This window comes from Streptomyces sp. NPDC012637 (assembly GCF_042954805.1).
Lineage (GTDB): Bacteria > Actinomycetota > Actinomycetes > Streptomycetales > Streptomycetaceae > Streptomyces.
In genome coordinates, this window is the sequence record NZ_JBIBDS010000002.1 from 1 (window position 1) to 55341 (window position 55341).

The following is a 55341-nucleotide window of genomic DNA, read 5'->3' on the forward strand; positions in this document are numbered from 1 at the left end:
ACCCCCCCCCCCCCCCGCCCCCGCCCGGCCCCCCCCCCCCCCCGGCCCCCCCCCAACCCCCCCCCCCCCCCGCGCCGCGCCCCCGGGGCCCCCCCCCCCCCCGCCCCCCCCCCCCACCACCGGAAGGGGTGAATGCACGTAACTTTCCCACCCCGGTCGCGTTCCGTCGCGCTACGAGGCGGTTCGGTCACCCTCGGTCAGGACGCGGGCAATCGCGAGCGGGCTGGGGCGGGCGGCTGCCCGCGGCCCGGCGGGAGGTCAACTCCCGGGATGCACCCAGGGGTTGGGGCGGCACTCGACCCCGTCGATGTCCAGCGACTTCGTCTGCTGCTGCATGACGGGCGCGAGCGCGCCGGGCGTCCGGCAGCTCACGTGGCTGTGCCCGAGCCGGTGCCCGACCTCGTGGTTGATGAGCATCTGCCGGTAGGCGTGCATCGCTTCCGGACCGAAGGTGTCCGAACCCTGCGCCCACCGGAAGGCGTTGACCATCACGCGCTCGGTCGAGGCGGAGTCGCAGGAGACGTTGTCGACCGTGGTGTCCAGACCGGACTTCCGGCACCACTCGCCGGTGGTCCCGGGGCTTGCCAGGGTGATGACCCACTCCGGCTCGCCGCTGGAGATCCGCTCGAAGGTCATCTCGCCGTTCCCGGCCCAGCTGCGCCGGTCGTTGAGCGTCTTCTGCACCGCCTGCGCGAACAGCGCGCCGTCGAGCCCGAGGCCCTGCTCCACGTCGACGCGGTAGCGGATCTTGCGACCCTTCCCGGGCGCCTTGTCGAAGCCGGGCACGGCCTCGAACCTGCCCGAGCCGTCCATTCGCGGGTCGATCGGGAACTGGCGGGCCATCAGCTGCTCGTACGTCGGCGGCGCGGACGGCGGCGCCGACGGCGTACGGGCGGGACGGTCGTCCGAGCGGGAGGCCGGGCTCTCCACGCCGGCCCGGTCGGCGGGGCCGTCGGCCGCGCGGGCCTGCGGCGCACCACCGCCCCCGCCCTCGGTGACCTGGCCGGCCACGACCACGGCGAGCACGGTGGTGATCGCCGCCGCGGCGATGCCGGTGAGGGTGCGTCCGAGGCCACCGGAGCGCGCGGGCTGCCGCTCCGCGGCGGTCTCTTCCGTACCGGTACCGGTGCCCGCCGCCTCCGCCTCCTGCTCGTCCGCCCGCCGGGGCGGCGCCTCGCGGCGCGGGCCCGGGATGTAGGGAGCGGCGGGCACGGCGGTCTCACCGGTCTCGTCGTGGACGGGATGCCCGCCGCGCACGAAGGAGTCGTCGGCGTCCGGGTCGTACGGCCCCCGGTAGCGGGGCGTTCCGTGCATCGGCGTGTCGAACAGGGGCGCGGGGCCACGGCCCCGGGCGCCGTAGGCGGGTGTGCCGTGCGCCGGGGTGCCGTCGCACGCCGGAGTGCCGTGCGGCGGGGTTCCGTACGCGGGGGTGCCGTGGGCCGGGGTGCCGTCGTACGCGGGGGTGCCGCGGGCCGGAGTGCCGTAGCCCTGCGGGTAACTCTGCTGATCGTAGCCCTGGGGGCCGTACGGGCGCGGGGACTGCGGCGGCATCGGGGCCTGGAAGCCGGCCGGGTGCCGGGGGCCCGACTGGGGCCGAGGTCCGGCCGGGGGCCGGGGACCCGTCTGGGGCGGAGGTGCGGTCCGCGCCTGGGGCGCCGTCGGCGACTGACGGCCCGCCGGGGGCTGGGAGGCCACCGGGTTCTGGGTCCTCGGGCCCTGGGCGGCCGTCGGCGGCTGCTGGCCCTGCGACCTGCGGCGTCGCCCCGTCCCCGGCCTTCCGGCCTCCTGCTGCCCGGTGTCGGCCACCGGGGCAGCGGCCCCCTTGCGACTATGTCGTCCCACGGTCCGGCTCAGCTCCCGCCCTCGGCCGCGTCCCGCGCGGCATCGGTGATCAGCTCCCGGACCGCCGCGGCGACGGTCTCCGGATACTCCATCATGGCCACGTGGCCGGCCTCCGGAAGCGTGAGCAGCCGCGAGCCGCGGAACGCGGCGGCCGCCCGGCGCGCCATCCGGTAGCCGACGAGCTGGTCGCGCCCGCCGTAGACGAGGAGCGTCGGGGCGAGCACGCGCTCCGCCTGCCGCCACAGCCCGTGCTGGCCGCCCAGCGTGTACGCGTCGACGATGCCGCGCGAGGAGCGGGCCATCGCGTCCCAGAAGTACGGCAGCTCCAGGCGCCGTTCCATCTCCTCGACGGCGTGCCGGAAGCCCTCGTCGCTGACCCGCCCGGGATCGCCGTAACAGAGGGCCAGCACTCCGCGGACCCGCTGCTCCGCCGTCCAGTCCCTGGTGAGCTTCGCGAAGAGCGGGGCGATGCCGGGCAGCGCGAGCAGCGCGGTCGGCCAGGCGGTGCGCTGGGCGCGCAGCTCGGGCAGGGCCGGGGAGACCAGCGTGAGGGTGCGGACCAGGTCGGGCCGCACGGCGGCGACCCGGGTGGCGACCGCGCCGCCCATCGAGTTCCCGAACAGGTGCACCGGACCGCGGCCGGCGGCGTCGAGCAGTCGGATGACCGCCCGGGCGTGTCCCGTGACGGAGTAGTTGCCGTCGTCCGGCGGCGGCGAGTCGCCGAAGCCGGGCAGGTCGACCGCCTCGCCGTCCACGACGTCCGCGAGCAGCGGCATCAGGTCCGACCAGTTCTGCGAGGAGCCCCCGAGGCCGTGCACGTACAGCGCGGGCGGCAGACCGGGACGGACGCCGGGCCGGGAACGCACGCTCAGGGTGAGCCCGGGCAGTGCCACGGAGCGCAGCCGCTCGCCGTCGGCCACTCGCACGGCGCGCGGCCGGGTCGCGGGCGGTGCGGCGGTCCGGGTTTCCGGCAGCTCGGTCGAGGACATGGCAGCGATATTACGAGACGATCACGCCCGGGCGCGTGTGTGCGGCGTCACAGGATCGGGTGCGCCGCGCCTGAGGAGCTCCTAGGCTCGGAGATGAGGGTCATCGGACAGGACCCGCGGACCCGCCCCGCCGGAAGGAACCGCATGACTGTCGACCCGGACGAGCCGGACACATTCGCCGAGGAAGAGGACGACGTGCTCGACGAGGAGATCCCTGAGGCCGACGCGGCCGAACAGCACGCCGACCTGCAGCAGCGCGAGGACGAACCGCTCAGCCAGGTCAGGCGCGACACCGCGAACGACGCGGACGCCGTGGAGCAGGCGCGGGTCGTCGCGCTCGACGAGGACGACTACCGCTGACGACTTCGTCCCCAGCGGCTACGGCGACGGCTACGGCCCCAGGGGCCTTTCCCCTCTGTCGGCCGTCGGCTCACCGCCGCTGAGGGGCTTGCCTCCGACGGCGTGTACCGCCGACGGAGCAATGGCGGCTGCGCGGGCTGCCGATGCGTTCCCCGGGGCGTCCCGGCCTCACCGTCCCTCGTCGCCCCTGGCCGTTCGGCTGTCGTTGCACCGGCATTCCATTCGATTACATGACCATCTTGTTGCCCGCCGCCTCTCGCCCCGGGCGTCCGGTCCGTGAAATTCTGCGTTCGCACCGCGCACAGCCGGGTTACCCAAAAGTACGATGGCGGCGCGACGCCAATGCGCGCATGGATCGATCTTTGGGAGGCGGCGTGAGCGCCATCGAGCAGACAGAGGCAGCACGCCCTCGGGGCACGCGCCTGCCGCGCCGTGCCCGTCGGAACCAGCTCCTCGGCGCGGCCCAGGAGGTGTTCGTCGCCCAGGGGTACCACTCGGCGGCCATGGACGACATCGCCGAGCGGGCCGGAGTCAGCAAGCCGGTCCTCTACCAGCACTTCCCGGGCAAGCTGGAGCTCTACCTCGCCCTGCTCGACCAGCATTGCGAGGCGCTGCTCCAGTCGGTGCGGACGGCTCTCGGCTCCACCACCGACAACAAGCTCCGGGTCGCGGCGACCATGGACGCCTACTTCGCGTACGTGGAGGACGAGGGCGGCGCCTTCCGGCTGGTCTTCGAATCCGACCTGACCAACGAGCCGGCCGTGCGCGAGCGCGTCGACCGGGTGTCGCTGCAGTGCGCGGAGGCCATCTCCGACGTCATCGCCGAGGACACCGGCCTGTCCAAGGACGAGTCGATGCTGCTCGCCGTGGGCCTCGGCGGCGTGTCCCAGGTCGTGGCCCGCTACTGGCTCTCCAGCGAGTCCCCGATCCCCCGCGACAAGGCGGTGGCGCTGCTGACCTCGCTCGCCTGGCGCGGCATCGCGGGCTTCCCGCTGCACGGCGCGGAAGGCCAGCTGGCCGCCGAGGGGCACTGACGCGTCCGGCACGCGGGGCCGGGTGTTCGCTCTTGGCGTTGCCCGGCCGCGCCGTGTCCGTCCCCTTACCGGGCTAATGTGTGGCGAGTACGGCGCGGGACCCACGCGCAAGGCTGACGGTTCGGAGGGACATAGCCGTGGAGGTCAAGATCGGCGTGCAGTACGCACCCCGGGAGATCGTGCTGGAGAGCGGGCAGTCCGCCGAGGAGGTCGAGAGCGCGGTGGCCGCCGCACTGGCCGGCAAGTCGCCGCTGCTCAGCCTGACGGACGAGAAGGGTCGCAAGATCCTGGTACCGGCCGACAAGATCGCGTACATCGAGATCGGTGAGCAGGCGGTGCGCCGGGTGGGCTTCGGCGCCCTCTGAGCGACTCCGGGAGCGACTCCCGCATGTGAGAGGCCCGGTGGACTTCGGTCCGCCGGGCCTCTCGCGTGCGGCCGAACGCCCACGTCAGGGCGTACGGGGAGGATTGTCATCACGAGTGACCGGGTAGGACGGGTGTGACCGAACTGCCCGCCCCGCACCCCACGCGAGGTGATTCGCCCGTGTTCCTGGAAGCCCTCGGTGCCGCACTGCTCGGATTCGCCCTGGCCTGGGCCGCCGTTCACCGGCTCCCCGATCGCCTCCCCGCCCGCGTCGTCGTCCTGACGACGGGCGCGCTCGGCGGCGTCTTCGGCGCCCTGGTGACCCACGGGGCGCTCGGCCCCGGGCACTTCCTGGCCACCCTGATCGGTGCCGTGGCGGTGGCGGCGGTGCTGCTGTCGCTGCTGCTCCGTCCCGCCTCGCGCCGACTGCGCCGATCAGCCGCGGTCTGATCCGGCGGCCGCAGTCCGACCGGACCCCGGTCCGGTCATGCGGGACCGGGCCGGATCGGACTGGATCGGACCAGACGGGATCAGACCGATCCGAGCGGATCCGGTGATCCGGAGGGGGCCGGCAGAAGGGCCTTACGCGGCCAGGCCCAGCGCCGCCATCCGCTTGGTGTGCGCCTCGGTGATGCGGGAGAACATGCGGCCGACCTCCGCGAGGTCGAAGCCCGCGGCCATCCCGTCCACGCCGCCGACCAGCATCGTCGACAGCGCGTCGCGCTCGGCGACCACGCGCTGCGCCTGCGACAGGGCCTCGCCCATCAGGCGGCGGGCCCACAGCGCGAGCCGGCCGCCGACCCGCGGGTCGGCGTCGATCGCCGCGCGGACCTTCTCCACGGCGAAGTTGCCGTGACCGGTGTCGTCGAGGACGGAAAGCACCAGGGCACGGGTGTCGGTGTCGAGCCGGGCCGCGACCTCGCGGTAGAAGTCGCTCGCGATCGAGTCGCCGACGTAGGCCTTGACCAGGCCCTCCAGCCAGTCCGACGGCGCGGTCTGCCGGTGGAAGTCGTCCAGCGCCTTGGCGAAGGGCTCCATCGCGGAGGTCGGCTCGGCGTCCACGGCGGCGAGCCGGTCGCGCAGCTGCTCGAAGTGGTGGAACTCGGCGGAGGCCATCTTCGCCAGCTCCGCCTTGTCCGCGAGGGTCGGCGCCAGCTTGGCGTCCTCGGCGAGCCGCTCGAAGGCCGCGAGCTCGCCGTAGGCCAGCGCGCCGAGCAGGTCGATCACGGCGGCGCGGTACTGCGGCACGGCGGAGGCCGTGGCCCAGTCCTGGGCGGCGATACCGGTGGGTGTGGCGTTGTCAGGCGTCTCCATGAAGCGCACAATAGCCCGCCCCGCCGGGCGCCCGAGGCCCTGGTCGGAGAGCGGCCCGGTGGCGGCCCGGCTCCTTGAGGGCCAGGTGGGGCGCCCGTTGTCGGTGTGACCCCGGCCTCGCCGGGAATTCTCCCGACACACATGCGCGAATCCGGGGTACAGTGGTATTGCGCCTGCTGAGTATGCGGACATGCTTTCGCACGTTCGGACGTACTCCGTGGGCCGACTGATGAATGAGGATGCCCGGTCGGTGGCCCGATCGGCTCCGGCCCGACAGCCCTTCCTGCGGACCCGCGGAGGGGTCCCTCAGCGGCACGACGCTCGAGCGACGGCAGTGGTCCCGCGCCACCTGACGGTGATCTTCCCGGTCCCGTCGGCGGTTCCCGGCACGGTGAGACCCCCTTCGTTCGCCTCGCGCCGCGTCTCACAGAAGAGGCAGCACCCTGACTACGTTCCGAGACCTCGGGATTCTTCCCGAGACGGCCGAGGCCCTCGAGGCCGTCGGCATCGTTTCCCCCTTCCCCATCCAGGAGATGACCCTTCCGGTCGCCCTTTCCGGCACCGACGTCATCGGCCAGGCCAAGACCGGTACGGGCAAGACCCTCGGCTTCGGCCTCCCGCTCCTGGAGCGCGTCATCGTCCCCGCGGACGTCGAGGCCGGCCGGGCGCAGCCCGAGCAGCTGACCGACGCCCCGCAGGCGCTGATCGTCGTTCCCACCCGTGAGCTGTGCCAGCAGGTCACCAACGACCTCCTGACCGCCGGCAAGGTGCGCAACGTGCGCGTCCTCGCCATCTACGGCGGCCGGGCCTACGAGCCCCAGGTCGAGGCACTGAAGAAGGGCGTCGACGTGGTCGTCGGCACCCCCGGCCGCCTGCTCGACCTGGCCGGCCAGCGCAAGCTCGACCTCTCCCACGTCAAGGCGCTCGTCCTGGACGAGGCCGACGAGATGCTCGACCTGGGCTTCCTGCCCGACGTCGAGAAGATCATCAACATGCTTCCGGCGAAGCGCCAGACCATGCTGTTCTCGGCGACCATGCCGGGCGCGGTCATCGGCCTGGCCCGTCGCTACATGTCGAAGCCCACGCACATCCGCGCGACCTCGCCGGACGACGAGGGCGCGACCCACGCGAACATCACCCAGCACGTGCTCCGCGCCCACTCCATGGACAAGCCGGAGATGGTCGCCCGCATCCTGCAGGCCCGCGGCCGCGGTCTCGCGATGATCTTCTGCCGTACGAAGCGCACGGCCGCCGACATCGCCGAGCAGCTCGAGCGGCGCGGCTTCGCCTCCGGCGCGGTCCACGGCGACCTCGGCCAGGGCGCCCGCGAGCAGGCGCTGCGCGCCTTCCGCAACGGCAAGGTCGACGTGCTCGTCGCCACCGACGTGGCCGCGCGCGGCATCGACGTCGAGGGCGTCACGCACGTCATCAACTACCAGTCCCCCGAGGACGAGAAGACCTACCTGCACCGCATCGGCCGCACCGGCCGCGCGGGTGCGAGCGGCACGGCGATCACGCTGGTCGACTGGGACGACATCCCGCGCTGGCAGCTGATCAACAAGGCGCTGGAGCTGAACTTCAACGACCCGGTCGAGACGTACTCCAGCTCGCCGCACCTGTACGAGCTGCTCGACATCCCCGAGGGCACCAAGGGCATCCTGCCGCGTTCCGAGCGCACCCGCGCCGGCCTCGACGCGGAGGAGCTCGAGGACCTCGGCGAGCCCGGCGGCCGCCGTGGCCGCGCCCCGCGCCCGGAGAAGACCGAGGAGCGCCCGGCCCGCACCCGTACGCCGCGCCAGCGCCGTCGTACCCGCGGCGGTGCCACGGTCGCCGACGAGGCGGTCGCCGCCACCGAGCAGACCACCGCCCCGTCCGCCGACGCGGCCGACTCCGCGGAGGCTCCGGCCGGCCCGCGCCGGCCGCGCCGCCGTCGCACGCGCGGCGCCGCCCCGTCGGGAGGCATCCCGGTCGCGGGCGCCCAGCCGACGACGGTCGCCGCGACCGCGGTGACGGAGGCCCCGGCCACCGAGGCTCCCGCGGTGGAGGCCCCTGTCGCCGAGACGTCCGTCGCTGAGACGTCCGCCGCCGAGACCGTCGTGACGGAGCCGCGCACGCGGCGCCGTACGCGCAAGCCGCAGACGGAGAAGGTCGTCGAGACGGCCCCGGCCGCCAAGGCCGCTCCCGCCGCCGAGACGGCCCCGGCCGCCGAGGCCGTACCTGCCGCCGAGACCGCTCCCGCCGCCAAGGCTGCTCCGGCTGTCGAGGCGCCCGCCGCCGTCGAGGCACCCGCCGAGTCCAGGCCGCGTCGGCGTCGTGGCCGTGGCGCGCGTCCGGAGGCCACCGAGCCGGTGGCCGCCGCGCCCGCTCCGGTCGAGGCACCGGCCCCGCGCCGGCGCCGGGTGCGCCCGCGTCCGGTCGAGGACACCGTGACCTTCCAGACGGTCGAGACGGCCGCCGCCGCGCTGGCCGCCACCGCGCCCACCGCGACGGTGCCCGCGCAGGCGACCGCCGAATCGAAGGCCGCCGCGCCGAAGACCGTCGTGTCGAAGGCCGCCGCGCCGAAGACCGTCGAGCCGAAGGCCGCTGCTCCGGTCGCCACCGCCGTGACGGTGCCGGCGCAGGCCGCCGAGCCCGTGCCCGCCGCCGCGCCGTCGGCGCCCCGGGCGCGTCGCCGCGCGACCCGCCCGGTGACCAGCACGGCCCCGGCCGTCGAGGCCCCGGCCGCGCCGGAGCCGGTCGTCGCCGCCCCGGTCGAGGAGCCGAAGCCGCGTCGCCGGGCGACCCGCCGGGCGTCGAGCCCGGTGACGTCGACTCCGGGCACGGGTGCCGTGGTGGTCGTCGAGGCCGCGCCGGCCGAGGTCGTCGAGGAGCCGAAGAAGGCCGCCCCGCGCAAGCGGGCCGCCAAGAAGGCCGTCGCGTCGGCCGAGACCGCCGCCGAGGTCACCGAGGCCCCGCGCAAGCGCACCACCCGGAAGGCCGCCGCCAAGCCGGAGGCCGTGGAGGCCGCCGCCGTCGCGGAGCCGAAGAAGGCGGCGCCGCGCAAGCGGGTCGCCAAGAAGGTCGCCGAGGCCGTGGCCGAGGTGGTCGAGGCCGTCGAGGCCGCGCCGAAGGCCCCGCGCAAGCGGGCCGCCAAGAAGGCCGTCGCGGCCGAGGCGCCGGACGCGTCGGAGCCGAAGACCCCGGCGACCCGTCGCCGTACGACCAAGAAGGCCGTGGCCGAGCAGCCCGCCGAGGGCACGGAGGCCGCACCCAAGGCCCCGCGCAAGCGCGTCGCCAAGAAGGCCGCCGCCCAGCCGGAGGCGTAACTCCGGCACGTCCCACCCCAGCGGCCCGGCCCTCGGAAACGAGTGCCGGGCCGCGGTGCGTGCGCGGACCACCGCCCGCGCCGACGCCGGCGGGCGCTGCGGTTACAGTCCCTGTATGAGCAAGCCCCGGTCCCTCGCGTTGCCGCCCCGTACTCGTGGCTACCGGCTGTCCACCGCGCGCGGCGAGTTCGCCGTGCTCGACACCGAGGCCGCCGGGCAGCGGCACGGGACCGTGTTGCTGCTGCCGGGGTACACCGGGAGCAAGGAGGACTTCCTCGCGCTCCTCGGACCGCTCGGTGAGGCCGGGTACCGCGCGGTCGCCGTCGACGGGCGCGGGCAGCACGAGTCGCCCGGGCCGCGTGGCCGGGCCGCGTACCGGCGGAAGGCGCTGGCGCTCGACGTGGTGGCGCAGGCGGCGGCGCTCGGGGACGGGCCGGTGCATCTGCTCGGGCACTCGTTCGGCGGGCTCGTGGCCCGCGCGGCGGCGGGGCTCGCGCCCGACGCGTTCGCCTCGCTGACGCTGCTGTCCTCCGGGCCGGGCCGGGTGGCCCGCCCCCAGCGGGTCCGGGTCCTGGTGCTGCGGGGCGCGCTCGCGCTGCTGCCGAAGGAGCGGGTGTGGCGGGCGACGCGCTGGCTGGACAGCCGGGGCGAGGAGCCGGGCGTGTCGGATCCGCCGGAGATCGTGCGGTTCCTGCGGCGGCGCTGGATGCGGACCCGGATCGCCCAGCTCTCGGGCGCGGGCCGGCTGCTGCTCGGCGACCCGGACGGCACCGCGGCCCTGCGCGCGCTGCCGTTCCCGCTGCACATCGCGTACGGCGACGAGGAGACCGTCTGGCCGGTGCCGGAGCTGGCGGCGGCCGCCGCCCGTACCGGCGCTCACCACACCGTGGTGAACGGCGCCGGCCACTCTCCCAACGTCTCCCACCCGCGGGAGCTGGCGGAGCGGCTCGCCGCGTTCTGGGACGGGATCCCGGGGCGGATCGCCGCGGAAGCGGAAGCCGAGGCGCGGCGCGCCCCGGTGACGACGACCGTCATCGCCACCGCGAACACCAGCAATCCGGACGAAGCGCGCCCGTAACGCGCGTCGGCGAGGATGGTCGTACCGGCCCCCGTTTCCCGGGTGCCGCGCAGCCCGGTTCCGGCGTCGCCGTCGCCGTCGGCCCGGCCCTACCCGCCAGTATTTAGCCAGCCGAAAAATTTCCTTAGCGTAGGGAATGTTTGCAGGCTGCATGCCGTTGGAGACATACGTAACCCAGTTCTCCATCAGGAGGAACACCTCAGACGAAGGGAGAAGCCCATGCGCTTCGAAATCCTGCGACTCGACGACATCGACGGCACGCCCGTCGACCGGACCGTCGTGGACGCCGCCTCCGTCAACGGGATCGTGCAGCAGGCCGCCGCTATCGGCCAGCGCATTTGGATCCGCCCGGCCGAAACCGCGGCCTCGTAGGCCCACGGCCAGACCACACGCACCGCGCCCCCGCACGGACTCCGTCATCGGAATCCGTACGGGGGCGCAGTGGCGTCCGGCGGCGGGCAGGGGCGTCAGGCGCCCTGGATCACCTGGGTGACGCCGTTGATGATCTGCTGCACGGCGATCGCGGCGAGCATCATGCCCGCCAGGCGCGTCACCAGGACCACGCCACCGTCCTTGATCACCCGGATGATCAGCAGCGAGTAGCGCATGGTCAGCCACAGCACCACGTGCATGGCGACGATCGCCGCCCAGACGGATACCTGCGCGGCGGCGCCGTCGGCGTGCTGCACGGCGAGGATGACCGACACGATCGCGCCGGGACCGGCGAGCAGCGGCATGCCGAGCGGCACGAGCGCGACGTTGACGTCCTTGGTCTGCTTGGGCTCGTCGGTCTGACCGGTGAGCAGGCTCAGCGCGATCAGCAGCAGGAGCAGACCGCCCGCGATCATCAGCGCGGGGACGGAGACGTGCAGATAGGCGAGGATCTGCTGGCCCAGGACGCCGAAGACGCTGATGACGCTGAAGGCGACGGCCACGGCCTGCCAGGCCATGCGCCGCTGGACCTTGGCGGCACGGCCGGAGGTGAGGGCGAGGAAGATCGGGGTGATCCCGGGCGGATCCATGATCACGAAGAGGGTCAGGAAGAGCGAGCCGAAGACGGCGACGTCGAACACGGTGAAGGGCCTTGCGGGAAAGGGGTGTACACGAACGTCCGGAACCAGGGATTCCGGGGAGTGGGCAGGGTGACGCCCGACGGGAAGTCGTCAGAAGGCGGGCGGAGGGCCGAGGGCACCCGCTCCAGGCCGCCACGACACCGCGGCACCACGACGGGGCGGCACCTGTGCCGAAGGGCACGGGAGACCGACGAGCCGCGGAGCCGGGCCCCGGGCGAGGGGAGCTCGGCCGGCCGGACGGGCCCTAGGCGCGTCCGCCCGCGCCCGGCACCGGGAAGGCGCCGGCGGCACGGCGGGTGATCTCGCCGTAGATCTCGGGGTCGGTGGTGAAGTCGCCGAGGCCGATGGTCTTGCGGCTGCCGTGGTAGTCGCTGGAGCCGGTGGCCAGCAGCCCCAGCTCCTTGGCCAGGCCGCGCAGTCGCGCCCGGGTCGGCTCGTCGTGGTCCATGTGGTCCACCTCGATGCCGTCGAGACCGGCCTCGGCCAGCTCGGCGATGGCGGACTCGGGCACGCACTCGCCGCGCTTGACCGCCAGCGGGTGGGCGAAGACGGTGACGCCGCCTGCCGCCTTGACCAGACGGATGGCGTCGACCGGGTCCAGCTCGTGCTTCTCGACGAACGCCCGCCCGCCGTCGGCCAGCCACTCGGACGTGAAGGCGCCGGAGACGTCCGGCACCACACCGAGCTCGACCAGCGCCTCCGCGACGTGCGGGCGGCCCACGGAACCGTCGCCGGCGATCCGGGCGACCTGCTCCCAGGTGACGGGGACGCCGAGCTCCTGGAGCTTGCCGACCATCGCGCGGGCCCGCGGCACCCGGTCGTCCCTGACGAGCTCGCGCTCGGCGAGGAGGGCGGGCTCCTCGGGGTCGAAGAGGTACGCCAGCATGTGCAGGCTCACGCCGTCGTAGCGGCAGGAGAGCTCGGCGCCGGTGACGAGGGTGAGCCCCTCGGGCAGGGCGGCGATCGCCTCCCCGTAGCCGCGCGTGGTGTCGTGGTCGGTCAGCGCGACCACGTCGAGCCCGGCGGCGGCCGCGTTGCGGACCAGCTCGGCCGGGGTGTCCGTACCGTCGGAGGCCGTGGAGTGGGTGTGCAGATCGATGCGCACGACGCGTGACTCCAAAGGGGCTCTGGGCGGACGGAAGGGACGCTCCAGCATAACGGGCGAACCAAGCACACACGTACGGATCCCCTGGAGCCGTCGCCCCTTACCGCACGCTCCCCCGCGGCCGGCCGTCCGCCCGGCCCCGGAACCGCTCCGATCCGGAAGAGACAGCCTAGCTAGGCCAGCAGCCGCGGTGTCAGCGCACCGCACGGCAGCAGTTCGACCTCGGAGCCCGCGTCCCGCAGGTCGGTGAGGACCAGCTCGTCGTACATCAGCAGTCCCGACTGCTCGGGCCAGACGATCGCCCACAGCCACAGACCACGCGCCTCGCCGGCGAAGACGGCCCGGTCCTGCGGGGCTCCGTTGACGTGCCAGAGCGGTGTGGGGCGGCCGGCGGCGAGCACCTTGACCTGTGGCGGCTTGTCGATGGCCATGCCGGGTCCGGGATCCGGCCCGTCCATGCCGGCGTACCGGGCGCCGAGGCCGACGCCGAGCTCCTCGGCGACGAGCAGCAGCTCCCCGATGCCGCCGAGCGGGCCGGGTCCCGAGCAGGCCACGGCGGTCGCACGGCCGCCGCTGCGGTCGTCACCGGCGTACGCGACCCCCGTGAAGAGCCAACCGACGGGCAGGGGCCACGGCATCCACACCGGCACGTGGGCCCGGTGCACGACGACACCGAGGCCCTCGACGCTGGGCGGGATCACGGGTTGTAGCGGGTGCACCGAGCCGTGCACGTCGCACTGCCAGGAGTCGGCGAAGAGACCGGGCGCCCTGACCCGGCCACCGCACTTCGGGCAACTGGGTTCGCCCCTCATAGGGCTCAACGGTCCTACCGCTTCGGCCCCGCGTCAAGGACGATCACCGATGATCACCCGTCCGGCCGGAGCCGTTCACCCTCGACCATGGAGCGTTCAGGACGGAACAGGACGGAACAGGACGGAAGCCGATTCGAGCGGACCTCCGGGAATCCGCGAGCGGATCGCGAGCCCCCGGCCTCGGAGCTCAGTCCAGGGTCACCGACCTGCGCAGCGGATCGCGCAGGTCCGTGCCGTTCGCGAGCCAGCGCTCCTCCAGGGCCTTCGCCCCGTGCACCCGCTTCCACGCGGCCTCGTTCGAGGTCATCGGCAGCAGCGGCAGGAACCGCACCGGGTCCATGGGGTCGTCGAGTTCGAGGTCCTCCACCAGGCCGCCCGGTTCGGCGACGAGGACGGAGCTGAAAGCGGCGTCCGGCCACAGCGGCTCGCCCACGTCGAGCGAGGCACCCGGAGCGACGACCACTCCTTCCACCTGCGGGGTGGCGGCGAGCACCGCGAGCGGGCGCAGCACCTTGTCGGTGTCGGCGCGTCCGGACCGTACGGAGAGCACCAGTTCGGCGCGGGGACCCTTGACCGGGTCGGCGAGCACCGCGGTCGGGTCGGCCATCGGCTGCGCGGACATCCCGAGGGTCGCGTAACGCACGAGACCGGCCTCGGCGTCGATGAACCGGAGCACCTCGATCCGGTCGGTGCCGAGGAAGGTGATCGCGGCGCGCGCGTCCGGCTCGCCGAGGGCCGTGCGCAGCCGGGCCTCGACCAGAGCGAGAATTTCTGCCATGCGGCGAGCATAAAGCGCGTATGGAACGGGCAAAGTAAGGGATTGACCCTCAGTCGGCTGATAGTCTTTGCCACTGGTCGGGATTCCCGACTGCTCGTCACACGTCATCCCTCACGAGGGACCGGCCGGAGGAGGTGGGACTGCGATGGACCGAAGTCGATCGGGCAGTACCAGCCGCTCTTCCGCCGCCCCGCACCCCAGCCCGGTGCGTTCCTCCCTCCGGTGACGTGAGGACCCTCGCAGGTTCCTTCCATCCCGGCAGCTCGCACGACGGAAGAGCACCCCTCTTTGCCTGTCTGTAGCGAACGCCGTCACCGCGATCCTCCGGTGCCGCCCGCTTTGTGGACGACGCAAGCACCACGTCCCCATTCCGGGCTGTGCCACGCTCGCCGACGGCCTCTCCGTGAAGGAGCACGCCCATGTCGATGATCCGGGACCTGCGCGCCGCCGTCCGTCCGTCGCTGCTGCACCCGCTGCGCAGGACCGCCCCGGCCGCCTCCTCCCCGTACGCCAACTACGACGCCACCCGCGACCCCACGGCCGCGAGCGCCGTCGTCGACTGCGCCGTCTACCGCGACGGCCGCCGGGTGGACGACCGCGCCTGCCTGACGCCGCGCGGCGCGATGCGTCAGGTGCGGGAGAGCGGCGGCTTCGCCTGGATCGGCCTGCACGAGCCGACCGAGGCCGAATTCGCAGGTATCGCCGCCGAGTTCGGGCTGCACCCGCTCGCCGTCGAGGACGCCGTCCACGCCCACCAGCGGCCCAAGCTGGAGCGGTACGACGACACCCTCTTCACCGTCTTCAAGACGATCCACTACGTCGAGCACGCCGAACTCACCGCCACCAGCGAGGTCGTGGAGACCGGCGAGGTCATGGTGTTCACCGGCCCCGACTTCGTCATCACCGTCCGGCACGGCGGCCAGGGCTCGTTGCGCAACCTCCGCCACCGCCTCCAGAGCGAGCCGGAACTCCTCGCCAAGGGCCCCTCCTCCGTGCTGCACGCCATCGCCGACCACGTCGTCGACGGCTACATCGCGGTCGCGGACGCGGTCGAGCTCGACATCGACCAGCTGGAGATCGACGTCTTCTCGCCGGCCGCCAAGGGCGCCACGCGCGGCGCCGACACCGGCCGGATCTACCAGCTCAAGCGCGAGGTGCTGGAGTTCAAGCGGGCCGTCACGCCGCTGCTGCGCCCGATGCAGCTGCTCAGCGAGCGGCCGATGCGACTGGTGGACCCCGACATCCAGAAGTACTTCCGGGACGTCGCCGACCACCTCGCCCGCGTCCAGGAGCAGGTCGTCGCCTTCGACGAACTGCTCAACTCGATCCTCCAGGCGAACCTGGCGCAGGCGACCGTCGCGCAGAACGAGGACATGCGCAAGATCACCTCGTGGGCGGCGATCGTCGCCGTCCCGACGGCGGTCTGCGGCGTGTACGGCATGAACTTCGACCACATGCCGGAACTGCACTGGAAGTACGGCTACCCGATGGTGCTCGGCGGCATCGCCGTGATCTGCTTCGCCATCCACCGCACCCTCAAGCGCAACGGCTGGCTGTAGGCGGCGGAGCGCGGTCGATAGGCTTCGGCCATGACCGACAAGCTGCTCACCGGCGCCCTCGTCGAGGAGGCCGCCAAGAAGTCCGGCCTCATCTGGGTGCGGGGTGAGGCCCCCGCCGCCCGGCCGCTCTGGCACGTGTGGCACGACGGCGCCGCGCACGTCGTCGGTGACGGCCCGGGCGAGCAGCCGCTCCCCGGGCTGCGGGACGGCGGGACCGCCGAGGTCACCGTGCGCAGCAAGGACAAGGGCGGCCGGATCGTCGCCTGGACCGCCGACGTACGCGAGCTGACGCCGGGTACGGAGGAGTGGGACGCGGCCGTCGCCGAGCTCAAGGGCAAGCGGCTGAACGCGCCCGACGGCGAGGCGATGCCGGAGCGCTGGGCGCGCGAGTGCCGGCTGGTGCGGCTCGACCCGCGCGCCTCGACGACCGAACTGCCGGACGGCTCGCTGGCCGCCGTACCGCTGCCGTCCCCGGGGATCACCCGCCGGCCGATCCCGGCGGGTCTGCCGAAGCTGCTCCTGAAGCGCAAGCGCCGCAAGCCCCAGGCGTAGACCCGGGGCGCCAGCCTGGGGGCGCGAGCCTGGGGGCGCGAGCCTGGGGGCGCGAGCCTGGGGGCGCGAGCCTGGGGGCGCGAGCCCCGGGGGGCGCGGGCCCGGGGGGCGCGGGCCCGGGCGGGCCCGGGGGCGCGTAGTCCGGGGCGCGAGCCCCGGGCCTACGGCGCTTGCACGGCCGGCCCGAGGCGCGGGCGCCGCGGGCAGGGCGCTACGTCCGGGGCAGCTGCTTCCCGTAGTCGAGGGTCTGGCCCTTCGCGGGCTCGGTGAGCGGGAAGTCCTTGTCCCACTCGGACAGGATCACCACGCCCGCGCCGCCGCCGCGCGCGAAGCGCAGCGGGAAGGGCGTGCCCTCCAGGGAGACGTCTAGGGAGCCGCCCTCGCCGTCCTCGCCTCCCTTGACGTTGATGGTGCGCACGCCGCCGATCTTGTCGTGGTCGCCCTTGACGAGGTCGCCGTGCAGCCCGATGAGGCCGTCGAGCAGCAGGTTCATGTCGGTGAAGCCGCGCAGCTGCTTGTACGACGGGTCGTCCTCGGGCACCTTCACGTACATGTCGTCGAGCTTGTCGGCGGCCTCGGAACCGGCGTCGTCGGAGCCCGGACCGGAGGCCGAGGAAGGCGCGGCCGACGGCTTGCCGTCGCTGTCGTCGTGTTCCCAGAAGGCCGCGTCCGCCTTCAGATAGAGCGCGTCGCCGACCCGCAGCAGCTCGAAGGTGCTGTTCTTGGTGGTCACCGAGCCCGCCGCGCCGTCGTCCTTCAGACGCATGTTGAGCTTGTACGTGCCGCCCTTGCTGACCAGCGTCCCGGACAGCCGTACCGCCTTCGCCGCGTCCGCCGCCGACTGGGCCTTGTCCTCGATCGCCGTCGCGTCGAGCTTCCCGACGCCGTTGGTCCCCTCGTCGGGGTCGGCCGCGCAGGCGGTCAGCGCCGAGGCGATGCCGACGCACAGCGCCAGCGGAACCACGGCCCCGCGGATGCGCGAGGGAGGACGGAGCACGGTCACCTGGGCACCTCTCGAGTCGGTGGGGGCGGGCCGGCGGGAACCGGAGCCGGTGGGGGACGGCAGACCGCAGCGTACCCGGGCCGGGTGACCGCTCCGCAGGCAGCCGGACGGGCGCTCTGCCGAAGCGGGGCCGGTCGCCACGGGCTAGCCTGAACCCGGCAAGCCGGGCAAGGAACCCGGACCGACCCGAATCGTGCGACATCGAGGAGGCGCGTGGCATGGCGGCAGGCGCCCCCCGGATCTTCGTCTCCCACCTCGCCGGGGTCCCCGTCTTCGATCCGGTCGGCGACCAGGTGGGCCGGGTCAGCGACCTGGTGGCGATGCTGCGCGTGGGCCGCCGGCCGCCGCGGCTGCTCGGCATGGTCGTCGAGGTGCTGTCCCGGCGCCGGGTCTTCGTGCCCATGACCCGGATCACCGGCGTCGCGTCCGGGCAGGTCATCACCACGGGCGTGGTGAACATGCGCCGCTTCGAGCAGCGCCCCACCGAGCGGCTGGTGCTCGGCGAGCTGCTCGACCGGCGGGTGACGCTGGTGGAGACGAACGAGGAGGTCACCGTCCTCGACGTGGCGATCCAGCAGCTGCCCGCCCGCCGCGACTGGGAGATCGACAAGGTCTTCGTGCGGCGCGGCAAGGGCGGGGCGCTGCGCCGCAAGGGCGAGGCGCTCACCGTCGACTGGTCCGCGGTCACCGGCTTCTCCCTGGAGGAGCACGGACAGGGCGCCGAGAACCTGGTCGCCACCTTCGAGAGGCTGCGCCCCGCCGACCTCGCCAACGCGCTGCACCACCTGTCCCCGAAGCGGCGCGCCGAGGTGGCCGCGGCCCTCGACGACGACCGGCTCGCCGACGTCCTGGAGGAGCTGCCGGAGGACGACCAGATCGAGATCCTGGGCAAGCTCAAGGAGGAGCGGGCCGCCGACGTCCTGGAGGCGATGGACCCGGACGACGCGGCCGACCTGCTCTCGGAGCTGCCGGAGGAGGACAAGGAGCGGCTGCTGACGCTGATGCAGCCGGAGGACGCGGCCGACGTGCGCCGGCTCATGGCGTACGAGGAGCGCACCGCGGGCGGCCTGATGACCACCGAGCCGATCGTGCTGCGTCCGGACGCCACGGTCGCCGACGCGCTGGCCCGGGTGCGCCAGCAGGACCTCTCCCCCGCGCTCGCCGCGCAGGTGTACGTGTGCCGGCCGCCGGACGAGACGCCGACCGGCAAGTACCTGGGCACCGTGCACTTCCAGCGGCTGCTGCGGGACCCGCCGTTCACGCTGGTGAGCTCGCTCGTGGACAGCGATCTGCCGCCGCTCGGCCCGGACACCCCGCTGCCCGCCGTGACCAGCTATTTCGCCGCGTACAACCTCGTGGCGGCGCCGGTGGTGGACGAGAGCGGATCGCTGCTCGGGGCGGTGACGGTCGACGACGTCCTCGACCACCTCCTGCCGGAGGACTGGCGGGAGACGGAGTTCCACGAGGAGGGGGCGCACGGTGGCTGAGCGCGCTCAGGAGCGGGACCGGGAGCGGGAGCGGGAGCGGACGCTGCCGAGGATCCGGCTCGACCAGCCCCGGGTGCGGCGTGCGCGGCTGCTCCCGGAGTACGACCCGGAGGCGTTCGGGCGGCTGTCGGAGCGGATCGCCCGCTTCCTGGGGACGGGGCGCTTCCTCGTCTGGATGACCCTGACCATCCTGGTCTGGGTGCTGTGGAACATCTTCGCCCCGCAGCCGCTGAGGTTCGACGAGTACCCGTTCATCTTCCTGACCCTCGCGCTGTCCCTCCAGGCCTCGTACGCGGCCCCCCTGATCCTGCTCGCGCAGAACCGTCAGGACGACCGGGACCGGGTCAACCTGGAGCAGGACCGCAAGCAGAACGAGCGCTCGATCGCCGACACCGAGTACCTGACCCGGGAGATCGCGGCGCTGCGGATGGGCCTGGGCGAGGTGGCCACCCGCGACTGGATGCGCTCGGAGCTCCAGGACCTCCTGAAGGAGCTGGAGGACCGGAACGGAGAGCGGCACGGAGAGCGCCGCGATCTATTCCCGGCGGACGGCTCCCGCCGAAGTGACGTACCCGACCGTTGACAAGCTTTCATCAGCCGGTGCCCGTCGCCGTACCATCTCTCTATGGCTACGGAAGACGCGGTGCTCGAAGCACTGGCGACGGTGAACGACCCCGAGATCAACAAACCGATCACCGAGCTCGGCATGGTCAAGTCGGTGGAGATCGGTGACGACGGCAAGGTCGCCGTCACGGTCTACCTCACCGTCTCCGGCTGCCCGATGCGCGACACGATCACCCAGCGCGTCACGGACGCCGTATCCCGCGTCGAGGGCGTCACCGGCGTCGACGTCGCGCTGGACGTGATGAGCGACGAGCAGCGCAAGGAGCTGGCGTCGGCGCTGCGCGGCACCACCGCCGAGCGCGAGGTCCCGTTCGCCAAGCCGGGCTCGCTGACCCGGGTCTACGCGGTCGCCTCCGGCAAGGGCGGCGTCGGCAAGTCCTCGGTGACGGTGAACCTGGCGGCGGCGATGGCGGCCGACGGTCTGAAGGTCGGTGTCGTGGACGCCGACATCTACGGCCACAGCGTGCCGCGCATGCTGGGCGCGGACGGCCGTCCGACCCAGGTCGAGAACATGATCATGCCGCCGTCGGCGAACGGCGTGAAGGTCATCTCCATCGGCATGTTCACCCCGGGCAACGCGCCGGTCGTCTGGCGCGGCCCGATGCTGCACCGCGCGCTCCAGCAGTTCCTCGCGGACGTGTACTGGGGCGACCTGGACGTGCTGCTGCTCGACCTGCCGCCGGGCACCGGCGACATCGCGATCTCCGTCGCGCAGCTCGTGCCGAACGCGGAGATCCTGGTCGTCACCACCCCGCAGCAGGCCGCGGCCGAGGTCGCCGAGCGGGCCGGCTCGATCGCCGTGCAGACCCACCAGAAGATCGTCGGCGTGGTCGAGAACATGTCGGGCCTGCCGTGTCCGCACTGCGACGAGATGGTCGACGTGTTCGGCACGGGCGGCGGCCAGAAGGTCGCGGACGGCCTGACGAGGACCACGGGCGCGACCGTCCCGGTCCTCGGCTCCATCCCGATCGACGTGCGCCTGCGCGAGGGCGGCGACGAGGGCAAGCCGGTCGTCATCACCGATCCCGACTCTCCCGCGGGCTCCGCCCTGCGCGCCATCGCCGGCAAGCTCGGCGGCCGCCAGCGCGGCCTGTCGGGCATGAGCCTGGGCATCACGCCGCGCAACAAGTTCTGAGACGAGGTGAAAGGGCGCCCCGCACGCGTGCGGGGCGCCCTTTCACGTGTCGTCGGGCGTACGGGGGCGTGCGGAGGCGTGCGGGTCGGGTGGGCGCGCCCAGGGCGTACGGGTCAGGCGTACGCGCCCAGGTCCTTCACCTGCGCGAAGCCCAGGCCGTACGCGCTCATGCCCCGCCCGTACGCGCCGATGTGGACGCCGGGGGCCGAGCCGGCGAGCACCCAGCCGAACTCGGACTCGCGGTAGTGGAAGGGCACCGGCACGCCGTCCACGGGCAGGGACAGCGTCGACCAGGCGGGGCCTTCGAGGTCGTCGGCGAGCTCGAAGGCCGTCTCCGTCTGCTGGTCCAGCCAGTTGTCCCGGCGGGCGTGGTCGAGCTGGGCGGGCCAGGTGTGGGCGAGGAGGCCGGAGCCGGCCAGCCAGGCCGCGGAGGAGACCGTGGTGGCGTCCAGGACGCCGGTGCCGTCGCCGGAGCGGCGTACGGGGTTGGCGGCGACCGTCACGACGATCGCGAAGCGCTCCTTCTCCGCGCTGCCGGCCTCGGACTTTATCGACGGCTCGTCACCGTGGCCCATCGAGCCGTGCTGGACGGTGCCGTCCGCCGCCGTGCCGATCTGCATCAGCCGGCGCGGTCCGGTGAACGCCTCGTCGAGCCCGTACCAGGCGAAGGGTGCGCGCAGAAAGCCGTCGGCTTCCACCCGACTCGTCGTCTTCATCTCGGCCGCCTCCTCGTTGCGTCAACAGAGGGAGGATAGCCACCTGGACGCAGTGGGTCGGTGACAGGCCGTCGTCAGGTGGCGTCCGAGTCGTACGGCGGGCGCTCGTTGTTGTCCGGCTTGTCCTGCTTCTTCAGCAGGTCGGGGCTGCTGCCGTTGACCGCCGCGGGCGCGGGGGCGGGCGTGGACTCGCGGCCGTGGACGGCGTCGGCGACGTCGTTCATCTCCTTCTTGAGGTCGAAGGAGGAGCGGAGCTCGTTCAGCTCCTTCAGGTCCTCGTTCTCCGCGAGCTGCTTGCGGAGGAAGGTCTTGGGGTTGAGGTCCTCGAACTCGAAGTCCTTGAACTCCGGGCCGAGCTCGCTGCGGATGTCCTGCTTGGCGCTGTCCGAGAACTCGCGGATCTTGCGGATGAAGCGCGAGACGTCCTGGATCACCTTCGGCAGCTTTTCGGGTCCGAAGATGAGCACGGCGAGCACCACGAGCGTCACCAGCTCGAGTGCGCCTATGTCGCTGAACACCCTGTAGCTCCTTCTCGCCGGTCCCGGGCGGCCCGCTCCACGGTACCCGCCGAAACCGTCCGGCGGGTACAGCGTGGTGTCCTGCACATGGCCTCTAGGCGGCCCACCAGGGGCCCGCTAGCCGCCCGTGGAGGAGCCCAGGGTCAAGGTCTTTGTCTGCTCTTTGCCGTCGCGGGTCAGGGTCAGCTTCAGCCGGTCGCCGGGGCGGTGGGCGCGGATCTTCACGATCAGCTCCTCGCCGCTGTGGACGCGCTGGCCGTCGACCTTGGTGATCACGTCGCCGGGGTGGATGCCGGCCTTGGCGGCGGGGCCGCCGGGCGTGACGGACGCGGTGCCGCCCTTGCCCTTGTCGCCGACGCGGGCGCCGTCGCCGGTGTACGCCATGTCGAGGCTGACGCCGATGACCGGGTGGGTGGCCTTGCCGGTGTTGATCAGCTCCTCGGCGACCCGCTTGCCCTGGTTGATCGGGATGGCGAAGCCGAGGCCGATGGAGCCGGACTGGCCGCCGCCCTCGCCGGCGGAGCCGTTGCCCGCGGCTCGGATGGCGCTGTTGATGCCGATGACCCGGGCCTGGGAGTCGACGAGCGGGCCGCCGGAGTTGCCGGGGTTTATCGGGGCGTCGGTCTGGAGCGCGTCGACGTAGCTGACGTCGCTGCCGTCGCCCTTCTCGCCGCCGGCGGTGATCGGCCGCTCCTTGGCACTGATGATGCCGGAGGTCACGGTGTTGGACAGGTCGAAGGGCGCGCCGATGGCGACGACGGGGTCGCCGACGCGGACGCTGTCGGAGTTGCCGAGCGGCAGCGGCTTGAGGCCGGAGACGCCACGGACCTGGATCACGGCGAGGTCGTAGCCGGTGTCGCGGCCGATGAGCTTGGCGCGGGCCGACTCGCCGTTGCTGAACGTGACGGAGATCTCGCCGGAGGAGGCCGCGGCGTCCACCACGTGGTTGTTGGTGAGGATGTGGCCGCGGGTGTCGAGCACGAAGCCGGTGCCGGTGCCGGAGGAGCCGCTGCCGCTGACGTGGATGGTGACGACGCTGGGCAGCGCCTTGGCGGCGACCGCGGCGACGCTGCCGGGGGCGCGGTCGGTGTCCTCGGCGCCGGCCTGGGGCAGTTCGACGGAGGTGAGGCCGCCGTTGCGCTCGACGTAGGCGCCGACGCCGCCGCCGATGACGCCGGTCACGAGGGCGAAGGCGAGGGCACCGGCGAAGGCGAGGCCGCGCCGCGGCTTCCGGGGCGGCTTCCCCTCGGCGGCGAGCGGCTGGGTGCCCCACGGGTCGTACGCGGGCGTCACGGGCGTCATGGGCGGGGCGGGCTGCATCGGCGCGGGCGCCGGGTGCGACGCCGGGGCCGGTATGGGGGCCGGTCCCTGGCCCATGGGCGGCGCCGGTACGGGACGCTGCACCGGGGGCGCGGGCGCCCACGGTCCCGGCTCGCCGTAGGGCGGCGTCCGGTAGGGATCGGGGGCGTGCAACGGCTGCTGCGCGGTCTGCGGCACGTGAGCCGGTACGGGCTCGGGCGCGGGCGCGGATTCAGACGCCGGTTCGGGCGCGGGCGCATGCTCGGGCGCGGGCGCGGGTTCGGGCGCCCGTACGGGCTCGGGCGCGGGCTCCGCGAGCGGCGCGGCGGGCTCGGGCGCGGATGCGGCCGTGGCTTCCGGCGCGGCGGGCTCGGGCACCGGGACGGGCTCGGGCGCGGACCCCGGTACCGGCCCGCGCTCGGGATCGGTCGCCGGTACGGGCCCGGGCTCGGGTGCCGCGGGGGACTCCGGCGCGGGGGCCGGGGTCGCCGGGGCGGCGAGGGTGAAGTCGGCGTCGTCGGCCGGCTCAGGCGGCCCGGCGGGTGCCTCGGGTGTCGTCGGTGTGCTCGACGGCCGGCTCCACCATGTCGGCTTCCCGTTCTTCATGCTCTCCCCGCAACGGATGACCTGTCCGCGCCGCCCGCTTCACCGGGCGGCGCGCCCCTGCCCCTGGATTCAACCAGGTTGGATTCAACCAGGTCGCCGGTCAGCGGTGGGAGGGGCCGGGGGCAGGAGTCGGGGCCGGGGAGCCGGACGGGTGGCCGGGCTCGTAGGAGAGCCGGAGCGCCGGGCTCATCGGCCGGACGAACGGGGAGAGTTCGAGCCGGGCCGGGATGACCGTCGGCGGAGCCGACTCCGGGGTCGCCTCGCGCCGCGAACCGGACGCGAAGGTCGCCGGCGCCCGCAGCGGCGTGACGTTGCTGCCGGTGCCCTGACCGCCGCGCGGCGTGTCGATCGACAGGGTGCTGCTCAGTGCGATCGCGGCAAACGAGACCGCGCTGGCCGCCGCGAAGGCGAAGCGCCGTCCCCGCCCCGCCGAGCGGTCGCCGACCTCGTGGATACGGAAGCCGGTGTCCGGTGTGACGGGCGCGGCCGTGGCGAAGCCGCCGGACCGCATGCCGTCGGACCGCATCCCGCCGCCCCGCAACAGGTCGTCGAAGGGTCCCCCCTGGTCAGAGGATCCCCCCGGCAGCCCCTGGAGGCGTGCGAGCAGCCCCTCCGAGGGCGGAGGGGGCGCGGTGGAGGCGAAGACGTTCTTCAGGGTGCGCTGCGCGTCGGCCTCGGCCTTGCAGCGGGCACAGGTCGCGAGATGGGCGAGGACGCGCTCGCGGGCGTCATGGCCGAGCTCGCCGTCGACGAGCGCGGCGAGCCGGTCCCCGAGGTGGTGTTCCGCGAGTCGCTGCTCCTCGGGGGTCGCAGAAGGACTGGTTCCGCTCACGCCGTTCCGCCCTCCCAGCCGACCGCGGCGAGGGCCCGCTCCTGGCGCGCCTCGGGCGAGCGGTGCTTGAGCGCCTTGCGCAGGTGCGAGCGGCCGCGGTGGATGCGGCTGCGGACGGTGCCGAGCTTCACGCCGAGGGTCGCGGCGATCTCCTCGTACGAGAGGCCCTCGATGTCACAGAGGACGACCGCGGCGCGGAACTCGGGCGCGAGGGTGTCCAGGGCCTGCTGGACGTCGGCGTCGAAGTGCGTGTCGTTGAACGCCTGCTGCGGGGACGGCTCGCGGCTCGGCAGCCGCTCGGCGGCGTCGTCGGCGAGCGCGTCGAAGCGGATCCGCTGCTTGCGGCGGACCATGTCCAGGAACAGGTTGGTGGTGATGCGGTGCAGCCAGCCCTCGAAGGTGCCCGGCGTGTACGAGGACAGCGAGCGGAACACCCGGACGAAGACCTCCTGGGTGAGGTCCTCGGCGTCGTGCTGGTTGCCGGTGAGGCGGTAGGCGAGCCGGTACACCCGGCCGCTGTGCGTGCTGACGATCTCCTCCCAGCTGGGCGGAGTCCACGCCTGCGATTCCGCGTCCGATGCGAAGGTCGCGGTGGTGGGTGCGGAGTCGGCGGTGCGGGAACGGTCAGCGGTGTCAGTCACGGATTTCGGCTCACCCGCCGACCCGAGAAGGCGCCGCAGCACTCCTCTCCGATCCACAGGCGCAGCCGCACCTCCCCTGTCGGCTCTGGTGGTGTCCAGTGGAGCCCCTACCATAGCCACCTCGCCCGTTAGCTCCGGATAAGAATCTTTACGCGAATTTGGGACCGGCCGGCGCCGGAGTCGCTCGTCGCTTCCCTTCTCCAGTAACGCGCAGTCCCATCTGCGGGTTCCCACGCGCAGCGGATACAGTCGACGCCTGCGTCAATATGGCGTCGAAGACGGGGACAGGAGAGGGCCATTACCGCCAACCGGCAGACGAGCTTGGCGTTCGCCGACGCCTATGTCGCCGAGGACGAAGCGCTGCGCTGGGCCCGTGACCGGGCCCGGGAGACGGGGCTGCCCTCGGTGTCGCCGGGCACCGGCGCCGCCCTGCGCCTGCTGGCCGCGACGGCGGACGCCAAGGCGGTGGCGGAGATCGGCACGGGCACGGGCGTGTCGGGCATCTACCTGCTGCTCGGAATGCGCCCGGACGGGGTCCTGACCACCGTGGACGTGGAGCCGGAGCGGCAGGCGCACGCGAAGGCGGCGTTCCGCGCGGCGGGTTTCGCGGGCAACCGGGCGCGTTTCATCCCGGGCCGCGCTCTCGACGTCCTGCCCCGGCTCGCGGACGGCGGCTACGACCTGGTCTTCTGCGACGGCGACCGGCTGGAGCTCCTCGACTACCTCGCTGAATCGTTGCGCCTGCTGCGACCTGGCGGTCTGGTCTGCTTCGAGGGCGTCTTCGCCGACGGCCGCACCGTGGACTCTGCGGCCCAGCCGGCCGAGGTGCAGCGGATACGCGAGCTCCTGCGCACGGTGCGCGAGAGCCGGGAACTGCTGCCGACGCTGCTGCCGGTGGGCGACGGCCTGCTGTGCGCGGTCCGCAGGGGCGCCTAGTCCGCCAGGGCGCCGAGCCCGTTCCTTCCGGGTCAGGCCGCGGACCCGCCAAGGTCCGGAAAAGACGGCCCGGACCCCCAACGGCCAGGGCGAGCGCCCCGGTCCGCTTCTCGGACACCTCCGCATCCCCCGGGCCCGGACACACGGGCCCTGATACACCGCTGCCCCGGCGCGGTGGGTACCGTACCGGGGCAGAAGCGGAAAAGGAGGCGTCAGCCGACGACTTCCCGCAGCGCGTCTCCGAGCGCCTTGGCCTCGTCCGGGGTCAGCTCGACGACGAGCCGGCCGCCGCCTTCGAGCGGAACGCGCATGACGATGCCCCGCCCCTCCTTGGTCACCTCGAGCGGGCCGTCACCCGTCCGCGGCTTCATGGCCGCCATGCTCGTTCCCCTTCCTGAAACCAGCTCATCGTCAGCATCGAACACGATTGCTTCCCGGTCATTATCCCGCATCACAGGACCCGATGACCAACATCAGCTGGCATCGCTTCCGCAACGCGCTTTCACAAAGCCACACATTTCACCGATCCACCTGCGATACTTCGCCGCCACGACTCGGCCGCCGAGCGGCGATTCTTTGACGCAGCTCACATGTGCGGCCGGGGTGATCTCCGCCATGCTGAGCAGGTCAGCGACGCAAAGACGCGAAGGGATCCCCGATGGCCGACACGGTTCTGTACGACGTGAGCGACGGGCTCGCCACCATCACGATCAACCGGCCCGAGGCCATGAACGCGATGAACGTGGCGGCCAAGGTCGCGCTGCGCGACGCGGCGGAGGCGGCGGCAGCCGACCCGGCCGTGCGCGCGGTGCTGCTCACGGCGGCGGGCGACCGCGCGTTCTGCGTGGGCCAGGACCTGAAGGAGCACGTGGGGCTGTTGCTGCAGGACAAGGAGTCCGGCACGAGCAACACCATGAACACCGTCCGCGACCACTACAACCCGATCGTGCGGGCCCTCGCGGGCATGGCCAAGCCGGTCGTCGCGGCCGTGAACGGCGTCGCGGCCGGTGCCGGGTTCGGCTTCGCGCTCGCCGCGGACTACCGGGTGGTGGCGGAGCACGCCTCCTTCAACACCGCCTTCGCCGGTGTCGCGCTCACCGCGGACTCGGGCATGTCCTGGACGCTGCCGCGCCTGATCGGCCCGAGCCGGGCCGCCGACCTGCTGCTCTTCCCGCGCTCGATCGGCGCCCAGGAGGCGTACGAGCTCGGCATCGTGAACAAGATCGTGCCGGGCGACGCGCTCGCCGAGGAGGCCCTGAAGCTGGCCCGCACCCTCGCCGAGGGCCCGACGGTCGCCTACGCGGCCCTCAAGGAGTCCCTGGCGTTCGGGGCGGACCACTCCCTGGACGAGGCGCTGGAGAAGGAGGACGAGCTCCAGTCGAAGGCCGGCGCCTCGGAGGACCACACGATCGCCGTCCAGGCCTTCATCGGCAAGGAGAAGCCTAAGTACCTGGGCCGCTGAGCGGACGGGCGCGGGCGCCCGCCAGGGCCTCTCCGACCCGCCAGGGCCTGTCCGGCCATGATCCACCGGGCGGGCCCCAAGGGGTGTCTCAGCGGCCGGCGCCGCGCGCCACGCAGCCCGTCACGTGGTCGTCGACCAGGCCGCAGGCCTGCATCAGTGCGTACGCGGTCGTCGGCCCGATGAACCGCAGGCCGCGCTTCTTGAGGGCCTTCGACAGGGCCGTGGACTCGTCCGTCACGGCCGGGACCTCACCGGTTCCGGCCGGGGCCGGGCGGGTCGCCGGGTCCGGCGCGTACGACCAGATCAGCTCGTCCAGCTCGCCCGGGGCCCACTCCGCCAGCACCTTCGCGTTGGCGAGGGTGGCGTCGATCTTGGCGCGGTTGCGGATGATGCCCTCGTCGGCGAGGAGCCGGTCGCGGTCGGCCTCGGTGAAACGGGCCACCTCGGCGATCCGGAAGCCGGAGAACGCCTTCCGGAAGCCCTCCCGGCGGCGCAGGATCGTGATCCACGACAGACCGGACTGGAAGGCCTCCAGGCACAGCCGCTCGAACAGCGCGTCGTCGCCGTGGACCGGGCGGCCCCACTCCTCGTCGTGGTACGCCACGTAGTCCTCGGTCGACAGGCCCCACGGGCAGCGCAGCAGGCCGTCCGGTCCCGCGATCGCCTTGCCGTCGCTCACGAGCCGTCCCCCTCGCCCTCCTGCCCGGCCCCGCCGGACCGCGCGGAGGCCAGCGCGGCCTCCAGGTCGGCGATGCGGGCGTCCCGCTCGGCGAGCTCGGCGCCGAGGCGGCCGAGGACGTCGTCGACGTCCGCCATCCGGTAGCCCCGCGCGGCGACCGGCAGGCGCAGCGCGTCGACATCGGCCTGGCAGGCCGGGCGGGCGGCGGGCAGCGGATCCACCAGCTGCTGGGGCGCCGCCTCGGGCAGCACCTCGCTGTCGCCGCCGCCGACCACCGCCAGCGTGACCGCCGCGACGACCACGACCATCGTGATCAGCAGAAACCAGAACACCTGCGCGCCTTTCCCCGTCCGTGGAAAACGTCCCGTGGCGATCGTGCCACGTGCCACCGACAGTTAGGGTCGCAGACGACGCAGGCAACCGGCCGCTAGGGAGGACATAAGGGATGCTCCGCTTGGGACGGCGTGAATTCGGGCCCCACGAGCCGGTGATCATGGCGATCGTGAACAGGACCCCGGACTCCTTCTACGACCAGGGGGCGACCTTCCGGGACGAGCCGGCCCTGGCCCGGGTCGAGCAGGCCGTGGCCGAGGGCGCGGCGATCATCGACATCGGCGGGGTCAAGGCGGGCCCCGGCGAGGAGGTCACGGCCGAGGAGGAGGCGCGGCGTACGGTCGGCTTCGTGGCCGAGGTGCGGCGGCGCCACCCGGACGTGGTGATCAGCGTGGACACCTGGCGCGCGGACGTCGGCGAGGCGGTCTGCGAGGCCGGCGCGGACCTGCTGAACGACGCGTGGGGCGGGGTCGACCCGGGGCTCGCGGAGGTCGCTGCGAAGTACGGCGCGGGGCTCGTGTGCACGCACGCGGGCGGCGCGGAACCGCGGACCCGGCCGCACCGGGTCGAGTACGAGGACGTGATGGCGGACATCCTGCGGGTCACGGTCGGGCTCGCGGAGCGGGCGGCCGCGCTCGGGGTGCGGCGGGACGGGATCATGATCGACCCGGGTCACGACTTCGGGAAGAACACCCGGCACAGCCTGGAGGCGACCCGGCGGCTCGGCGAGATGGCGGAGACGGGCTGGCCGGTGCTCGTGTCGCTGTCCAACAAGGACTTCGTGGGCGAGACGCTGGACCGGCCGGTCAAGGAGCGGGTGCTGGGGACGCTGGCCACGACCGCCGTCTCCGCCTGGCTGGGGGCGCAGGTCTACCGCGTGCACGAGGTCGCGGAGACGAAGCAGGTGCTGGACATGGTGGCGTCGATCGCCGGGCACCGTGCGCCCGCCGTGGCCCGGCGCGGGCTGGCGTAGCCGGGCGGGGGCACTTGGCGGGTGCCGGGGTGGGTGCCGGGGTGGGAGCCGGAGCGGGAGCCCGGACGGGGGCACTTGACGGGTGCCGGGGTGGGGGCGCCGGGCGGCGCCCCCGTCAGGACCGGCCTACCGGCCGACCTCCTTCGACACCAGCGCCACCGCCTCCTCCACGTCGTCCGTGACGTGGAAGAGCAGCAGGTCGTGTTCGGAGGCCTTGCCGCCCGCGACGACCGAGTCGCGCAGCCAGTCGACCAGGCCCTTCCAGTACTCCGTGCCGAACAGCACGATCGGGAAGCGGGTGACCTTGCGGGTCTGGACCAGGGTCAGCGCCTCGAAGAGCTCGTCGAGGGTGCCGAGGCCGCCGGGCAGGACGACGAAGCCCTGCGCGTACTTCACGAACATCGTCTTGCGGACGAAGAAGTAGCGGAAGTTGACGCCGATGTCGACGTGCGGGTTGAGGCCCTGCTCGAAGGGCAGCTCGATGCCGAGGCCCACGGAGACGCCCTTGGCCTCGCGGGCGCCCTTGTTGGCCGCCTCCATGGCGCCGGGGCCGCCGCCCGTGATCACCGCGAAGCCGGCCTCGACGAGGGCGCGGCCGAGGCGGACGCCCGCCTCGTACTCGGGCGAGTCGGGCTTGGTGCGGGCCGAGCCGAAGACGCTGATCGCGCTCGGGAGTTCGGCCAGCGCGCCGAAGCCCTCGACGAACTCGGACTGGATGCGCATGACCCGCCAGGGGTCGGTGTGCACCCACTCCGAGTCGCCCTCGGTGTCGAGCAGGCGCTGGTCGGTGGTGCCGGGCTGGACCTGGTCACGGCGCCTGACCACCGGTCCCAGCCGCTGCTCCTCCAGCTGCTTCGGCTCCTCGGGTACGCCCATGGCCTGCTCCTCTCACCGTTCCACTGATCGCCGGTAGGGATCTTCCGGTCCGGTCAGGGTAGGTCCACAGAGGAGAAGAAAAGCGAAATTACGGGAATCATTCCGTCAGCCAGTCGCGGAGGCGCGCCTCGCAGTGGTGGATCCGCTCGACGTGCACGTGCTCGTCGCGCTTGTGCGCGTAGAGGGGGTCGCCCGGGCCGTAGTTGACGGCGGGGACGCCGAGCGCGCTGAAGCGGGCGACGTCGGTCCAGCCGAACTTGGGCTGGGCGCTGCCGCCGACCGCCTTCATGAAGGCCGCGGCGGCCGGGTGGGAGAGGCCGGGCAGGGCGCCGCCGCTCTCGTCGTCGATCACGAACTCGGCGACGCCGCAGTCCGCGAACACCTCGTGGACGTGGGCCACCGCCTGTTCCGGGGAGAGGTCGGGGGCGTAGCGGTAGTTGACGGTGACCACGCACTCGTCGGGGATGACGTTGGTGGCGACGCCGCCCTCGATGCCGACCGCGTTCAGGCCCTCGTGGTACTCCAGGCCGTCGATGACCGGCTTGCGCGGCTCGTACGCGGCGAGCCGGGCGAGGATCGGGGCGGCGGAGTGGATGGCGTTGGAGCCCATCCAGGAGCGCGCGGAGTGGGCCCGCTCGCCCGTCGTGCGCAGCTTGACCCGCAGGGTGCCCTGGCAGCCGCCCTCGACCTGGCCGTAGGAGGGTTCGAGGAGGACCGCGAAGTCGCCGGTGAGCCAGTCCGGGTGCGCCTCCGCGATCTTGCCGAGGCCGTTGAGGTGGGCGGCGACCTCCTCGTTGTCGTAGAAGACGAAGGTGAGGTCGCGGTTGGGCGCGGGCACGGTGGCCGCGATGCGCAGCTGGACGGCGACGCCCGACTTCATGTCGGAGGTGCCGCAGCCCCAGAGCACGCCGTCGGCGTCGAGCCGGGAGGGCACGTTGTCCGCGATCGGGACGGTGTCGATGTGTCCGGCGAGGACGACCCGCTCGGCGTGACCGAGGTTCGTGCGGGCGACGACGTTGTTGCCGTGGCGGTCGACGGTGAGGTGCGGCAGGGTGCGCAGGGCCCGCTCGATGGCGTCGGCGAGGGGCTTCTCGGTCCCGCTCACGGAGGGGATGTCGACGAGCGCGGCGGTGAGCGCGGCGCCGTCGAGCGTGAGGTCCAGTGAGGTCTCGGAAGGAGCGGTGTCAGCCATGTGTCGACCCTAACTCGGCCTCCAGTACGGTGGGGCGCGTGTCCGAGCCCAGCCGTCTCCCCCGTCCCGCCCGCCGCGGCCGTCCCGCCCGGCTCGTGGCGGCGTTCGCCGTGCTCCTCGGCCTGGTCGCGTACGTGGCGGTGCACTACGTGACGGGCAGCAAGGGCGCGCCGCGGTGCAGTGTCGGTACCGGGACGAACCGGTACGAGTTCACCCCCGAGCAGGCGTCCAACGCGGCGACGATCGCGGCCGTGGGCACCACGCGCGGGCTGCCGGAGCGGGCGGTGACGATCGCGCTCGCGACGGCGCTCCAGGAGTCGGCGCTGCGGAACATCGAGCACGGCGACCGGGACTCGCTCGGCCTGTTCCAGCAGCGGCCGTCGATGGGCTGGGGAACACCGGAGCAGATCCTCGACCCGGTCTACTCGTCGGGGAAGTTCTACGAGGGCCTGGAGAAGGTCCCGGGCTACTCGCGGCTGCCGCTGACGGTGGCGGCGCAGAAGGTGCAGCGCAGCGGTTTCCCGCAGGCGTACGCGAAGCACGAGCCGGACGCCACGCTGCTGTCGGCGGCGCTGACCGGCCGGTCCCCGGCGGCAATCTCCTGCACGGCGGAGGTGGCGAAGGGCCGGCCGGGCGATCCGGCGCGGGTGCGCGCCGAGCTGGTGCGCGCCTTCGGCGAGGAGACGGCACCGAAGCCCGTCCTGAGCGGCGCCGGCGCGGCCGGGGCGAACGCGGCCGGGGCGCCGGCCGTGGAGCTCTCGGTCCCGGTTCGGGAGTCCCGGGCCTCGCGCGAGCAGCGCGGCTGGGAGCTGGCGCAGTGGGCGGTGGCGCGGGCGGGCGACCTGCGCATCGCGGAGGTGGCCTACGGGGACCGCGTGTGGGTCGCGGACGACTCCTCGGGCGACTGGGAAACCGCCCGCTCCAGGACCACGGGCACGGACGGCTCGACGGTCCGGATCCGACTGGCGCGGTAGCGAGGCGACGGGGCACCCGCGGGCGGTCGGCGCGGGGTCGGCTCGTACGGGTGGGCGGCCGGCGTGCGGCTGGCTCGTACGCGCGGGCGGTCGGCGCGCGGCCGGCTCGTAGGGGTGGACGGCGCTGGCGCGCGGCCCGTCACACGGGTGGGCAGTCGTACGGGCCGTCACCCGGACGTGTCATACGACCGGCGCGGCGTGAAGCTTTCCGGGCAGGTTTCCAGCGGGCTGACATGTCACCGCAAGATCCTTGCGACACAAGGGAAGTGACGGTTCAGCAGGCGGCGGCGCAACGACACGTTCGTCCGGTTTCCTCCCCACCCGACAATACGACGCATTACCCAGTCTTTACCTTCGGCGTCCGCAACCTCCCCCGCCCCGAGGCCGGTTGTCACCGCGTAACCGACCTGATCGTCTTCGTCGAAGGAGCACCATGTCCCTCCCCCTGACCCGCCGGATCGCCCGTGCCGCCCTGCTCGTCGCGGCCGGAGCAGCCCCCGTGGTCGGTGCGGCCGGCTCCGCGAGCGCCCTGGACCACAGCCTCGCGCCCACCGACGCCCTGTCGGGTCTGAGCGTCCTCGACGCCGCGAACGCCGGCAGCGCCGTCGACACCGCCGGCCAGGCCGGCGAGACCCTGGGCCAGACCGCGGGCGCGGCCACCGAGAGCGCCCAGGCCCCGGCCGCGGGCGCGCTGGGCGACGCCGTCCCGAACACCGGCGCCCTGCCCGGCGCCGGCCTGATCGGCGGCCTCCCGATCGGCGGCTGACCACCGCCGCACGCACGAGGGCCCGGGGAGCAGCGGCTGCTCCCCGGGCCCTCGTCCATGTTCCCGGAAGGGGTCAGCCCAGGCGCTTCACGGCCGCCTCGACGCGCTCGTCGGTCGCCGTGAAGGCGACGCGGACGAAGCGCTCGCCCGCCTCGCCGTAGAAGTCGCCGGGCGCCACCAGGATGCCCTTGCCCGCCAGGTACGCCACCGTGTCCCAGCAGGGCTCGTCGCGGGTCGCCCACAGGTACAGGCTGGCCTCGCTGTGCTCGATGCGGAAGCCGTGCGCCTCCAGCGCGCCGCGCAGGGCCGCCCGGCGGGCCGCGTACCGCGCCCGCTGCTCGGCCACGTGCGTGTCGTCGCCGAGCGCCGCGACCGTGGCGGCCTGGACCGGGGCGGCCGTCATCATGCCGCCGTGCTTGCGGATCTGCAGCAGCTCGCCGAGGACGCTCGCGTCGCCCGCGACGAACGCCGCCCGGTAGCCCGCCAGGTTGGAGCGCTTGGACAGCGAGTGGACCGCGACGATCCCCTCGTAGGAGCGGCCGCAGACGTCCGGGTGCAGCACGGAGACCGGGTCGGCCTCCCAGCCCAGCTCCAGGTAGCACTCGTCGGAGAAGACGAGCACGCCGTGCTCGCGCGCCCAGGCCACGATCCTGGTCAGCTCGTCCTTGCCGAGGACCTTGCCCGTCGGGTTCGACGGGGAGTTGAGCCACAGCAGCCGCAGACCGGCCGGGTCGAGCTCCATCGGGTCGTCGTAGACGACGGGGGTGGCCCCGCACAGCCGCGCGCCGACCTCGTAGGTCGGGTAGGCGAGCCGCGGGTACGCCACCTTGTCACCGGCGCCGAGGCCGAGCTGGGTCGGCAGCCAGGCCACCAGCTCCTTGGAACCGACCACCGGCAGCACGTTCTCGTGGGCGAAGCCGGTGGCGCCGAGCCGGCGCTCGCACCAGCCGGTGAGTGCGTCCCGCAGCTCCTTCGTGCCCCACACCGTGGGATAGCCCGGCGAGTCCGACGCCGCGACCAGGGCCTCCTGGATCAGCGCGGGGACCGGGTCCACGGGCGTGCCCACGGACAGGTCCACGATGCCGTCCGGATAGGCGGAAGCGGTCGCCTTGTAGGGCTCCAGCTTGTCCCAGGGGAAGACGGGAAGACGCGAAGAGACGGCGCTCACGGATTGGCTCCTCGTTGGTACGGAATACGCATCGGTCCCGTACAGCGCGACGCCGTACGGGACCGAGAGCGGATGATCAGCCGTTCTGCGGCGGCAGGGCGGCGATGAAGGGGTGGTCGCGCTCGATCAGGCCGAGCTTGGAGGCACCACCGGGCGAACCCAGCTCGTCGAAGAACTCGACGTTCGCCTTGTAGTAGTCCTTCCACTCCTCCGGGGTGTCGTCCTCGTAGAAGATCGCCTCGACCGGGCAGACCGGCTCACAGGCCCCGCAGTCGACGCATTCGTCCGGGTGGATGTACAAGGACCGCTGGCCCTCGTAGATGCAGTCGACGGGGCACTCCTCGATGCACGCCTTGTCCTTGACGTCGACACAAGGCTGCGCGATGACGTAGGTCACGCTGTCGTTCCTCCTCAGTAGGGCTGGTCTGCGCGGGAGCGCGGTGTCGTCGATGCCCGCCCCTAGTATCTCCGTTCTTGGGGACGATCCGAACAGGAGGGGCGCAGAAGCTGTGGAATTCACCGGCGGAGGACGGCTCGAGGTCCGTATTACCACGGCTGACGTGGGAAAACGCGTCTCTGTTCGGTACGTGACGGAGCCGGGGGACCCGGGCGGGACGTTCACCGACGCGGTAGGGGTTCTCACATCATGGGACGCGGGTGTGCTGCTGATCACACGCAGGACCGGTGAGGCCGTCCGCATCGCGGAACCGGCGCTCGTCGCCGGCAAGGTCGTCCCCGCCGCCCCGGCCCGCCGCCGCGGCCCCGCCGCGACCTTCCCCGAGCTCGCCCGGGCCGCAGCCCGCGCCTGGCAGCCCGTGGAGAGCGAGGCGCTCGGCGAGTGGACCCTGCGCGCCGCGTACCAGGACCTGCCGGGCGAAGCCGGTCCGCGAGGGGCGGCGGCCGGGCGACGGGTGGGCTTCACCCGCCGGGCCAACTCCGTCCTCCCGCTCGGCGACCCGGGCCTCCCGCTGGACGCCGCCCTGGAGCGCGTACGGGACTGGTACGCGGCCCGGGGCCTGCCCGCGTACGTCCAGACGGCGACGGGCGCCGAGGGCACCCAGGAGCTGCTGTCCGCCGAGCTGGAGGAGCGCGGCTGGGTCCGGGAGATCACGGCCGAGCTGCGGATCGCCGCCCTTGCCCCGATCGGCGACACGGACGCCGACGTCACGGAGGTCCGGCTCGCCCGCACCGTCGACGAGAGCTGGCTGCGCCGCTACCAGCGCTCCGCCGAGCCGGGCCCGCCCGCCCGGTCCGTCCTCTCCGTCCTGGGCAGCGGACCGAGTGTGTGGTTCGCGTCCGTACCGGGCACGGAAGACATACCGGCGGCGATCGGACGCTGCGTGGTGGACGGCCGCTGGGCCGGGTTCCTGGCCGTCGAGGTCGCCCCGGAGCACCGCCGCCGCGGCCTGGCGACGGCCGTCATGACGGCACTCGCCCGCCGGGCACTCGACGAGGGCGCCTCGGCCGCCTGGCTCCAGGTGGAGTCGGACAACGGCGGCGCCCGGGCGCTGTACGACGGGATGGGCTTCACCGTGCACCACCACTACCACCACTACCGCTGGACGGACGTGTGACCGACGAAGGCGACGTGACCGACTGGCGGCGGGAGTTCGCGGAGGAGGCCAGGTCCGAGCGGCCCGACCTCGCCCGGCTCTGCCTCCTGGTCTGCGCCGTGGCCGACCCGGCCGTGACCCAGGCCGAGCTCGACGCCGCCGAGATCGAACTCGACCGGCTCGCCGGGCTCGTGCCGTACGGCACGCGCGGCGCCGACGCGTGGGTCGCCGCCCTCGCCGACCTTCTCGGCCACCGGGCGGGCTTCCAGGGCGTGCCGGCGGACTACCAGCGCCTGGAGTCCTCGCTCCTGCACGAGGTGCTGCGCCGCCGCCGCGGCCTCCCCATCCTCCTCTCCGTGGTCTGGATGGAGGTCGCCCGCCGGGCCGGCGCGCCCGTCTACGGCCTGGGGCTGCCCGGGCACTTCGTGATCGGCTTCGGCGATCCGGCCGAGCTGCGGCTCGCCGACCCGTTCGCCGGGGGCCGGGCGATGACCGGCACGGACGCGGAACTCCTCGTCGCGGGCGCCACCGGGGAGGCGCTCGACCCGTCGATGCTGCGGCCGGCCACCCCGGCGGCGATCGTGCTGCGCATCCTCAACAACATCCGCGCCTGGGCCTCCGCCCGCCCCGAACGCTCCGACGTCGCCCTCTGGGCCGTCGAACTCTCCCTCCTCCTCCCCTCCCACCCGGCCCGCCTGCGCTACGAGCGCGCGGAGCTGCTGGTGCAGCGGGGCGACTTCCTCACGGGGGCGGCGGAGATGGAGGCGTACGCGACGGTCATGGACGCGGTGGAACCGAGCGCGGCGGAGACGATCCGCCGGCGCGCGAAGGCGGCACGAGCGCTGCTGAACTAGGACGCGGCGGTCCGGGCGCTCCGGCCGCGGTCGCACGAGGGAGGGGGCCGATGTCGGCGACGGACATGAGCCGGGCCGCAGCGGTCGCGCTGGTGCAGCGGATCATGGACGCGGACTACGCCTCCGAAGCCGAGGCGGGGGTGTGGCTGCAGCAGCTCGACAGGGCCCTGACCTGCCCGTCCGGCCACGTCAGCGACCTGATCTTCTGACCACCGGAGCGCGAGCTGTCGGCCGATGAGGTGGTCGATCAGGCCTTGGCGTATGACGCGATCGCCTTGTGAGCAGGCGGGGGAAGGGAGGGGCGGGGCGGGGGTGCCGGGCGGGGCGGGGGTGCCGGGCGGGGCGGGGGTGCCGGGCGGGGTGGCCGGATTCGAACCGGCGTCCTCGCGGTTTTGGAGACCGCGCGCGTCGACCTCTGCGCTACGACCCCGCCCTTGCCGGGCAGCTTAGGAGGCGTACGGGGGCGGGGCGAGGCGTTTTTCGCCGGAGGCGGGGGGGCTTGGAGTGGCGGGTCTCTGAGGTGGCGGTGGGGTGAGGGGCGTGTGGGCTTCTGGTGCGGCCGCCCTCTTTCCGAGTGTGGCTCCCTCCACCACCGCGTCAAGGGCGCTCCCTTCGGTCGCGTCGCTTCGCGATGGCCTGCGGCCACCCTTGACCCGGTGGCTCCGGGAGCCTTTTCACACTCGGAGGGCGGCCGGGGGCCCGGCCACGCGACTCGGCCCGGGTAGTCCGCCGCGCCGAGGGCGGATGACGGGCCGGTGGTGGGTGGGGCCGGGTATCGCTCCGCGCCGTGGGTGATGGGCTGCCCGGTGGGTGGGGGCTCGGTTCGTGGCCGGGCCGAGTGGGACTGCTTCTCTCGGCTCGGGGTGCGCGGAGGTGGAATGGGGTGCCCAATCCCGGTTCGGCGACGGGCCGCGTCATGTGGCGGGCATTCATGCCCCGCTGGTCACTCCCGGTGGGTGGAGGGGGCTGGCCTGGTGGGTGGAGGGGCCGGCCCGGTGGGTGGAGGGGGTCGGGGCGCGAGCGAATTCGCAGATCCCGGACCGATATGTGACGGAAGAGAACGGATGTGACGAGGGAGACGACCTTGGCCCGTCTCCGTCCCGGTTTGCTCGCACCGACGACCCCAACCGCCATATGCAGCCCGCCCATTGGCCTTCACTGGGGCCAAGAGCGACTTGTGTGACTCCAGAGGCACCACCGATCCCTTCCCCGCCGGGCAGGGTCCGCCCCGGCGTGCAAAGTCGGATCCTCCGAGGTCTGCCTGTGACAGATGGGGACTCGTGTGACGTCAGAGGTGGTCCCGCCGCTGCCCCATCCCGGAAGCACGCACTTTGCTCGCGCCTCGACCCTCCCCCACCCACCGGGAGTGACCAGCGGGGCATGTGCCCCCGCCGAACGACGGCCGACAGACGCCCAGGCCGCAATGGGCACCCCACTCCACGACCGCGCACCCCAAACCGAGGTAAGCAGTCCCACCCAGCCCGACCACAAACCCAGCCCCACCCCACCGGCCCGCACTACGCAAGCCCACCGGAGCGATACCCGGACCCCACCCACCACCGGCCCGCCTCCCGCCCACGGCGCGGCGGACTACCCGAAGCGATCCGCGTGGCCGGGCCCCCGGCCGCCCTCCGAGTGTGAAAAGGCTCCCGGAGCCACCGGGTCAAGGGTGGCCGCAGGCCATCGCGAAGCGACGCGACCAAAGGGTGCGCCCTTGACCCGGTGGCGGAGGGAGCCACACTCGGAAAGAGGGCGGCCGCACCAGAAGCCCACTCAGGACGTCCCCCAGTACGGACCCCGCGACGGCGCCCATGAGCAGGCCCTGTCCCCGCGCAACCCCCGACAACCGCTCCCGCCTGTCCCCCTGCCGAGGCCAGCGAGACCGGCGAGGCCAGCGAGACCGGCGCGGCGCACGCCGCTGTATGGCCGCAACGACCCTCACAGCCCGCAAGGCGGCGAGTGGTGAGCCGCCCCTCCCTCCAGCCGGGCAGGAGCGGTTCGCGAGTGACGCGAACCGCTCCTCCGGCCGTCAGCCCTCGCCGCTCAGGTCGATCGTCTTCGTCCGCTCGGCCTTCGTCTTGCCGCGCAGCGCGTCGCGCATCACGAAGGCCACGTCGTCGGCGTTCACCTGGTGCTTGGAGCCGTCGGCCTTGGTGATCATGATGCCGTCGAAGACGCCGTCGAGCAGGTCGTTGATGGCCTGCTTGTCGTAGACCTCGACCAGGCGACCGTCGATCGCCTTCATGGAGAGGATCTTCGGCAGCGAGCGGGCCGGACCGAAGTCGATCTGCTTGGCACCGGCCTTGATCGTGATCTTGTCGGACATGGCGGGTTCGGCGAACTCCTCCATGGCCCGGTCGAGCTCGTCCTTGGTGACCGTCGGCTGCCGGGTGACGACGGGCAGCTCGACGGTGTTCTTCTTGCCCGTCTCGACCTGGGCGCGGTACGCGTCCTTGACCGCGATCATCGAGCGCTGGACGTCCAGGCCCTTGCCCGGCTTGCCCTCGACCGCGGTGACCTTGTTCGGCGCGAAGACGATGGTGCCCTCGGTGACCGAGCCAGAGGTGCCGGCCAGGTCGGTGAGGGCGACGCCCAGCTTCTCCTCGTCGACCGGGAAGACCGGCTGCGCGACGCGCTCGCCGCCGAAGAGGGAGCCGATCACGGAGACCGGGTTGTAGTCGCTGCCGGCGGCGGCGCGCACGGTCTCCTGGGCGTCCAGGGCGAGGCCCGCCTTGTCGGGGGCGAGCTCGGCCTTCTTGCCGCCGATCTCGAGCTGCAGCGGGGCGGTCGCGCGCTTGCCGAGGGCCGACTCCAGCTTGGCGACGGCCTCCTCCTTCGTACCGCCGCCGATGTCGACGCCGAGCACGGTGGTGCCCTTCGGGACGTCGGAGTGGTTGAGGAGCAGTCCGGCGCCGTAGGCGACACCGGCGAGGCCGAACACGCCGATGCCGACGAGGACCAGCTTGGAGCGGCCCTTCTTGGCGGCCCGGGACGCGGGTGCCGGTGCGGGCTTGGGAGCGGGGGCCGGGGCCGCGGCGGCCGGTGCGGGGCGCTCGCCCCGCTCGGGGATGCGCGGCGTCAGGTCCGGCCCGGACGGCGGCCCGGACTGCGGGACGACCGGCATGCCGCTGGTGAGCGTGGAGCCGGAGACGTGTCCCCGGTCGCCGCCGCCGGGGCCGGCCGGAGGCCCGGACGGCTGGGGCGTGAGGACCGCGGTGTCGTCGGACATCCGCGGCGCCATCGGCGTGCGCGGCGCGGCGCCGCGCGGGTGGCCGGGGCCGACGACCGGGCTGCTGCCGGTGACGGGGCCGGTGGTCGGACCGGCGGGGCGTCCGGCGGCGTCGACGACCGGCGTGCCGCCGGCCGGGGTGTGGCCGGGGCCGCTGTCGTAGAGCGGGTTGCCGGCCGCGGGCCCGTCGTAGAGCGGCGTGCCGCCGGCGGGCGTGTGACCCGGACCGCCGCCGTCGTACGTGGGGATGCCGCCGGCGGGGGTGTGGCCCGGACCGCCGTCGTACATGGGGCTGCCGCCGGCGGGCGTGTGAGCCGGACCGCCGTCGTAGACGGGCGTGTGGCCCGCACCGGCGCCGCCGTCGTACATGGGGCTGCCGCCGGCGGGCGTGTGGCCCGCACCGCCGTCGTACGACGGGCCGCTCAGCGGGGTGACGACGGGCATGCTCTGGGTCGTGCTGCCCGCAGACGGGACGCCGTCGGAGGCGGAGCCCGCGAAGCCGGGGGTCGGCGCGCCCGGGGCGGCGGGGGCGGGGGCCGACGGGGCGCCCGGGCCTTCGAGGGCCGGGGGCGCCGACGGGGCAGGCGTGGACTTCTGTGCGGCGGCGGGCTTGCGCGGGGCGAACCAGTCGCTGGTCTTCTCCTCCGCCGGGGCCGGCTCGGCCGGGGCCGGCGGCTCCGGCTCGGGCGCGGGCGCCGGGGCCGGCGCGGGGGCCGGTGCCGGGCGGGCGGGCGCTGCGGCGGCCCGCGGCTCGTCGGCCGGGGTCTCGGCCGGCTGGGCCTCGCCCACCGGCTTGCGGACGACCACGGGCGGGATCGGACGCGAACCCGGGATGTTGATCCGGATACGGGTGGTCAGCGTGGTCTCGGTCTTGGGCTCCTCGGGCGGCACGGAGCCCGCGCCGTCCTGGCCCGCCTCCTGACCGCCGCGCAGGCCGTACGGAGGGGTGCCCGAGGGGTACGCGGCCCCGCCGCGCGCCTGGGCGCCGGAGGACGAACTGTCAGTCTCTCGACCAGTTTCACGACTCAAAGCAGGATCTCCCGGTTGGCTCCGCCGCCCGCTCTTGCTGATGCTCGTGGTGATCCGGGCGGTCGGCGGCGCGCACCACCATACTGGCCGCCGCCGATCCGCACCCGACCCGGCGTGGATCCGCCATGGGCAATCCGTCCGAAGTCAAGGCACTCCTGCGTCAAGTCGGCCTGTTCACGCGGTCGGTTGCACCGGCCGGTGCATCGTGGCGCACATCACAGCGATCGCCATGCCGCCGAGCAGGAAGACCATCTCGCCGAGCCCGCCGCCGAACAGGCCGTCGCCTTCCGGGCGTCCGAAGCTGAGCAGGACGACGGCGAGGAGCCAGCCGCCGCCGGCCGCGGCGACGCCGATCTGGTTGCCGGTGGCCCGCCGGGCGCCGTAGAAGAGAGCGGTCGAGCCGAGCAGCGCGAGCAGCAATCCGAGGGGGAACCAGGCGGCTTGGACGAGGGAGCCGGCCGTGCCGACGAGGGCGCCGAGCACCAGAAGCACCGCGTACCAGACGTATCGGGCGGTCGGGGCGAGGGGTGCGTGGCCGTGGGCGGCGCCCCGGGCGGACCGGGGAGCGGGTGCGGGCGCGGCTCCGGAGGCGCGGCTGCGCGGGCCGGTCATGCCTCGTTCCCTTCCGTGAGGAGGCCCGCGAAGAGGTCGGTCTCGCGTTCGCCCGCGGGCGCGCCGGGCGTGCCGTGGACCAGTTCGTAGTACTCGGTGGTGAAGATCGGCTGGGCCAGGTTGTTGGAGAGCGCGAAGAAGGGCCCGTCGACGGCGACTTGGGTGACGTGGGCGGCCATGGCGGCGCTCTTGCGGACGGCGTACCGCTCGTCGCCCGCGATCTCGGCGGTGATGCGGGAGTCCTCGACGACTCCGGGTACGTCGCCGATCGTGGCGTCGGCCGGGAAGGCGGAGCCTTCGGCGCTCAGCCGGGCGAAGCCGGCCTCGGCGACCGGGCGGGGCACCCGGTTCCAGTAGATCTTGGCGATGTCGTGGGCGGGGCCGAGCTCGGGCCGGTACGCGGGGTCGGCGGCGAGTTCGGCGGCGCGCATGGCGACCCGGTGGGCCTGGATGTGGTCCGGGTGGCCGTAGCCGCCGTCGGGGTCGTAGGTGACGAGGACCTGGGGGCGGGTCTCGCGGATCACCTCGACCAGGTACGGGGCGGCGACGTCGAGGTCGGTGTTCCAGAAGGCGTTCTCGCGCCGGTTCTGCGGGGCGCCCATCATCCCGGAGTCGCGGAAGCGGCCGGGGCCGCCGAGGAAGCGGTGGTCGGTGACGCCCAGCTCCTTCATCGCGGCGGCGAGTTCGCCGACGCGGTGCTCTCCGAGCCGGTCCTCGCGGTCGGGCGCGAGATGGGCGAGCGCGGGCGGGATGACCTCGCCCTCCTCGCCCAGGGTGCAGGTCACGAGGGTCACGAGGGCGCCCTCGGCCGCGTACCTGGCCATGGTGGCGCCGTTGTTGATCGACTCGTCGTCGGGGTGCGCGTGCACCAGAAGCAGACGACGGGCTGGGAGAACCGTCATGGCCCCACCCTACGAGGCGGGGCCCCCGGCAGAGTGGCAGGTCAGAACTTGAGGCCGCCGATCATGCTCGCCACGTTGGTGGTGAGCGTGCTGATCGACGGGGCGATGGACGAGCTCGCGAGGTAGAAGCCCAGGAGCGCGCAGACCGCCGCGTGACCGGCCTTGAGTCCGGATTTCTTGATCAGAAGGAAGACGACGATCGCCAGCAGCACAACCACCGAAATCGAGAGTGCCACGGCGGTTCACCTCCACACTTCTTCGGTCGGACTTGCCTGTCGGACAAATCGGTCGGACGTTCGGATGGCATGTGCCAGTGGATGCATACCCACCTAGCGCTACGGATCATAACTATCCGTGCCATCGCATCGATCGGTGTACGGAGGCATGAGGGGGCGCACGGACGCTAGTTTCGGTCACATGACTTCGCCACTAGAGCAGCCGTCTCCCCAAGAGCAGTCGTCCCAGGTCTCGTTCCCCCGCCAGTACGCGCGGACGCAGCGCTTCACCCTCGGTGCTCCGCGCGGTTTCTCGGTCGCGCCGGACGGCGGGCGGGTGGTGTTCGTCCGCTCCGGTTCGGGGACGGACCGCTCGCACCGGCTGTGGGTGCTCGACCTCGACGAGGGCGTGGAGCGGCTCGCGGCGGATCCGGCGGTGCTGCTCGGCGGCGCCGAGGAGGAGTTGTCGCCGGAGGAGCGGGCCCGCCGGGAGCGCAGCCGGGAGGGCTCCGCCGGCATCGTGGGCTACGCGGTGGACGGGGCCGTGGAGTTGGCCGCCTTCGCGCTGTCCGGGCGGCTGTTCGCGGCGGAGCTGCGGGCCGGCACGGCGCGCGAGCTGCGGGTGCCGGGTCCGGTGGTCGACCCGCGGCCCTCGCCCGACGGGCGGTGGATCGCGTACGCGGCGGGCGGCGCGCTGCGGGTGACCGGTGCGGACGGCTCGGGCGACCGGGAGCTGGCCGGGCCCGAGCCGGAGGCGGAAGGGGTGACGTACGGGCTCGCGGAGTTCGTCGCCTCGGAGGAGATGGACCGCGGCCGGGGCTTCTGGTGGGCGCCGGCCTCGGACCGGCTGCTGGTCGCACGGGTGGACGAATCGCCCGTGAACCGCTGGTGGATCGCGGATCCGGCGCACCCGGGCCGGGAGCCGCAGGCGGTCGCGTACCCGGCGGCGGGGACGGCGAACGCGGAGGTCCGGCTGTTCGTCGTGGATCTGACCGGAAATCGCACCGAGGTCTTGTGGGACCGGACCTCCTTCCCTTATCTGGCCCGGGTCCACTGGTCGGCGGCCGGCGCCCCGCTGCTGCTCGTACAGGCGCGGGACCAGCGCAGCCAGGCGTATCTGACGGTGGACCCGGACACGGGGACGACCGAGGCGGTGCGGGTCGACGAGGATCCGGTGTGGCTCGACCTGTTCGGCGGGGTGCCGGTGTGGACTCCGGGCGGGGAGCTGGTGCGGATCACGGACTCGGGCGGCGCCCGGGTGCTCGCGGTCGGGGACCGGGTCCTCACGGACGCCCGGCTGCAGGTGCGGGCGGTGCTCGACGTCGGCGCGGAAGATGTCCTGATCTCGGCGGCGGCGGGTGAGGCGGCCGAGTCCGCCGAGACGGGTGAGATCCATGTGTACCGGGTCGGCGGGCAGGGCGTGGAGCGGGTGTCGGAGGGCACCGGTGTGCACGCGGCGGTGCGCTCCGGCTCGGTGACCGTGCTGTCCTCGGCCCGGCCCGACGCGCCGGGCAGCGTGGTGCGGGTGCTGAGGGACGGCAAGCGGGTGGCCGAGGTCGCCTCGTACGCGCTGCGGCCCGTGCTCTCCGCGGACGTGCGGCTGACCGAGGCGGGCGAGCGGCGGATCCCGTGCGCCGTGCTGCTGCCCTCGGGCTGGCAGGAGGGCGACGGGCCGCTGCCGGTCCTCCTCGACCCGTACGGCGGGCCGCACGGGCAGCGCGTGGTCGCCGCGCACAATCCGCATCTGACGTCGCGGTGGTTCGCCGAGCAGGGCTTCGCCGTCGTCGTCGCCGACGGGCGCGGCATGCCGGGCCGCTCCCCCGCCTGGGAGAAGGCGATCAGGCGCGACCTGACGCTGTCGCTGGACGACCAGATCGAGGCGCTGCACGCGCTGGCCGGGCGCTTTCCGCTGGACCTCGGACGGGTGGCGATCCGCGGCTGGTCCTTCGGCGGCTATCTCGCCGGCCTCGCGGTGCTGCGCCGCCCGGACGTGTTCCACGCGGCCGTGGTGGGCGCCCCGGTGACGGACTGGCGGCTCTACGACACCCACTACACCGAGCGCTACCTCGGCCACCCTGCCGAGGAGCCGGCCGTGTACGCGGCGAACTCCCTGCTGTCGGACGACGGTCTGACGGATCCGCGGGAGCCGGTCCGGCCGATGATGGTGGTCCACGGACTGGCCGACGACAACGTGGTGATGGCGCACACCCTGCGGCTGTCCTCCGCGCTGCTGGCGGCGGGCCGCCCGCACGAGGTGCTGCCGCTGTCGGGCGTCACGCACATGACGCCGCAGGAACAGGTCGCGGAGAACCTGCTGCTGCTCCAGGTGGACTTCCTCAGGAGGTCGCTGGGCCTGGCGGGGTAGCTGGTGTCACCAGCCGGGCGGGCGGCGCGTCGGCGGGGCCGGGGGCAGGGCGGCGGCGGGCCGGTACGGGACCCGGCGGCGCCGCCCCGGCCGGCCGAGGAGGAGCAGGACGGCGAGCCCGGCGGCCAGCGCGTAGAAGCAGCCGAGGTCGTACGCGACGGAGTAGATGTCGAGTTCGGGCACGTACGTGTGCCAGTCAGGGCGCAGGGCGGCCGCGGTCCCGCCGGCTCCGACGCCGGTGAGGAGCAGTCCGGCGAGCAGGCCGAGCGGCCGGGCGTGCCGGGCGCGGGCGAAGGCGCTCGCGGCGGCGGTGAGGAGCAGCAGCACGAGGACGGCGTTCAGCCAGCCGGGCGGGACGGCGAGCGCGGGCAGCATCAGCGAGCGCCCGCCGGTGTAGCGGCCGACCGTGTACTCGACCGGCAGGAGGGTGGCCCAGCGGAGTTCCCAGGCGGCCCAGATCAGTCCGGCGAGCGCGCACAGGATTCCGGCGGCGACGGCGGGCCCCGTGCGGGGGCGTTCCGGGCCGTACGGCTCGCCGTTCCCGTCGCGGCCGCTCCCGGCGTGACCGTTGCGTTCGTCGTGGCGTCCTGCGGCGGCGGTGACGACGAGTCCGGCGGCGAGGGCGAGGGTGAGCAGGGTGGTGACGAGGGCCTCGATGCCGGAGGCCCACAGTCCGGGCAGCCGCAGTGCCAGGGTGGTGAGGCCGGTGACGGCGAGTGCGGGCGCGGCGAGCGGGGAGCGCAGGGCGACGAAGGCGGTGACGACGTAGGCCACGAGCAGCAGCGGGTCGACGAGCGTGGTGGCGGCGGACTGGTGGATCCGGAAGCCGTGGTCGCCGGCCCAGTACCAGAGGAGTTCGGTGGTCGGACCGAGGGCGGCGAGGTCGCGCAGCAGCCAGACGATGCCGACGAGGGCGAGCGCGGCGCACAGGGCGGCGCCGGTGAGACGTGCCGTTCGTGTCACAGTCACGGGGCCGATACTCACGGTCGCCATCGGCCGAAACAAGCGGTTCCGCATATGCGTGGGGATGGTGCGTCAAGTCAGGTGGCGGGGGTGACCGGCCGGGGCGACATGGCGCGTCCCGGCCGGTCCAACGGCACCCGCACGGCCGTACGCTGTGCAGCCTTGCGCGTCCGTATATCGGATCCGATTCCGTCGGGTTGCCTGCACGTTAAGGAGCTTCGGGAGAGGGGGGCCCTTCGGGCGAAGGGGGCTGCTCCGGCAGGGTGGGCTCCTCGGGCAGGGCCGCCTGCCCCGGCAGGGTGGGCTGCTCCGGCCCGGCCGGCTCCTCCGGCGGGACCACCTGTTTCTCCTCCGCGAAGTGGCAGGCCGAGTCGTGCTTCGCCGGGCTGTCGGTGAGCCGGAAGACGGCCGGTACGGCGAGCAGCGGGACCTCCAGGGCGCAGCGCTCCTGGGCCTTCCAGCAGCGGGTGCGGAAGCGGCAGCCGGAGGGGATGTTGGCCGGGGAGGGCACGTCGCCGGCCAGGATGATCCGCTCGCGGTGCTCGCGCGCGTCCGGGTCCGGCACGGGCACGGCGGAGAGCAGTGCCTGGGTGTAGGGGTGGGTGGGGTGGTCGTAGATCTCGGCGTCGGTGCCGATCTCCACGATCCGGCCGAGGTACATGACGCCGACGCGGTCGGAGATGTGCCGGACGATCGACAGGTCGTGCGCGATGAAGACGTACGACAGCCTGAACTCGTCCTGGAGCCGTTCGAGCAGGTTGACCACCTGTGCCTGCACGGAGACGTCGAGCGCCGAGACCGGCTCGTCGGCGACGATGATCTCGGGCTGGAGGGCCAGGCCGCGGGCGATGCCGATGCGCTGGCGCTGGCCGCCGGAGAACTGGTGCGGATAGCGGTTGATGTACTCGGGGTTGAGGCCGACGACGTCGAGGAGGTCCTGCACCTTGCGCCGCCGGTCGCCCTTCGGCGCCACTTCGGGGTGGATCTCGTACGGCTCGCCGATGATGTCGCCGACCGTCATGCGGGGGTTGAGCGAGGTGTACGGGTCCTGGAACACCATCTGGATGTTGCGGCGCACGGCCCGCAGCGCCCGGGGCGACAGCTTGGTGATGTCGTCGCCCTTGTACGAGATGGTGCCGGAGGTCGGCCGCTCCAGGTTGACGAGCATCTTCGCGACGGTCGACTTGCCGCAGCCGGACTCGCCGACGATGCCGAGGGTCTCGCCCTGGCGGAGGTCGAAGTCGACTCCGTCGACCGCCCTGACCGCGCCGACCTGCTTCTTGAAGAGGATGCCCTGGGTCAGCGGGTAGTGCTTGACCAGGTCGCGGACCTGGAGAATCGCCTCAGCCATGGAGGCACTCCTTCCAGTAGTGGCAGGCGCTGGTGCGCGGTACGGGCGATTCGGTGACGTCGTACAGCGGTGGCACGTCGGTCCGGCAGCGGTCCCGGGCGAGCGGGCAGCGCGGGTTGAAGGAGCAGCCCGACGGGATGGCGAGGAGGTTGGGCGGCAGGCCCTTGATGGCGTAGAGCTCCTGGCCCTTCTGGTCGAGGCGCGGGATGGAGTCGAGCAGGCCGCGGGTGTACGGGTGGGCGGGGGCCTTGTAGATCTCGTGGACCGGCGCCTGTTCGACGATCTTCCCCGCGTACATCACGGCGATCTTGTCGGCCACGTCGGCGACGACGCCGAGGTCGTGGGTGATGAGGATGAGGCCCATGTTGAGCTCGCGCTGGAGCTCGGCGAGCAGGTCCATGACCTGGGCCTGGACGGTCACGTCGAGGGCGGTGGTGGGCTCGTCGGCGATGATGAGGTCGGGTTCGAGGGCGAGCGCCATCGCGATCATGATGCGCTGCCGCATGCCGCCGGAGAACTGGTGCGGGTACTGGCCGACGCGTTCCTTCGCGGCCGGGATGCGGACCCGGTCCATCAGCTCGACGGCCCGGGCCCGGGCGTCCTTCCTGGACATGCCCTTGTGGACCTCGAACATCTCGCCGAGCTGTTCGCCGACGCTGAGCACCGGGTTGAGGGAGGACAGCGCGTCCTGGAAGATCATCGCCATCCTGGCGCCGCGGATCTTCCGGCGTTCGTCCTCCTTGAGCGTCAGCAGGTCCTGGCCCTGGAAGCGGATCTCGCCGCCGGTGATCTTCCCGGGCGGCATGTCGAGGATGCCCATGACGGCCTGGGCGGTGACGGACTTGCCGGAACCGGACTCGCCGAGCACGGCCAGCGTCTCCCCCGCGTCGACGGAGTAGTTGACGCCGTTGACGGCCTTGGCCACCCCGTCGCGGGTGTGGAACTCCACGTGCAGGTCGCGCACTTCGAGCAGCATGATCGGCTACCTCAGCTTGGGGTCGAGGGCGTCGCGCACCGCGTCGCCGAGCATGATGAAGGCGAGCACCGTGATGGCGAGCGCGCCGGCCGGCCAGAGCAGCATGTGCGGGGCGTTGCGGACGTACTGCGACGCCGAGGAGATGTCGATGCCCCAGGACACCGTCGGCGGCTTCAGGCCGACGCCGAGGTACGACAGGGTCGCCTCCAGGGAGATGTACGTGCCGAGCGCGATGGTCGCGACGACGATCACCGGTGCGATCGCGTTGGGCGTGATGTGACGCAGCAGCATCCGGGAGTTGGAGGCGCCGAGGGCCCGGGCCGCCTGCACGTAGTCGTTCTGTTTGGCGGTGATGACGGAGCCGCGGGCGATGCGGGAGATCTGCGGCCAGCCGAGCAGCACCATGAACCCGACGACGGGCCACACGGTGGAGCTGGTCACCACGGACAGCAGCACCAGGCCGCCGAGGACGACGGGGATGGCGAAGAAGACGTCGGTGATCCGGGAGAGGAAGCCGTCCCAGGCACCGCCGAAGAAGCCGGCCAGACCGCCGAGGACGCTGCCCAGGACGGCCACGCCGAGGGTGGCGCAGACGCCGACGGTGACGGAGGTCCGGGCGCCGTAGACCGTTCGGGTGTAGACGTCGCAGCCCTGGCCGTTGAAGCCGAAGGGGTGGCCGGGCTGGGAGCCTTCCTGGGCCTTGGACAGGTCGCAGTCGAGCGGGTCTCCGGAGGCGATCAGGGACGGCCAGATGGAGATGACCACCAGGAAGAGGATGACGAGGCCGGAGAGGATGAAGACCGGGTTGCGGCGCAGGTCGCGCCAGGCGTCGGACCACAGGGAGCGCGGCTTCCTGTCGGGGCCGCTGCCGTCGGGGCCGTCCAGGTTCTTCTCCAGCGTCTCCGCCTCGGCCGTACCGAGGTCGGCCGTGCCCCCGGCGCCGGTGGACGCGACGGCGCGCCCTTCGTCGTACGACTCAAGCGGCTCAAACGGCTCAGGCATAGCGAATCCTCGGGTCGAGTACGGCGTACAGGAGGTCGACCAGCAGGTTGGCCAGCAGGAACACCAGGACGAGGATGGTCACGAAGCCCACCACGGTCTGGGTGTTCTGGCGCACGATGCCCTGGTACAGCTGGTAGCCCACGCCGTGGATGTTGAAGATCCGTTCGGTGACGATGGCGCCGCCCATCAGCGCGCCGACGTCGGCGCCGATGAAGGTCACCACGGGGATGAGGCTGTTGCGCAGCAGGTGGCGGGTGATCACGCGACGGCGCGGCAGGCCCTTCGCGACGGCGGTACGGACGTAGTCGGCGCGCTTGTTCTCGGCGATCGAGGTGCGGGTGAGCCGGGTGACGTACGCGAGGGAGACGGAGGCGAGGACGAGACCGGGCACGATCAGCTCGCTGAAGGGCGCCTCGGACGAGACGGCCGGTTCGATCCAGCCCCACTTCACGCCGAGGAGCAGCTGGACCAGCAGGCCGATGACGAAGATGGGGACGGACAGGACGATCAGGGTGAGCAGCAGCACCGTGGTGTCGACGGGGTGGCCGCGCTTGAGGCCGGTGACGACGCCGAGGGTGATGCCGATGACGATCTCGAAGAAGATCGCGACGATGGTGAGCCGGATGGTGACCGGGAAGGCGTCGGCCATCAGCTCGGTGACGGGCTGTCCGTTGAAGGCGGTGCCGAAGTCGCCGGTGAACAGGTTGCCCATGTAGGTCAGGTATTGCTGCCAGACCGGCTTGTCGAGGCCGAACTCCTTCTCGAGCTGGGCGGCGGTGGCGGGGTCGCAGGCCCGGTCGCCGCAGAGGCCGGCGATGGGGTCGCCCATCACGTTCACCATCAGGAAGATCAGCAGTGTGGCGCCGAAGAAGACCGGGATCATCTGCAGCAGCCGCCGGATCACATATCGACCCATGTCAGGCTCCGGGGGTTGAAGGAAGACCTACGGCCCGGCGCGGAGGTCCGCGGGCCGGGCCGTACGCCACCGACCTGCTACGGCGTCACTTGACCTTGATCTGGTCGTAGACGGGGACGCTGAACGGGTTGAGCGTCACGTTCTCCACCCGGTCCGAGTAGCCGGCGCTGCCGTTCTGGTACCAGAGCGGGATGGCGCCCATGTCACCCTTGAGGACTTCCTCGGCCTGCTGGAAGGTCCCGACGGCCTTCGAGGTGTCGGTCTCGGCGTTGGCCTGGTCGACCAGCTTGTCGAACTCCGGGTTGGAGTACTTGCCGTCGTTGGACGGGGCGTCCGTGTAGTACAGCGGCTGGAGGAAGTTCTGGATGAGCGGGTAGTCCATCTGCCAGCCGGCCCGGAAGGGGCCCTTCATCTTCTGGGTGCTGACCTGGCTGCGGAAGTCGGCGAAGGTGCCGATCGGGTTGCCCACACAGGCCTTGTTGTTGCCGAGTGCGTTGTTGATGGAGTTGCAGACGGCGTCCACCCACTCCTTGTGGGAGCCGGTGTCGGCGTTGTACGAGATCGTCATCGTGCCGCCCGGGATGCCGCCGCCCTCGGCGACCAGCTTCTTGGCCTCGGCGGGGTTGTACTCGCAGGCGCTGCCGCACATCTCCTTGTAGCCGCCTTCGGCGCCGAGGACCGGGGACGTCCAGTCCTTGGCGGGGGTGCGGGTCTTCTGGAAGATCGTCTCGGTGATCTGGGGGCGGTTGATCGCCATGGACAGGCCCGTGCGGAGCTTCTCCTGCCCGGGCTTGTTCCAGGCGGGGTCGTAGAACGGGAAGGAGAGCGTCTGGATGATGCCGGCCGGGGTGTTGATGTAGCGGTCGCCCAGGTCGGCGGAGACGTTCTTGAGCTGCGAGGCGGGCACGTCGTCGACGAGGTCGAGGTTGCCTGCCACGAGGTCGGTGTAGGCCGTGTTGTTGTCCGTGTAGACCTTGAGGGTGATGCCGCCGTTCTGCGCCTTGTCGGTGCCCGGGTAGCCGTCCCACTTCTTGAGGACCATCTGGGAGCCCTTGGAGTAGGAGTCCACGGTGTAGGGGCCGTTGCCGATCGGCTTGGACAGCCAGCCGGCGTGGTCGGTGTAGAAGGCCTGGGGCAGCGGGGAGAAGGCCGGGTAGCCGAGGGTGTCGGGGAAGGTCGAGAACTTCTGCGTCAGCTTGACGGTGAAGGTCAGGTCGCCGGTGACCTTGAGCCCGGACAGGGTGGCGGCGCTCGCCGTGCCCTTGTCGGGGTGGACCTTGTCGTATCCCTCGATGTAGCCGAAGAAGTAGGCGTTCTTCTGGTTGTTCTTCAGGCTCGCGCCGTAGTTCCAGGCGTCGACGAAGGACTTGGCGGTGACCTTCTCGCCGTTGGAGAAGGTCCAGCCGTCCTTGACCGTGATGGTGAAGTTCGTCGAGTCCGTGGTCTCGATCTTCTCGGCGAGCATGTCCTTGGCCTCGCCGGTCTTCGGGTCGTACTGCTTGAGCCCGCGGAAGATCATCGAGAGGACCTTGCCGCCCTGCACCTCGTTGGTGTTCGCCGGCTCCAGCGGATTCTGCGGGTCGCCCCACGAGGAGCTCACGACGCCGTCCGCGCCCCCGCCGCCGCTGTCGTCGCCACCACCGCAGGCGGTCGCCGCGAGGGCGACTGCGGTGGCCAGAGCGGCCCACTTGGCGTGCGTGGCTCCGCGCATGGAGTGCCTCCCGATGTCCTCTGTGTGACTTAGGCCCCAATATCACCCGATATGGGAGGGAGTGCACTTTCACGGCGTCCGGATGAACGCCCGGGAACACGCGAAGGCCCCGACTCCCCCCCTTTGGGGGCCGGGGCCTTCACGTCACGTCACACGGCTCAGCTCGCGTGCACGACGTCCTTCTCCTCGGCGAAGTGGCACGCGGACTCGTGCGCGGCGGGCGTGTCCAGCCCGCGGAAGCGCTCCGGGATCGCGAGCACCGGCACCTCGGTGGCGCACTTGTCCTGCGCCTTCCAGCAGCGGGTGCGGAAGCGGCAGCCCGACGGCGGGTTGGCCGGCGAGGGCACGTCACCGGTGAGGATGATCCGCTCGCGGTTGGCGCGGGCCTCCGGGTCCGGCACCGGCACCGCGGAGAGCAGCGCCTGCGTGTACGGGTGGGTCGGGTGGTCGTAGATCTGGGTGTCCGTACCGATCTCGGCCATCTTGCCCAGGTACATCACGCCGACGCGGTCCGAGATGTGCCGGACGATCGACAGGTCGTGCGCGATGAAGATGTAGGAGAGGTTGAACTCGTCCTGCAGCTTCTCCATCAGGTTGATGACCTGCGCCTGGACGGACACGTCCAGGGCGGAGACCGGCTCGTCGCAGATGATGATCTCCGGGTTGAGCGCGAGGCCGCGGGCGATGCCGATGCGCTGGCGCTGACCGCCGGAGAACTGGTGCGGGTAGCGGTTGATGTACTCGGGGTTCAGACCGACGACGTCGAGCAGCTCCTGCACCTTGCGGCGCCGGTCGCCCTTCGGGGCCACCTCGGGGTGGATGTCGAAGGGCTCGCCGATGATGTCGCCGACCGTCATGCGCGGGTTGAGCGAGGTGTAAGGGTCCTGGAACACCATCTGGATGTTCCGGCGCACGGCCTTGAGGGCACGGCCGGACAGCCTGGTGATGTCCTGTCCCTTGTAGAAGACCTCACCCGCGGTGGCGCGCTCCAGGTTCATCAGGAGCTTGGCGACCGTGGACTTGCCACAGCCGGACTCGCCCACGATGCCGAGGGTCTCGCCCTGGTAGAGGTCGAAGGAGACCCCGTCCACGGCCTTGACCGCGCCGACCTTCTTCTTGAAGAGGATGCCCTGCGTCAGCGGGAAGTGCTTCTGCAGGTTGCGCACCTGGAGGATCGGCTCGCCACGCTCGACGGGAGCCTCGATGGCGGCTACGGCCTCCGCCTCGGACACGCCCGCGGCCTCCTCGTTCTTGCTGAGCTCAGCCATGGATCGTCTCCTTCCAGAAGTGGCAGGCGCTCTTGCGGCCCGGCAGCTCGGCGCCGTCCTGCTCGGTGACCGGCACCAGGGCCGGAACCTCGGTGTGGCACAGGTCGGTGGCCTTCGGGCAGCGCGGGTTGAAGGCGCAGCCGGTCGGGATCCGCAGCAGGTTGGGCGGCAGACCCTTGATCGCGTAGAGCTCCTGGCCCTTCTGGTCCAGGCGCGGGATCGAGTCCAGCAGACCCCGGGTGTACGGGTGGGCCGGGCGCGCGTACAGCTCGTGCACGGGCGCCTGCTCGACGATCCGGCCGGCGTACATGACCGCGATCTTGTCCGCGACGTCGGCGACCACGCCGAGGTCGTGGGTGATCAGGATCAGGCCCATGTTGTATTCCTGCTGGAGCTCCGCGAGGAGGTCCATGACCTGGGCCTGGACGGTCACGTCGAGCGCCGTGGTGGGCTCGTCCGCGATGATCAGGTCCGGCTCCAGGGCCAGCGCCATGGCGATCATGATGCGCTGGCGCATACCGCCGGAGAACTGGTGCGGGTAGTCGCTGACCCGGGCCTTGGCGGCCGGGATCTTGACCTTGTCCATCAGCTCGACGGCCTTGGCCGTCGCTTCCTTCTTGGACAGGCCCTGGTGGACCCGGAACATCTCGCCGAGCTGGTAGCCGACGGAGAGGACCGGGTTCAGCGAGGACAGCGCGTCCTGGAAGATCATCGCGATCTTGCGGCCGCGGATCTTCCGGCGCTCCTCGTTGGACATCTTCAGCATGTCCTGGCCGCGGAACAGGATCTCGCCCTGCGGGATCTTGCCGGGAGGCATGTCGAGGATGCCCATGATGGCCTGGGCGGTGACGGACTTGCCGGAACCGGACTCGCCGAGCACGGCCAGCGTCTCACCGGCGTTCACCGAGTAGTTGACGCCGTTGACGGCCTTGGCCACACCGTCGCGGGTGTGGAACTCGACGTGCAGGTCACGGACTTCGAGCAGCGGCCCGTTGTAGTCGTCGCCGCCGCGCGGCGCCGGGACGGTCGCGGTCTTGTCGATAGTGCTCACGTGTACGCCCTCCTCAGCGCAGCTTGGGGTCGAGGGCGTTGCGGACGGCTTCGCCGAGCATGATGAACGCCAGGACGGTGATGCTCACCATGATCGACGGGTACAGCAGGATGTGCTGCGACGTACGGATCGCCTGAACACCGGCGGAGATGTCGACGCCCCACGAGACGGTCGGGGACGCGAGGCCCAGACCGAGGTACGACAGGGTGGCCTCGGCCGAGATGTAACCGCCGAGCGCGATGGTCGCGACGACGATCACCGGAGCCATGGCGTTCGGCAGGATGTGCCGGAACAGGATCCGGGTCGTGCCGGCGCCCAGCGCCTTCGCGGCGTGCACGTAGTCCGCCTGCTTCACCGTGATCACCGCACCGCGCATGACGCGGGTGATCTGCGTCCAGCCGAGGAAGGCCAGGGCGAAGACGACGACCCAGATGGTGCGGTCGGTGAAGGACTGCAGGACGACCATGGCGCCGAGCAGGAACGGGATGCCGAAGAAGATGTCGGTGACCCGGGACAGCACCGCGTCGATGATGCCGCCGAAGTAGCCGGCGATCATGCCCATGATGCCGCCGACGACGGTGACGATCGCGGTGACGGCGATGCCGACGATGATCGAGGCACGGGTGCCGTGGATCAGTCGGGCGTAGACGGAGCGGCCCTGGATGTCGTATCCCAGCCAGCCCTCGGAACCGATGTTGCCCAGCTCGGGCTTGCCCACGTAGTGCTTCACGAGGTCACCGGCGGTCGGCGAGGCGCTGGTGAACAGGCCCGGGAACGCGGCGATCAGCAGCAGGAAGAAGATCAGCACCGACGACACGAGGAAGTACGGGTTGCGCCGCAGGTCACGCCAGGCGTCGCCCCACAGGGAGCGGGCCTTGTCCGCCTTCGGCGCCGCGGCGTCCGCGACGACGGAGGGGGTGTCGACGGCTTCGTCTGCCACGGCGGCGGTCTTGGTCACG

The 55341-nt window shown here is 72.6% G+C and carries 53 protein-coding genes, 1 tRNA gene and 1 pseudogene (1 of these 55 only partly in view); 21 read left to right on the forward strand and 34 right to left on the reverse strand.

Features of this window, described 5'->3' with window-relative positions; genetic code table 11:
- Window positions 1-258: 258 nt before the first annotated feature.
- Together ACFY8W_RS08055 and ACFY8W_RS08060 are read right to left on the reverse strand one after the other, a co-directional pair.
- Window positions 259-1551, reverse strand: coding sequence for a DUF3152 domain-containing protein (locus tag ACFY8W_RS08055; RefSeq protein ID WP_391101822.1), 1293 nt, complete (start codon window positions 1549-1551; stop codon window positions 259-261).
- A gap of 299 nt (window positions 1552-1850) precedes the next feature.
- Complete coding sequence (locus ACFY8W_RS08060) at window positions 1851-2831, reverse strand: alpha/beta fold hydrolase (protein ID WP_391101825.1); 981 nt, start codon at window positions 2829-2831, stop codon at window positions 1851-1853.
- 144 nt (window positions 2832-2975) lie between these two features.
- On the opposite strand from ACFY8W_RS08060, the gene ACFY8W_RS08065 reads away from it, so the two are divergent.
- From ACFY8W_RS08065 to ACFY8W_RS08080, 4 genes are all read left to right on the forward strand, one after another.
- Window positions 2976-3191: a hypothetical protein gene (locus ACFY8W_RS08065; protein ID WP_391101827.1), complete on the forward strand. Its 216-nt coding sequence runs from the start codon at window positions 2976-2978 to the stop codon at window positions 3189-3191.
- Window positions 3192-3565: 374 nt separating this feature from the next.
- Window positions 3566-4225 (forward strand): TetR family transcriptional regulator, encoded by a 660-nt coding sequence (locus ACFY8W_RS08070; RefSeq protein ID WP_391101830.1) that lies wholly within the window; start codon window positions 3566-3568, stop codon window positions 4223-4225.
- Window positions 4226-4362: 137 nt separating this feature from the next.
- Window positions 4363-4590, forward strand: a complete 228-nt coding sequence (locus tag ACFY8W_RS08075) for a DUF3107 family protein (protein ID WP_391101833.1) — start codon at window positions 4363-4365, stop codon at window positions 4588-4590.
- A 179-nt stretch (window positions 4591-4769) separates the two neighbouring features.
- Entirely contained in the window at window positions 4770-5039 is a 270-nt protein-coding gene (locus ACFY8W_RS08080) for a hypothetical protein (RefSeq protein WP_309548381.1), read from the forward strand.
- Between the two features lie 132 nt (window positions 5040-5171).
- On the opposite strand, the gene ACFY8W_RS08085 is transcribed toward ACFY8W_RS08080, so the two are convergent.
- Complete coding sequence (locus tag ACFY8W_RS08085) at window positions 5172-5903, reverse strand: ferritin-like fold-containing protein (protein WP_391101836.1); 732 nt, start codon at window positions 5901-5903, stop codon at window positions 5172-5174.
- A 533-nt stretch (window positions 5904-6436) separates the two neighbouring features.
- Between ACFY8W_RS08085 and ACFY8W_RS08090 the strand changes: the two genes are divergently transcribed.
- The 3 genes from ACFY8W_RS08090 (at window position 6437) to ACFY8W_RS08100 (ending at window position 10658) form a co-directional block, all read left to right on the forward strand.
- Window positions 6437-9208 (forward strand): DEAD/DEAH box helicase, encoded by a 2772-nt coding sequence (locus ACFY8W_RS08090; protein ID WP_391101839.1) that lies wholly within the window; start codon window positions 6437-6439, stop codon window positions 9206-9208.
- Between the two features lie 115 nt (window positions 9209-9323).
- A complete protein-coding gene (locus ACFY8W_RS08095) occupies window positions 9324-10286 on the forward strand; it encodes an alpha/beta fold hydrolase (RefSeq protein ID WP_391101842.1) in 963 nt (320 codons plus the stop codon).
- A gap of 219 nt (window positions 10287-10505) precedes the next feature.
- Complete coding sequence (locus ACFY8W_RS08100) at window positions 10506-10658, forward strand: hypothetical protein (protein ID WP_391101844.1); 153 nt, start codon at window positions 10506-10508, stop codon at window positions 10656-10658.
- Between the two features lie 95 nt (window positions 10659-10753).
- On the opposite strand, the gene ACFY8W_RS08105 is transcribed toward ACFY8W_RS08100, so the two are convergent.
- From ACFY8W_RS08105 to ACFY8W_RS08120, 4 genes are all read right to left on the reverse strand, one after another.
- Window positions 10754-11359 carry a MarC family protein gene (locus tag ACFY8W_RS08105; protein WP_391101847.1) on the reverse strand — a complete coding sequence of 202 codons (606 nt, stop codon included), beginning with the start codon at window positions 11357-11359 and terminating at the stop codon, window positions 10754-10756.
- 244 nt (window positions 11360-11603) lie between these two features.
- Window positions 11604-12464 (reverse strand): PHP domain-containing protein, encoded by an 861-nt coding sequence (locus ACFY8W_RS08110; protein WP_391101850.1) that lies wholly within the window; start codon window positions 12462-12464, stop codon window positions 11604-11606.
- A 173-nt stretch (window positions 12465-12637) separates the two neighbouring features.
- Window positions 12638-13276, reverse strand: a complete 639-nt coding sequence (locus ACFY8W_RS08115; protein ID WP_391101852.1) for a DUF6758 family protein — start codon at window positions 13274-13276, stop codon at window positions 12638-12640.
- A gap of 187 nt (window positions 13277-13463) precedes the next feature.
- The gene (locus ACFY8W_RS08120; protein ID WP_391101855.1) at window positions 13464-14054 is read right to left on the reverse strand and encodes a suppressor of fused domain protein; all 591 of its coding nucleotides are present in this window, start codon (window positions 14052-14054) and stop codon (window positions 13464-13466) included.
- Window positions 14055-14473: 419 nt separating this feature from the next.
- Between ACFY8W_RS08120 and ACFY8W_RS08125 the strand changes: the two genes are divergently transcribed.
- Together ACFY8W_RS08125 and ACFY8W_RS08130 are read left to right on the forward strand one after the other, a co-directional pair.
- The gene (locus ACFY8W_RS08125; RefSeq protein WP_391101858.1) at window positions 14474-15613 is read left to right on the forward strand and encodes a CorA family divalent cation transporter; all 1140 of its coding nucleotides are present in this window, start codon (window positions 14474-14476) and stop codon (window positions 15611-15613) included.
- Between the two features lie 30 nt (window positions 15614-15643).
- Window positions 15644-16165: a hypothetical protein gene (locus ACFY8W_RS08130; RefSeq protein ID WP_391101861.1), complete on the forward strand. Its 522-nt coding sequence runs from the start codon at window positions 15644-15646 to the stop codon at window positions 16163-16165.
- A 211-nt stretch (window positions 16166-16376) separates the two neighbouring features.
- Here ACFY8W_RS08130 and ACFY8W_RS08135 read toward each other — a convergent pair whose 3' ends face one another.
- Window positions 16377-17168 (reverse strand): hypothetical protein, encoded by a 792-nt coding sequence (locus ACFY8W_RS08135; RefSeq protein WP_391101863.1) that lies wholly within the window; start codon window positions 17166-17168, stop codon window positions 16377-16379.
- Between the two features lie 218 nt (window positions 17169-17386).
- Between ACFY8W_RS08135 and ACFY8W_RS08140 the strand changes: the two genes are divergently transcribed.
- Genes ACFY8W_RS08140 through ACFY8W_RS08150 form a run of 3 tightly spaced genes read left to right on the forward strand, consistent with a single transcriptional unit; the run spans window position 17387 to window position 20414 of the window.
- The gene (locus tag ACFY8W_RS08140; protein ID WP_391101866.1) at window positions 17387-18655 is read left to right on the forward strand and encodes a magnesium transporter MgtE N-terminal domain-containing protein; all 1269 of its coding nucleotides are present in this window, start codon (window positions 17387-17389) and stop codon (window positions 18653-18655) included.
- Complete coding sequence (locus ACFY8W_RS08145; protein WP_391101868.1) at window positions 18648-19238, forward strand: DUF1003 domain-containing protein; 591 nt, start codon at window positions 18648-18650, stop codon at window positions 19236-19238. Before ACFY8W_RS08140 ends, ACFY8W_RS08145 begins: the two co-directional genes overlap by 8 nt.
- 42 nt (window positions 19239-19280) lie before the next feature.
- Window positions 19281-20414, forward strand: coding sequence for a P-loop NTPase (locus ACFY8W_RS08150; protein ID WP_391101870.1), 1134 nt, complete (start codon window positions 19281-19283; stop codon window positions 20412-20414).
- Window positions 20415-20527: 113 nt separating this feature from the next.
- Here ACFY8W_RS08150 and ACFY8W_RS08155 read toward each other — a convergent pair whose 3' ends face one another.
- The 5 genes from ACFY8W_RS08155 to sigE form a co-directional block, all read right to left on the reverse strand.
- Window positions 20528-21130: a hypothetical protein gene (locus ACFY8W_RS08155; RefSeq protein ID WP_391101872.1), complete on the reverse strand. Its 603-nt coding sequence runs from the start codon at window positions 21128-21130 to the stop codon at window positions 20528-20530.
- Between the two features lie 74 nt (window positions 21131-21204).
- Window positions 21205-21648 carry a sec-independent translocase gene (locus ACFY8W_RS08160; protein ID WP_391101874.1) on the reverse strand — a complete coding sequence of 148 codons (444 nt, stop codon included), beginning with the start codon at window positions 21646-21648 and terminating at the stop codon, window positions 21205-21207.
- Between the two features lie 117 nt (window positions 21649-21765).
- Window positions 21766-23553, reverse strand: a complete 1788-nt coding sequence (locus tag ACFY8W_RS08165; protein ID WP_391101876.1) for a trypsin-like peptidase domain-containing protein — start codon at window positions 23551-23553, stop codon at window positions 21766-21768.
- Window positions 23554-23653: 100 nt separating this feature from the next.
- Entirely contained in the window at window positions 23654-24385 is a 732-nt protein-coding gene (locus tag ACFY8W_RS08170; protein WP_391101878.1) for a zf-HC2 domain-containing protein, read from the reverse strand.
- On the reverse strand, window positions 24382-25140 hold the full coding sequence (sigE, locus tag ACFY8W_RS08175; protein ID WP_391101881.1) for an RNA polymerase sigma factor SigE: 759 nt from the start codon (window positions 25138-25140) through the stop codon (window positions 24382-24384). The genes ACFY8W_RS08170 and sigE overlap by 4 nt, the downstream gene beginning before the upstream one ends.
- A gap of 150 nt (window positions 25141-25290) precedes the next feature.
- On the opposite strand from sigE, the gene ACFY8W_RS08180 reads away from it, so the two are divergent.
- Complete coding sequence (locus ACFY8W_RS08180; protein ID WP_391103808.1) at window positions 25291-25962, forward strand: class I SAM-dependent methyltransferase; 672 nt, start codon at window positions 25291-25293, stop codon at window positions 25960-25962.
- Between the two features lie 212 nt (window positions 25963-26174).
- Here ACFY8W_RS08180 and ACFY8W_RS08185 read toward each other — a convergent pair whose 3' ends face one another.
- A complete protein-coding gene (locus ACFY8W_RS08185) occupies window positions 26175-26342 on the reverse strand; it encodes a DUF3117 domain-containing protein (protein ID WP_391101883.1) in 168 nt (55 codons plus the stop codon).
- A 278-nt stretch (window positions 26343-26620) separates the two neighbouring features.
- On the opposite strand from ACFY8W_RS08185, the gene ACFY8W_RS08190 reads away from it, so the two are divergent.
- A complete protein-coding gene (locus ACFY8W_RS08190; protein WP_391101885.1) occupies window positions 26621-27424 on the forward strand; it encodes an enoyl-CoA hydratase-related protein in 804 nt (267 codons plus the stop codon).
- A gap of 88 nt (window positions 27425-27512) precedes the next feature.
- Here ACFY8W_RS08190 and ACFY8W_RS08195 read toward each other — a convergent pair whose 3' ends face one another.
- Both ACFY8W_RS08195 and ACFY8W_RS08200 read right to left on the reverse strand, forming a co-directional pair.
- A complete protein-coding gene (locus ACFY8W_RS08195; RefSeq protein WP_391101887.1) occupies window positions 27513-28103 on the reverse strand; it encodes a DNA-3-methyladenine glycosylase I in 591 nt (196 codons plus the stop codon).
- Complete coding sequence (locus ACFY8W_RS08200; RefSeq protein ID WP_391101889.1) at window positions 28100-28435, reverse strand: hypothetical protein; 336 nt, start codon at window positions 28433-28435, stop codon at window positions 28100-28102. The genes ACFY8W_RS08195 and ACFY8W_RS08200 overlap by 4 nt, the downstream gene beginning before the upstream one ends.
- Window positions 28436-28548: 113 nt before the next feature.
- On the opposite strand from ACFY8W_RS08200, the gene folP reads away from it, so the two are divergent.
- On the forward strand, window positions 28549-29409 hold the full coding sequence (gene folP, locus ACFY8W_RS08205) for a dihydropteroate synthase (protein ID WP_391101892.1): 861 nt from the start codon (window positions 28549-28551) through the stop codon (window positions 29407-29409).
- A gap of 126 nt (window positions 29410-29535) precedes the next feature.
- Here folP and ACFY8W_RS08210 read toward each other — a convergent pair whose 3' ends face one another.
- Together ACFY8W_RS08210 and dapE are read right to left on the reverse strand one after the other, a co-directional pair.
- Window positions 29536-30285: a TIGR00730 family Rossman fold protein gene (locus tag ACFY8W_RS08210; RefSeq protein ID WP_391101894.1), complete on the reverse strand. Its 750-nt coding sequence runs from the start codon at window positions 30283-30285 to the stop codon at window positions 29536-29538.
- A 97-nt stretch (window positions 30286-30382) separates the two neighbouring features.
- Complete coding sequence (dapE, locus tag ACFY8W_RS08215; RefSeq protein ID WP_391101897.1) at window positions 30383-31477, reverse strand: succinyl-diaminopimelate desuccinylase; 1095 nt, start codon at window positions 31475-31477, stop codon at window positions 30383-30385.
- A 38-nt stretch (window positions 31478-31515) separates the two neighbouring features.
- Between dapE and ACFY8W_RS08220 the strand changes: the two genes are divergently transcribed.
- Together ACFY8W_RS08220 and ACFY8W_RS08225 are read left to right on the forward strand one after the other, a co-directional pair.
- Entirely contained in the window at window positions 31516-32451 is a 936-nt protein-coding gene (locus ACFY8W_RS08220; RefSeq protein WP_391101900.1) for a hypothetical protein, read from the forward strand.
- 433 nt (window positions 32452-32884) lie between these two features.
- Window positions 32885-33217: an ATP-binding protein gene (locus ACFY8W_RS08225; RefSeq protein WP_391101902.1), complete on the forward strand. Its 333-nt coding sequence runs from the start codon at window positions 32885-32887 to the stop codon at window positions 33215-33217.
- Window positions 33218-33290: 73 nt separating this feature from the next.
- On the opposite strand, the gene ACFY8W_RS08230 is transcribed toward ACFY8W_RS08225, so the two are convergent.
- Together ACFY8W_RS08230 and fdxA are read right to left on the reverse strand one after the other, a co-directional pair.
- The gene (locus ACFY8W_RS08230; RefSeq protein ID WP_391101905.1) at window positions 33291-34385 is read right to left on the reverse strand and encodes a bifunctional succinyldiaminopimelate transaminase/glutamate-prephenate aminotransferase; all 1095 of its coding nucleotides are present in this window, start codon (window positions 34383-34385) and stop codon (window positions 33291-33293) included.
- 76 nt (window positions 34386-34461) lie between these two features.
- On the reverse strand, window positions 34462-34782 hold the full coding sequence (fdxA, locus tag ACFY8W_RS08235; RefSeq protein ID WP_010474859.1) for a ferredoxin: 321 nt from the start codon (window positions 34780-34782) through the stop codon (window positions 34462-34464).
- Between the two features lie 112 nt (window positions 34783-34894).
- Between fdxA and ACFY8W_RS08240 the strand changes: the two genes are divergently transcribed.
- The 3 genes and pseudogenes from ACFY8W_RS08240 (at window position 34895) to ACFY8W_RS08250 (ending at window position 37073) form a co-directional block, all read left to right on the forward strand.
- The gene (locus ACFY8W_RS08240) at window positions 34895-35959 is read left to right on the forward strand and encodes a GNAT family N-acetyltransferase (RefSeq protein ID WP_391101908.1); all 1065 of its coding nucleotides are present in this window, start codon (window positions 34895-34897) and stop codon (window positions 35957-35959) included.
- The gene (locus tag ACFY8W_RS08245; RefSeq protein WP_391101911.1) at window positions 35956-36792 is read left to right on the forward strand and encodes a tetratricopeptide repeat protein; all 837 of its coding nucleotides are present in this window, start codon (window positions 35956-35958) and stop codon (window positions 36790-36792) included. Before ACFY8W_RS08240 ends, ACFY8W_RS08245 begins: the two co-directional genes overlap by 4 nt.
- A 50-nt stretch (window positions 36793-36842) precedes the next feature.
- Window positions 36843-37073 (forward strand): annotated as a pseudogene (locus tag ACFY8W_RS08250) (e9imm peptide).
- A 73-nt stretch (window positions 37074-37146) separates the two neighbouring features.
- Here the strand turns inward: ACFY8W_RS08250 and ACFY8W_RS08255 are convergent.
- The 5 genes from ACFY8W_RS08255 to ACFY8W_RS08275 all read right to left on the reverse strand — a co-directional run bounded on the left by ACFY8W_RS08255 (window position 37147) and on the right by ACFY8W_RS08275 (window position 42800).
- Window positions 37147-37224, reverse strand: a tRNA-Trp gene (locus tag ACFY8W_RS08255).
- 1597 nt (window positions 37225-38821) lie between these two features.
- A complete protein-coding gene (locus tag ACFY8W_RS08260; protein ID WP_391101913.1) occupies window positions 38822-41050 on the reverse strand; it encodes a hypothetical protein in 2229 nt (742 codons plus the stop codon).
- A 174-nt stretch (window positions 41051-41224) separates the two neighbouring features.
- On the reverse strand, window positions 41225-41662 hold the full coding sequence (locus ACFY8W_RS08265; protein ID WP_391101916.1) for a DUF6113 family protein: 438 nt from the start codon (window positions 41660-41662) through the stop codon (window positions 41225-41227).
- Window positions 41659-42564: an N-acetyl-1-D-myo-inositol-2-amino-2-deoxy-alpha-D-glucopyranoside deacetylase gene (gene mshB / locus ACFY8W_RS08270; protein WP_391101918.1), complete on the reverse strand. Its 906-nt coding sequence runs from the start codon at window positions 42562-42564 to the stop codon at window positions 41659-41661. Before mshB ends, ACFY8W_RS08265 begins: the two co-directional genes overlap by 4 nt.
- A 41-nt stretch (window positions 42565-42605) precedes the next feature.
- On the reverse strand, window positions 42606-42800 hold the full coding sequence (locus tag ACFY8W_RS08275) for a hypothetical protein (RefSeq protein ID WP_128975920.1): 195 nt from the start codon (window positions 42798-42800) through the stop codon (window positions 42606-42608).
- A gap of 181 nt (window positions 42801-42981) precedes the next feature.
- Between ACFY8W_RS08275 and ACFY8W_RS08280 the strand changes: the two genes are divergently transcribed.
- Window positions 42982-45144: a prolyl oligopeptidase family serine peptidase gene (locus ACFY8W_RS08280; RefSeq protein ID WP_391101921.1), complete on the forward strand. Its 2163-nt coding sequence runs from the start codon at window positions 42982-42984 to the stop codon at window positions 45142-45144.
- Between the two features lie 6 nt (window positions 45145-45150).
- Here ACFY8W_RS08280 and ACFY8W_RS08285 read toward each other — a convergent pair whose 3' ends face one another.
- The 9 genes from ACFY8W_RS08285 to ACFY8W_RS08325 form a co-directional block, all read right to left on the reverse strand.
- Complete coding sequence (locus tag ACFY8W_RS08285) at window positions 45151-46113, reverse strand: hypothetical protein (RefSeq protein WP_391101924.1); 963 nt, start codon at window positions 46111-46113, stop codon at window positions 45151-45153.
- 202 nt (window positions 46114-46315) lie between these two features.
- A complete protein-coding gene (locus ACFY8W_RS08290) occupies window positions 46316-47458 on the reverse strand; it encodes a dipeptide ABC transporter ATP-binding protein (protein WP_391101927.1) in 1143 nt (380 codons plus the stop codon).
- Window positions 47451-48434: an oligopeptide/dipeptide ABC transporter ATP-binding protein gene (locus tag ACFY8W_RS08295; protein WP_391101929.1), complete on the reverse strand. Its 984-nt coding sequence runs from the start codon at window positions 48432-48434 to the stop codon at window positions 47451-47453. Before ACFY8W_RS08295 ends, ACFY8W_RS08290 begins: the two co-directional genes overlap by 8 nt.
- Window positions 48435-48440: 6 nt before the next feature.
- Window positions 48441-49436, reverse strand: coding sequence for an ABC transporter permease subunit (locus tag ACFY8W_RS08300; protein ID WP_391101931.1), 996 nt, complete (start codon window positions 49434-49436; stop codon window positions 48441-48443).
- The gene (locus ACFY8W_RS08305; RefSeq protein ID WP_391101934.1) at window positions 49429-50352 is read right to left on the reverse strand and encodes an ABC transporter permease subunit; all 924 of its coding nucleotides are present in this window, start codon (window positions 50350-50352) and stop codon (window positions 49429-49431) included. Before ACFY8W_RS08305 ends, ACFY8W_RS08300 begins: the two co-directional genes overlap by 8 nt.
- A gap of 85 nt (window positions 50353-50437) precedes the next feature.
- The gene (locus ACFY8W_RS08310; RefSeq protein WP_391101937.1) at window positions 50438-52063 is read right to left on the reverse strand and encodes an ABC transporter substrate-binding protein; all 1626 of its coding nucleotides are present in this window, start codon (window positions 52061-52063) and stop codon (window positions 50438-50440) included.
- A 158-nt stretch (window positions 52064-52221) separates the two neighbouring features.
- Window positions 52222-53331, reverse strand: a complete 1110-nt coding sequence (locus ACFY8W_RS08315) for a dipeptide ABC transporter ATP-binding protein (RefSeq protein ID WP_391101939.1) — start codon at window positions 53329-53331, stop codon at window positions 52222-52224.
- Window positions 53324-54382 (reverse strand): oligopeptide/dipeptide ABC transporter ATP-binding protein, encoded by a 1059-nt coding sequence (locus tag ACFY8W_RS08320; protein ID WP_391101941.1) that lies wholly within the window; start codon window positions 54380-54382, stop codon window positions 53324-53326. Before ACFY8W_RS08320 ends, ACFY8W_RS08315 begins: the two co-directional genes overlap by 8 nt.
- Window positions 54383-54395: 13 nt before the next feature.
- Window positions 54396-55341 carry the 3' portion of an ABC transporter permease subunit gene (locus ACFY8W_RS08325; protein WP_391101944.1) on the reverse strand. It continues 8 nt past the right edge of the window, so 946 of the gene's 954 nt are visible here — the last part of the coding sequence; its start codon lies off the right edge, out of view; it ends in the stop codon at window positions 54396-54398.

Excerpts from the sequence above, each read along its gene's own strand:
- ACFY8W_RS08055 (WP_391101822.1), bottom strand. The coding sequence starts at position 1,551 with ATGCCGCCGCAGTCCCCGCGCCCGTACGGCCCCCAGGGCTACGATCAG.
- ACFY8W_RS08060 (WP_391101825.1), bottom strand. The coding sequence starts at position 2,831 with ATGTCCTCGACCGAGCTGCCGGAAACCCGGACCGCCGCACCGCCCGCG.
- ACFY8W_RS08065 (WP_391101827.1), top strand. The coding sequence starts at position 2,976 with ATGACTGTCGACCCGGACGAGCCGGACACATTCGCCGAGGAAGAGGAC.
- ACFY8W_RS08085 (WP_391101836.1), bottom strand. The coding sequence starts at position 5,903 with ATGGAGACGCCTGACAACGCCACACCCACCGGTATCGCCGCCCAGGAC.
- ACFY8W_RS08090 (WP_391101839.1), top strand. The coding sequence starts at position 6,437 with ATGACCCTTCCGGTCGCCCTTTCCGGCACCGACGTCATCGGCCAGGCC.
- ACFY8W_RS08095 (WP_391101842.1), top strand. The coding sequence starts at position 9,324 with ATGAGCAAGCCCCGGTCCCTCGCGTTGCCGCCCCGTACTCGTGGCTAC.
- ACFY8W_RS08100 (WP_391101844.1), top strand. The coding sequence starts at position 10,506 with ATGCGCTTCGAAATCCTGCGACTCGACGACATCGACGGCACGCCCGTC.
- ACFY8W_RS08115 (WP_391101852.1), bottom strand. The coding sequence starts at position 13,276 with ATGAGGGGCGAACCCAGTTGCCCGAAGTGCGGTGGCCGGGTCAGGGCG.
- ACFY8W_RS08120 (WP_391101855.1), bottom strand. The coding sequence starts at position 14,054 with ATGGCAGAAATTCTCGCTCTGGTCGAGGCCCGGCTGCGCACGGCCCTC.
- ACFY8W_RS08125 (WP_391101858.1), top strand. The coding sequence starts at position 14,474 with ATGTCGATGATCCGGGACCTGCGCGCCGCCGTCCGTCCGTCGCTGCTG.
- ACFY8W_RS08130 (WP_391101861.1), top strand. The coding sequence starts at position 15,644 with ATGACCGACAAGCTGCTCACCGGCGCCCTCGTCGAGGAGGCCGCCAAG.
- ACFY8W_RS08140 (WP_391101866.1), top strand. The coding sequence starts at position 17,387 with ATGGCGGCAGGCGCCCCCCGGATCTTCGTCTCCCACCTCGCCGGGGTC.
- ACFY8W_RS08150 (WP_391101870.1), top strand. The coding sequence starts at position 19,281 with ATGGCTACGGAAGACGCGGTGCTCGAAGCACTGGCGACGGTGAACGAC.
- ACFY8W_RS08155 (WP_391101872.1), bottom strand. The coding sequence starts at position 21,130 with ATGAAGACGACGAGTCGGGTGGAAGCCGACGGCTTTCTGCGCGCACCC.
- ACFY8W_RS08165 (WP_391101876.1), bottom strand. The coding sequence starts at position 23,553 with ATGAAGAACGGGAAGCCGACATGGTGGAGCCGGCCGTCGAGCACACCG.
- sigE (WP_391101881.1), bottom strand. The coding sequence starts at position 25,140 with ATGGTAGGGGCTCCACTGGACACCACCAGAGCCGACAGGGGAGGTGCG.
- ACFY8W_RS08185 (WP_391101883.1), bottom strand. The coding sequence starts at position 26,342 with ATGGCGGCCATGAAGCCGCGGACGGGTGACGGCCCGCTCGAGGTGACC.
- ACFY8W_RS08190 (WP_391101885.1), top strand. The coding sequence starts at position 26,621 with ATGGCCGACACGGTTCTGTACGACGTGAGCGACGGGCTCGCCACCATC.
- folP (WP_391101892.1), top strand. The coding sequence starts at position 28,549 with ATGCTCCGCTTGGGACGGCGTGAATTCGGGCCCCACGAGCCGGTGATC.
- ACFY8W_RS08210 (WP_391101894.1), bottom strand. The coding sequence starts at position 30,285 with ATGGGCGTACCCGAGGAGCCGAAGCAGCTGGAGGAGCAGCGGCTGGGA.
- dapE (WP_391101897.1), bottom strand. The coding sequence starts at position 31,477 with ATGGCTGACACCGCTCCTTCCGAGACCTCACTGGACCTCACGCTCGAC.
- ACFY8W_RS08225 (WP_391101902.1), top strand. The coding sequence starts at position 32,885 with ATGTCCCTCCCCCTGACCCGCCGGATCGCCCGTGCCGCCCTGCTCGTC.
- ACFY8W_RS08265 (WP_391101916.1), bottom strand. The coding sequence starts at position 41,662 with ATGACCGGCCCGCGCAGCCGCGCCTCCGGAGCCGCGCCCGCACCCGCT.
- mshB (WP_391101918.1), bottom strand. The coding sequence starts at position 42,564 with ATGACGGTTCTCCCAGCCCGTCGTCTGCTTCTGGTGCACGCGCACCCC.
- ACFY8W_RS08280 (WP_391101921.1), top strand. The coding sequence starts at position 42,982 with ATGACTTCGCCACTAGAGCAGCCGTCTCCCCAAGAGCAGTCGTCCCAG.
- ACFY8W_RS08290 (WP_391101927.1), bottom strand. The coding sequence starts at position 47,458 with ATGGCTGAGGCGATTCTCCAGGTCCGCGACCTGGTCAAGCACTACCCG.
- ACFY8W_RS08295 (WP_391101929.1), bottom strand. The coding sequence starts at position 48,434 with ATGCTGCTCGAAGTGCGCGACCTGCACGTGGAGTTCCACACCCGCGAC.
- ACFY8W_RS08300 (WP_391101931.1), bottom strand. The coding sequence starts at position 49,436 with ATGCCTGAGCCGTTTGAGCCGCTTGAGTCGTACGACGAAGGGCGCGCC.
- ACFY8W_RS08305 (WP_391101934.1), bottom strand. The coding sequence starts at position 50,352 with ATGGGTCGATATGTGATCCGGCGGCTGCTGCAGATGATCCCGGTCTTC.
- ACFY8W_RS08310 (WP_391101937.1), bottom strand. The coding sequence starts at position 52,063 with ATGCGCGGAGCCACGCACGCCAAGTGGGCCGCTCTGGCCACCGCAGTC.
- ACFY8W_RS08315 (WP_391101939.1), bottom strand. The coding sequence starts at position 53,331 with ATGGCTGAGCTCAGCAAGAACGAGGAGGCCGCGGGCGTGTCCGAGGCG.